We start from the raw sequence: 57,671 nt of genomic DNA, 5'->3' as shown, positions 1-57,671 counted from the left end.
GGAGACGATGTATCCAGAGGTGCCGGTGCCGGTGCTCGTGGTCGGAGGCGGCAGCGTCGGCCTGCTCACCGCGGCGCTGCTCGCCCATCACGGCGTCCCCGCCGTACTCGTCGAACGCCGGGCCGGGCCGTCGGTGCACCCACGTGCCACCGGTATCGGACCGCGCACCGTCGAGGTCCTCCGCGAACTCGGGCTCGACACGGCCGTCGACGCCGTCGCGGTCGACCTCCGGGGCGGCGCGGGCAAGGCGGTGGCGCGGACCGTCGTCGAGATGGGCGCGGGCGACGTCGTGACCGTGCCCATGCCGACCCCGTCCGCCGACGAACTGGACGTGACGCCGTTCAGGCTGCGCGGCGTCTGCGCCCAGGACCGGCTCGACGCCGTCGTGGCAGCCGACCTGGCACGCCGCGGAGCGGACCTGCGCTGGTCGACCCGCCTGGTCGGCATCGCGCAGGACGCCGACGGGGTCGACGTCGAACTGGAGGGTCCCGACGGCCGCTACACGCTGCGGTGCACGCGCGTGGTCGCCGCCGACGGCACGCACAGCGCCGTGCGGACCGCGCTCGGCGTGGGCACCTCCGGGCCGGGCGACCTGGGCAAGTCGATGATCAACATCCTGTTCCGCGCCGACCTCCGACCGCACCTGCGGGGAATGTCCTTCGCCACCTGCACGATCACCACACCGGAGGCGCCCGGACTGCTGGCCACCGTGGACGGCCAAACCGACTGGGTCTTCCATGTCGCCTGTGACGTCGACGGCGGCGAACGCCCCGAGGACTTCACGCACGAGCGTTGCGCCGCGGTCGTCCGGCTGGCGGTCGGCGATCCCGACCTCGACGTCGAGGTGCGCAGCGTGCTCTCGTGGCGTCCCCGGAGCGCAGCGGCCGAAAGTTTTGCCGTCGGCCGCGTGTTCCTCGTGGGCGACGCCGCGCACACCGTGTCCCCCCTGGGCGCGTTCGGCCTCAACACCGGGGTCGCCGACGCGCACAACCTGGCGTGGAAGCTCGCCGCCGTCCACCACGGCGAGGCCGGTGCCGGGCTGCTCGACACCTACGCGCACGAACGTGAACCGGTCGCCGCGGCGACGCTGGACCAGGCGATGCGCAGGCTCGCCGACCCGGCGCTGCACTGGGGACGCGGACCCGAGGCCGACGCTGCCAGGGCGGCGGCGGGGGTGTGGGCGGCGCCGGTCGTGCACCTCGGCCAGAGGTACGACTCGGCCGCCGTTGTCGACGCGCGGCCGGAACTCCCGTCCACGGTGGACCTGGTCCTGGACGGGTCGCCGGGGTCACGGGTGCCCCACGCGTGGATCGACGGAGTTTCCACGCTCGACCTGGTGGCGTCGCGGTGGACCCTGCTGGTGGGCGTCGCCGGCGAGTGCTGGCTCACCGCCGCGGCGGACGTCGGACTCCGCGCGCATCGCGTCGCGGTCCCGTGGCTCCCCGACGAAGGGGCCCTGCTCGTCCGCCCGGACGGGATCGTCGCGCTGCGCACCACGGTGTCGGCGACGGATCCGTCGCGGTTCCTCACCGAGGTCTTGGACCAGGTGCTGGCCAGGCCGGTCCCGGCGCCGAGCACCTGAACGGGGCGGTTCGACGAAGGCGCAAACGCACCGTGGGGTCGCGACCTCGCGGGAACGTGCCCGTGGGGTCGCAACCTGTCACGACAAGAAGGCCTACGCCCTTTGCCTGGCACAGTGACGGTCGCCTCTGTCCGCCTGCGGCTCCGTACGCGATGAGCTGCCCGCTCAGAGCGCGGAAGCGCCCTGGTAGTGATTCCGGAACTCGCTGAGAACGTGCTCGTCAGCGGTCCTGATGTCCCAGGACGAGCTGTCCACTTCGGTCAGGACGACCGCCAGCACGTCCCCGGCGAACCCGCAGGCCTCGGCGTCGATCAGTTGGACTCCAGGGGTTGTCAGGGAGAGCAGCGTCAGGGTGTCCATACCGTCGCCCGCGGACCGGCGCTCCAACTCCGCGGTGAGGTCCCACTTCTCGTCGCACTCGACACGCCACCGCAGCCGCAGGCCGAAGCTGCCAAGGCGAACCAGCAGTTCAGCCAGCGTCACATAGTGAGGTCCCTGCCAGGCAGGAAAGGTGAGTCCTTTCATCCCGGCTTCTGCTTCGGCTGTGTACCTCGACAAGTGATCCCCCTCGTTCGACATCGAACACTAGGCCGCCGGCCCCGGACACCTCCGTCGGACAGGCCCTGGTGCGCAGGTCGGGGCGGAGCGTCAGGCAGCCCGGCCCCTGGCAGAGCGTCACCGGGGCCGGGCTACGGCTGAGAACCCTGGACCGGGCAGCGGAGGTCAGGCCCTCAGCCTTCGCGTGCCGGGTTCGGTCCCAGCACGCGTCTTTCAGGGAAACGACGTCCGCCGTCGGCAGGCACGCCACGGGTCGGGGGCCTGCGGCACGCTGCCGGTCCGGAGCGCGTACTGATCTGGTGACCGGGCGGCCCGGCCGCGTGGGGCATGGGTGGCGCTGGGCCGCCCCAACGCCAACAGCCTTCCTGCTGTGCTCGCGGGGGCGTCTGCCGTTCCGGCTCGGTCTGTTCCTGGACTGGTCGTCGCCGCAGGGCTGATGCGTTACAGCGGGCCCGCCTGCCAATACCGTCTCCGTGAACTCCAGCACTGGCTACGCCATAATCCCCAACCACCCTTGCTCTGACGACCTGGTGCACGTTGCCCTGGCTCGGCGCCGGCAACTCGTCGGCGGAACGGTGGGAGTTGGGGCGCCGGGGGAGGAGCGGCGCAGGGAACGGTAGTTGGCCCGTGAGCGTTTGGTCGGCCCCGCTGTGTGGTGTTGTTGGCCCCCGACAGCGGAAGGGACCGACGGTGTCGGGTGTCAGTGGCCCCGCGTACGGTCTGCGCATGGATGATCAGCTGAACCCCACTCCCTCGGTCCACGACTTCGTGACGTGGGAGCCCCTGTTGCGGCTCCTGCGGGCGGAACATACGGAGCGCCTCGCCGGTCCGGATGGTCGCGTGGTGGGTCGTATCGGCCAGGGGGGATGGAGCGTGCCCCTGGAGCGACGGTTGCCGCCGCTGGGCCGAGCCGCCCAACTGGACGACATGCGGGACGAGTACGACGCCGTGGAGCGGGTGCGCGGTGCTCTGGTGAAGGACGGCATCGAGGCCGTTTCGTTCGCGGTGGGGATCGAGCCGACCGGGAGGACCCTGCTTCACCTGCTCAAGCCCAGTCCAGCCGTGGAGTCCGGCATCGGTCCGCATCCGGGGGCGCTTGTCCTGGTCGAGGACTCGCTTCCCGAGCCCTGGCATCGCCTTCCCGATCCGGCGCCCGGGGTGGTGCCGGCGCCGTCTGCGGACCCGGCGGTGCTTGAGCAGACGCTCCGCGAACGGCTGCCCGACGCCGTCGGCGCCACGGAAGCCGAGATCGTCGCGGCGGAGTCGCGCCTGGGCATAGCCCTGCCCGACGAGCTCAAAGCGCTCTACCGGGTGACACGGGCGGATTGGGAGGACTGGCGCGGCGACTACGAGGTGGCGCAGCGCCATTCCGAGGCGGTCCGCTGCGAACTCTTCGGCCTGAAGGACGTGTATGTCGCCGAGGCGGCGACGCGCTACTGCCCCTGGCAGTTCGCGGCGATGGAAGCGGTCGACATGCGGCCGGACGCCGTCGTGCAGGGGCTGGTCGGCTCACCGGGCTGGATCGTCTTCGGCGACAACGGCGGCGGCGACCGGCTGGCCGTCGACCTGACGCCGGGCCCCCGCGGACACACCGGGCAGGTCATCATCCTCTCCCACGAGGAGAACGTCGGCGCCGCGCTCGTCGCCGACTCCCTCACCGACTTGATGCTGGACCGGCCCGGCGCGGAAGCCGGTAGCCAGCAGGTTCAGCGGCACCCGGCCGTGGCGTGGGTCAACACATCGAGCTTGCGGAGCATCGAGGAGGCCGTCCACCCCGGCCTGGAAGTTCTGTCCATCGGCGTGTGGGACGGTCCGGCGCTCAGCCTCGCGCCGCTGGTGGGGCTGCCGCGGCTGCGGACCCTCACCGCTTACCCCGGCACTCTCGCCGACGTACGGCAGATCGCCGAGCTGTCCGGGCTGGAATACCTGGAACTCGGGCCGCAGGACTGGCGCGTCCTCCTCGATGCCGAAGCCGTCCCGCGCAGCCTGTCGGCGGCCGGGCTCGAGGTACGCCACGACGAGGACCCCCTGGCGGTCGCGGACCTCGCCAACGAACTCCTCGCGCTCCGGGACCGGCCCCCGATCATCCGGACCGTCGTCGAAGGCGACCTCGGTCCCGTGGCGTAGGCGGCGAGGTCGCGCGGGTGACGCCGTCCAGGCCGGGGCCGCGAGGCCGCCCAGCACCCGCCGAACGTGTCGCACCAGAAGGCCCGGTGGGACATCCACCTCCAGAACGTGCTGGTGCGCCGGGCATACCAGCACTCCCCAGTTCACCGGGAGGCAGTCCCGTAGTCGAATAGACGAGGTTCATGCCGTTGTTGTCGGACGTCAGCCATAGGCTGTTGTCGGAAAACAAGGGGAGACGATGACTGACGACCGCAAGGCAATCGTTCCGGTGTGGACGCTGGCGACCGGTGATGTCCGGGTGCCCGCATTGGCCGGAGACGAGCCGATGACGGCTGAGCGCTTGGCTGAACTGCGCAGCGCGCTGGCCTGCCTGGCCGACGAGCCGATTGCCACGCTTGAGATACATCCGCTGCCCGACAAGCTCGACCGCGGCCGAGGTATCCCGCTCGATGCCGCGAGTCCTTTGGCGCAGCACCTGTCGCAGCTCATCACGCAATCGGCGCGAAGCTCCTCTGTGGCGGCCACGGCCACCGCTGCCGGCGAAGGCCTGTATCGCATGGTGGTTCCGGCGAAGGTTGCCGCGCAGCTCGGTCAGGGAATCGTTCGCCCGATGGCGTCGAAGGCGGCGGCCGGTGGCATCCACAGTGCACTCGTGAACTCGACGGGCATCGCCGCCCAGGCGACGTTCGTGCCGGTCGGTAAAGCGGCGGCAGCAGGCGCAGTCGGTGGAGCCGGTGCAACAGCCGGCGTCGCGGTCGCCGGCAGCGCGGCACTCACCGTGGCCGCGCCGCTCGTGCTCATGGCCGTGGCGGTGGGGGTGAGCGCGCATGCCGACCACAAGCGTCAGCAGGCTGTCGAGCACATCACGGAACTGCTGGAGCAACTGCTTGATGAGAAGCTCGATGACGAGCGCAGCGAACTCGACGGCTGCCGCGATGCCATCGACAAGGCCACCGCTATTCTGCTCGACCAGGGCAAGCTCGGTGTCTCGCTGGGACTGGACTCGGCAGTGCATGCCATCAGCAAGGCGCTGGCCGCCGCTGACCGCCGCCTTGTCCAGTGGCAGAGCGCACTCGACAAGCTGCCCGACGGCAAGGCCGTCGAGATCGGCACGCTGACCAAGTCGTTCCCCGGCGTCGACGACCACGGCGGCACGTTCCGCACCCACCTCGAACTCGCTGCCTTGGCCCTTGCGCTGAAGCGGCGGGTGATCGTTCTGCAGGCCGTCGAGCATGCCCAGAGCGACTCTGGCAACGTGTTCGAGAACTTCGTCCGCGCACTCAAGGCCGACCAGCAGCGCCTCGACGACATGGAGTCGGGCATCGCCGGTGTCCTGGAACGCCTGTCGGCGCTGGAGTTGGCGCGCCCGCAGGGTTTGCGGCCCGTCTTCACGACCGGTGAGGTCGATCGCCTGATGCGCGCGGCGAACCGGATTCACAAGCTGGGCGACGGCGTCGTGGTCAACAGCCGCACGACAGACGTGGCGATCGAGATGGCCCGCGACAAGGACGGCTCGGTGATCGTGTTCCCTGCGCTGCCCGCGTAGGCGCGGGGGCGCTCGCACTCCCTTGGTGAGTGGTGCGGGGTCGCCCGAACGTCGAACGCGCACACGAAGCTCCTGGCGGACACGGGTGATCTTGGCCGAGAACCCGTCCACCAGGAGCATCGTCGTGTGCAGGACTGTCCAACTCGCGGTCAGCGCCGTCGGCTTGGGAAGGGCTCAGCAGACAGCCGGGCCCGGCAGTGATCAGTCGGCAATGCAGCCGCCCGTCGTCGGACCGCCCGCCGGGAGCGTCACATCTGCGGATCGGGCTTCAGCAGTGCGAACGCCGCGCCGAAGGGGTCCGCGATCCAGGCGATCCGGCCGACCTCCGGGATGTCCGCCGCCGCCATGAGCACCGACCCGCCGTTGGACTGTGCCGCCGTAACCGTGGCGTCGACGTCCTCGGAGTGGAAGTACGGCACCCACCGGGGCTGCTCGACCCCGCCGCCGGCGCCCTCGCCGATCGGCGCGACCCCGCCGAAGGAGGCGTCCTGCTGGTCGCCGTCCTTGGTGCTCAGCACCCGGTACGTCATGCCGGGCGCCTGCATCTCCTGGCTGCGCCAGCCGAAGAGGCTCTGGTAGAAGCTGATGTCCGCGACGGGGTCGGGGACGTGCAGCTCCGCCCAGAGCAATGTGTTCGGGGCGGAGGCGATGTCCAGCCCGGCGGTCTTGCCGGGCTGCCAGAGCGCGAACTCGGCCCCCTGCGGGTCGGTGGCCTGTGCCAGCCAGCCCTCGCCCATGACGTCGGTGGGTTCCATCCGGACGGTGCCGCCGGCGGCCGTGACGGCAGAGACGGTGGCCTGGATGTCGTCGGCCTTGAAGTGGATCATCCAGGCGGAGCTCGCCCCGTCCTCGGTGAGCGGCCCGAGGGCGGCGACGGTCTTCCCGTCGACCTGGAAGAACCCGTACCCGCCCGCCTCGGGTCCGGCGGAGACGAATCGCCAGCCGAAGACGGCGCCGTAGAACGCGGCGGCCGCCTCGGTGTCGGGGCTGCCGAGGTCGAGCCAGTTGGGCGATCCGGTACTGAAGTCTGTACCGAGCATGAGGAGTCCTCCAGGACGTCGGTCGATCGGGCCGGGGGCAACGATGCCGACCCTGCCGGGAGCGGGCCGCCTGTGACCACCGGCGAGCCACCGGCTTCACTCATGCGGAGTAATCCGCGCGCTGGGTGGGGGCCGAGGGGACGCCCCCCTTCCGATCGCCTGGCTGGCCGGCTGGCTGTCGTCAGCGGCGGACCCGGGCCGGAACGGCGGTCACGTGGGCTCTCCGGGCGACGCGTAGTGACGCAAGTAGTCCCGCAACCGGGGCTCGAGCCCGGACCGGTCGTTCCCGTGCAGGGCATGCCAGAGACGGTTCTCGACCCAGAACCGATGGGCGAACTCCTCGAACGAAGGTGCACACCAGAGGATTGCCGCCCTTTGCTCCTCCGGATCGTCGAGATCGGTCTGCGTCTCCTCTCCGTCGCGCCGTGCCGCGTATTCGTGTTCGTAGTCGAGAGAGGAGTGCACCACGAATGCCTCTCCCGAAGGGCGCAGATAGAGGTACCAGATGACGCAGTCCTGTTGATCCCGCAGGAACCGCACGAGGAAGGACCCGGGCTCGACCGGGGAGGGCAGGGGTTCTGAGATGTCGGTCCAGCAAGAGGTCACCGAGACCTCGTCCAGTGAGTACTGGAGCTTGGAGTCGGTGTGGAAGGTGACGAAGTCCTGCGGCAGCGTCACGCCCTCGGCCGCCAGGACTTTGGCCAACCGGTCGAGTTTCGCGCTCTGTTCGGGAAGGGGCTCGCCGGTGCCGCCGAGCCATGGAAACGCGCCGGCGAACTGTGTGGAGTCGATCGGCGGCAGACTCTCGTACGGGTAGTACTCGTAAGTGTAGCGGCAGGCCCGGTATTCACCCAGGTCGGTCGCGCACCAGGCCGAGTCGAAGCCGACCGAGGACACGTCGGACCCTGATCGTTCAGCAGGCATCGGACCCCCATTGATCATCATGAGCTGAGTTGTTGGCGGCAGCATGCCACCGCCCACTGACAACCCACCCCCACTGACAACCCACCCCCAAGGCCGTTGCCTGAGGGCAGGTCCGTGCTGCGGCGATGTTGCCGGCCGAGCTCAGCCGGTGGACGCGAGCGCGGTCGTACGGCCTCCCAGCGCGGCGGAGAAGTGGTCCGTCACCTGCTCCAGGGCCTGGGCCGCGGCGGGTGCGATGGCCGGTGTGCCGTCGTCGCCGAGGGTGACATCCTTGTCGAGCGTGAACCAGCCGGGCACGATGTGCGACGCGCCCATGGAGCTCAGCACCGGACGCAACGCGTAGTCGATCGCGAGGACATGGGCCGTGCTGCCGCCCGTGGCGAGGGGCAGGACGGTCTTGCCGGCCAAGGCGTACTGCGGGAGCAGGTCGAGGAGCGACTTCAGCAGACCGGAGTAGGCCGCCTTGTACACGGGCGTGCCGATCACCACTCCGTCCGCCCGCTCGAACAGGGCCGTGGCCTCGACGATCGCCGGATGCCGGAAGTCGGCTCCGAGCAGCGCGTGGGCGGGGAGTGTACGGACCTCAAGCGGCGTCACCTCGTGGCCCTGGCGGCGTAGCCGGTCGTCCAGGTGGCGCAGGAGTCGTGTGGTGCGGGAGGTGGGGGAGGGGCTTCCGGAGACGGACACGATCGTGGCCATGGCGAACCTTCCGGGTCGAGACGCGGATGCGTGAAGTGGGCGGCTGGCGAAGGGAGAAGGGGAGGGCGAGCCGGTCGGCCCGGCGTCGTCGGCGGACGTCCGTGGGAGTTTCGCGGGAGGACCGGGCGACAGGTTGTCACCAGGCGCTGGACCGCACGGTGATCAGGGGCCGCAAGGTGTTGCGGAGTGTCTCGAGGAACGTGACGACCTCGGCCGCCACCGAGCGGTGCTGGAGGTCGTTGAGGACGTCGTGATGGGCGCCGTGGACGGCCGAAAGCCGGGCCAGGGGTGCCGACTTGGCCAGGCGGGCGAGCGCCTCGTGGTCGGCCAGCGGGTCGGAGTCGCCGACGAGCAGCAGCGTGGGCGGCAGGGCTTCGCCATGGTGGGCCGCGTCCAGGACGGCGTCCGGAACGGCGTCGTTGAGCGACCCGCGCCGCACCTGCGGATCCTGGGTGAGGATGCCTCGGTGGGCGGGGCACGAGGTGCGGATGTCGAGCTCGTGGTCCCAGGTGTCGGCGACGGCGCCGATCGAGGAGGACGGGCCGGGGAGGCCCGCGAGGACCAGGGCGTCGGGCTGCCGGCCTGCCGGGGTCTCCGTCCGGCCGAGCAGCGCGGCGAGCGAGGCGGCCCCCGAGTCCGCTCCGACGAGGACGAGCGGTCGCACGACACCGTCCTCGGACGCGGTGCCCTCGACCGCGGTGGCGAGTTCGGCGGCGAGGCCGGTCAGGGACGCGGCCGGGTCCTCGGCGTCGAGCGCCGGAGCGTCGATCACCCGGACGCGGTACGCGTCGGCGGCGAGTCGTCTGCCGAGACGCGCGTAGGTCGCCCGGGTCTCGCCGCGGCCCGGAACCACGAGGATCGTGCCGCGGATTCGGAGGCCTTCGGGCCCGTGATGGTCGCTGTACTGGGTCATCTCATACTCCTGCGGACGCGGGCCTGACGGATGCGGGCCTGCCGGATGCGGGGCTGGCGGGTGCGGGCTCGACGGATACGGGGCCGGCGGGGGCCGGTTCGGCCGTGTGCGCCGGCTTCCAGCCCAGGGCGGGTGCCACCTCGGTCGCGATGAGCTCGAGGGCACGGACGGCGGCGTCGTGGTCGGGGACGGCGGGGTTGAACTGGGTGATCAGGTCGGTCGCGACGGGCAGAACCTGCTCCTGTCGCAGGGCCTCGACGATCTCGTCGGGATGGCCGTAGAAGGTGTGGAAGCGGCGCAGCGCCTCGTCCGCGCCGAGGCCCTGGGGGAAGGCGCCGCTCTCCGCCATGCGCAGAGCCGCCCGGTGCACGTCGTCGCCGATCGTGCGGAGCGCCGTACGCCGGTCGTTGGCCGGGAAGACGAAGCGGGACAGGCCGATGCGCGGGCGGTGCGGCCGGTCCCAGGCCGCGAGGAAGGCGTCGGCCCAGGGGCGCTGCACCTCGTCGGTGGGGGCGTCGAATCCGTAGGCTGCCCGGTTGAGCAGCAGGTTCGATCCGCGGCTTGCGGCGTACGCGGCTCCCTGTGCGCTGAACACGCCCTGCCAGACGCGGCGGTCGAAGTCGCCGGGCCGAGGCTGGATACGGAAGTCGGGTGTGCCCACGTCACCCTGGGCCAGGGCCTGGCGCAGGACGTGGAGGTTCTCGCTGGTCAGCTCGCGCTTGCGGGCGGCGTCCTTGCCGAAGGCGGCGTACTCCAGGCCGCTCGATCCGCTGCCCACGCCGATCTCGACGCGGCCGCCGCTGAGGGTGTCGACGGTGGCGATGTCCTCGGCGAGACGGACCGGGTCCTCCAGCGGAAGGACGGTGACGGCGGTGCCCAGCCGGATGCGGGTGGTCCGGGCCGCGGCGTGGGCGAGGAAGGTCCAGGGCGAGGACAGACCGCCGCCCCCGAGGGCGACGTGGTGCTGGGCGACCCAGCCGACGTCGAAGCCGAGTTCGTCCGCCACGACGAACAGTTCCTGCGCGTTGCGGTAGGTGCGGGCGATGTCCTGGTCGCGTCCCTGGACATGGGTGAGGAAGCCGAGCCTGAAGCGTGGTCGTTCGCTCGTCATGGGGTGGTGGCCTTTCGGGGTCGGGCCCGCCGCGCCGGCCGGCGTCGGGGTGAGCCGGCCGGGCCGCGGTGGCCGCAGGGGCGAAGGCGTGCTCGACCGGTCGGTCGTGGCGGGATCCTCAGTCGTTCACGAGCTGGGGCTCGCGGGCGTGGCGGTTGGCCGGGACGGGCAGGCCGAGGTTGCCGCGCAGGGTGTCGGCCGCGTACTCGGTGCGGAACAGCCCGCGCTTCTGGAGGATCGGGACGACGCCGTCGACGAAGAGGTTCAGTTCGTCCTCGGTGCGGAAGGCGAGGTTGATGCCGTCGAAGGTACCGGCGTCGAACCACTTCTCGATGGTGTCGGCGACGGTCTCCGGTGCCCCGACGAAGGGCGAGCTGCGGAACTGATTGACGGACTCGGCCACTTGGCGCAGAGTCAGGTTCTCCGTCCGGGCCCGCTCGATGAGATGCGCCGCGCCGGTGCGGCCGCCCTTCTCCGCGAGGTGCGCGACGTCGGGGAACGGCGCGTCCAGGTCGTGCACGCTGAAGTCGTAGGCGCCGAAGGAGCGGCCGAGCAGGGCGAGATTGCGGCCGAAGTCGTTGTCCTCCTCGAAGATCTCCCGCTCGCGGCGCCTGGCGGCCTCGTCGGTGGCGGCGACGACCGGGCCCCCGTGGATGAAGATCTTGATGTGCTCGGGGTCGCGGCCGTAGGAGGCGGTGCGCTTCTTGATGTCGGCGTAGTACTCCTGGGCCTGCTGGAGGCTGCCGCCCGGCGCGTAGATGCCCTCGGCGACCTGTGCGGCGAGGTCGCGGCCCTCCTCGGATACCCCGGCCTGGAAGATGACCGGCTGGCCCTGCGGGGAGCGGGAGAGGTTGAGCGGGCCCGCCACCTTGAAGTGCTCGCCCGCGTGGTCGAGAGCGTGCAGCTTGGCCGGGTCGAGGAAGACGCCCCGGTCCACGTCGGCCGGGAAGGCGTCGTCCTCGTAGGAGTCCCACAGGCCGCGGGCGACCTGGACGAACTCCAGGGCGCGGCCGTAGCGGGTGGTGTAGTCGAGGTGTTCGTCGAGTCCGAAGTTCCTGGACGTGCCGGTGTCGAAGCTGGTGACGACGTTCCAGCCGGCCCGGCCGCCGCTGATGTGGTCGAGGGAGGCGAAGCGGCGGGCCAGGTTGAACGGCGAGTTGTACGTAGAGCTCGCCGTGCCGACCAGGCCGAGGTGCCGGGTGTGGGTGGCGACCGCGGACAACAGGGTCAGCGGTTCGAGGCGGTTGAGGTAGTGCGCCGGGTAGGTGTCGTTGATGAACTGGCTGTCGACGATGAACAGCGCGTCGAAGAGGGCGTGTTCGGCGGCCTTCGCCAGCCGGATGTAGTAGTCGATGTCGATGCTGGCGTTCTTCGCGACGCGCGGGTCCTTCCACAGCCCGTGCTGGCCGGGACCGCCGACGCCGTAGGGGTGCAGGGCGAGATGGATCGTGCGGGGCATGGCTTTGCTTCCTGTCTCTCGGGGGTTCAGGCGTTCAGGCGTTCAGGAGGGCGCGCAGGGCCGCGCGTTCGGCCCGGTCGGCCGGCGCGGAGTGCAGCGTGGGCGCGGAACGGATGAGCAGGCGCGTATAGGCGTGCCGGGGCCGGGCGATGACGTCGTGCGCCGTGCCCGTCTCGACCAGTTCGCCCTGGTACAGCACGGCCACACGGTCGGCGATCCCGGCGACGGAGCCGAGGTCGTGGGAGATGAAGACGAGGGCGACTCCGTCGTCGCGGAGTTCCTTGAGGATCTGCAGGATCTGGACGCGGTTGGCGGAGTCCAGGGCGCTGACCGGCTCGTCGAGGATGACGAGGCGAGGTTCGGTGACCAACGCCCGGGCCACCGCGACGCGTTGGCGCTGGCCGCCGGAGAGCTCACCTGGCAGCCGGTCGAGCAGGTCCTCGGAGAGCCGGACCCGGGAGAGGAACGCGCGGATCCGGGCGGCCGCCGTGTCGCGGGACTCGCCCCGGACGAGGAGCGGTTCGGCCAGGGAGGCCTCGACGGTGAGATCGGGGTCGAGGCTGCGCAGCGGGTCCTGGAAGACGTACTGGATCACACCGCGGCGGCGCAGGGTGCGCCACTGGCGTCCGCTGTACGCGCTGACGTCCTCGCCGTCGACGGTGACGGACCCGGCCGAGGCGCGCACCAGCCCGAGCACGGCCCGCGCAAGGGTGGACTTGCCCGAGCCCGTCTCGCCGATGATGCCGAGGGTCTCGCCCGGCGCGAGGCTCAGGGAGACGCCGTGCAGGGCGCGTCGGCGTCGCCGGCGCAGACCGTAGTGCACATCGAGGTCCTTGACCTCCAGGACCGGGCGCTCGGGCGCCTCCCGGGTCGCGGACTCCGGGTCCGTACCGGTGCTCGCGGTCTCGGTGCTCATGCGTCCTCCTCGGGCGCGAGGAACTTCTCCAGGCCGTACTGCTCGTGCTCGGCGATCAGCAGCCGGGTGTACTCGTGCCGCGGACGGTGGAGCACGTCGCGGGTCGGGCCCTGCTCGACCACCTCGCCCTGGCGCATGACGAGGACCTCGTCGCACAGCTGGGCGACGACGGCCAGGTCGTGGGAGACCACGAGGAGGGCCAGTCCGGTCCGCTCGCGCAGGTCCGCCAGCAGGTCGAGGATCTCGGCCTGGACGGTGACGTCGAGCGCGGTGGTGGCCTCGTCGGCGATGAGGATCCGTGGGCCGGCGGCGATCGCCGTGGCGATGAGGACTCGTTGGAGCATGCCGCCGGACAGTTCGTAGGGGTACTGGCCGTGCACGAGCTCCGGGTTGCGCAGATGGACGGCGCGCAGCAGGTCGATCGCCCGGAGGTGCGCCGCGCGGCGCTTCAGCCCCTTCTTGACCCGGAGGACCTCGGCGATCTGGGCGCCCACCCGGATCGACGGGTTCAGGTAGGACGCCGGATCCTGGAAGACCGCGCTGATCGTGGCGCCCCGCAGGTCCGTCCACCGGGCGGGGGACAGACCGGCGATGTCGGTGCCGTCGATCTCCACCGAGCCGCCGGTGATCTCGAAGTGAGGGGGCAGGATGCCCAGCGCGGCACGGCAGGTGAGGGTCTTGCCGCTGCCGGACTCGCCGACGATGCCGACGGTCCTGCCGGGCGTGAGCGTGAAGCTCACGCCGTGGACGATCTCCCGGCCGCCTGCCCGGTCGCCGATGCGGACGTCGCGTACGGCGAGCACCGGCGACGGCGGTTCGGCCGGCTGCCCGGGGTCGGGTTCGCCGAACTCCTCGGCCTCGGTGAGGAGTTTCTCGGACAGAGTGGCCATCACACACCTCCTGCGGGAGCGGGGCCGGCCTCGGCGCGGCGGTTGGCACGGGCCTTGCGGTTGTTGACCAGGGCGCGGCCCGCTTCGCCGGAGACGTCGCGGATCGCGTCGGCGAGGAGGTTGCAGGCCCAGACGGTGACCATGATCAGCAGGGCGGGGGCGAGCGGCGCCCACGGCTGGTGGCTGAGGTAGCCCAGATCCGAGGCGAGCAGGCCGCCCCACGTGGGCGCGGGGGGCTGGACCCCGATCCCGAGGAAGGTCAGGCTCGACACGATGACGAAGCCGACACCGATGGTTTGGGCGAGCGCGACCGCGATCGGCGGGAGCACCTTGGCCCAGACGTGGCGGCGTACGATCCAGCCGATCGAGGCACCGGAGACGATCGCGGCCTCCACGTACGGCGAGCGGGCCACGGCCAGGGTGGCCGCGCGGGCCACGCGGTAGAACAGCGGGGACACCAGCGCGCCCGTGACCAGCATCGCCTGCGTGAGACCGTTGCCGAGCAGCGCGATGACGGCGACGGCGAACAGCAGGAACGGCAGGGCGACGAGGGTGTCGGTGAGCCGGAGGGTGACCCATTCGAAGACCCGGCCGAGATAGACCGACAGGATGCCGGGGACGGCCCCGATGGCCAGGGCCGTGAGGGCGACCTCCAGGGCGCCGAGGATGCTGACGCGGGAGCCGTCGAGGAGCCGGCTCAGCACGTCACGGCCGAGGTAGTCGGTCCCCAGCCAGTGGCCTCCGGAGGCGGCGGCGAGCGTGTGGTCGCTGGTCGCCAGGGGGTTCTGGGGAGCGAGCAGCGGCCCGAACAGGGCGAGCAGGGCGATCGCGGCGAGGACGGCCACGGCGATCCGGCCGGTGGTGAGCGAGAGGACGCGGCGCACCATGGTCACACCCCCCGCTGAGAGGCCGGCGTGACGCGCGCCAGCACCAGGTTGACGATCAGGTTGAAGGCGACGACCAGGACGATCGACACCACGAGGACTCCCTGCACCGCCGGTACGTCCCCGGCCTGCGCGGAGTCGTTGGCGAACCGTCCGAAGCCCTGGAGCCCGAAGATCCATTCCGTGACGACGGAGGCGCCGACCAAGGCCGGGAACTTCAGGCCCAGCATGGCGAGCGCGGGCCCGAGGCCGTTGCGCAGCACATGGGCGAAGAAGATCCTGCGCGGACTGAGGCCGCGGACCACCGCGCCGGTCACGTAGTTCTCGCCGTAGGCCGCGACGAGGCTGCCGCGCAGTTGCCGGGCGACGTCGGCGACGACGTCGAAGCTCAGCGCGACGGCCGGGAGCGTGATGTGGGCGAGCCAGGGCCCGAACCCCTGCTCAGCCGGGACGTATCCGGCCGACGGGAACAGATGCAGTCCCACCGCGAAGACCGCGACCAGCACGATCCCGACGACGAAGGCCGGCATCACCGAGATAACCGTGACGAAGCCCGTGATCGCGCGGTCGACCCAGGTGGTGCGGCGCAGGGCCGCGACCGTGCCGAGGGCGAAGCCCGCGACCACGCCGATGAGCAGGGCGAAGGTCGCGACCGACAGGCTCACGCCCAGGCCGAGGCCGATGAGGGTGGAGATGTCGGCGCCGTTGGTCCAGCTCGCGCCGAGCTGTCCGTGCAGGACGCCGCCGAACCAGTCCCCGTACTGGACGAGGAAGGGACGGTCGAGGCCCCAGTGGGCCTCGACGCGGGCGACCGCTTCGGGTGTCGCCTCCTCGCCCAGCTGGATACGGGCCGGGCTGAGCCCGCTGAGCGACCGCAGCGCGAAGGTCACGGCGGTCGCGACCAGGAAGACGGGCACGAAAATGGCGACCGACCGGGCGAGGGTGGCCAGGACGCGGCCCAGCGTGTGCCGTGTCCTGGCCGCGGCGGCCGGGAGACGGACGTCGGGTGCGGCCGGTGCCTCCGTCGTCGTCATGGGTTGCCCCCTCTCTGTGAAGGACGGAGGTGTCAGTTGCCGCCGGCGATGGTCACGCCGGTCCAGTCGATGTGGGCGGGGTTCTTCGGCAGGTCGGAGATGGACTTGCTCTTGGCGATGAGGTTGGGCGAGGCGTACGTGAAGACCAGCGCCTTGCTCTTCAGGCCGGCCCGGGTCGCGGCCTGGAGGACCTTCGTGTAGTCCGGCGAGTCCAGCGGGGTCTGACGGACCTTGGCGATGGCCGCCTCGAAGCCGGCCGGCTCATAGGGCGAGCTGAGGTTGAGCGGGCCGTTCGGGCCGAAGTGCGCGGTGAGGGTCTGCGCCGCGGAGTCACGCCCCGTGGTGCCGTACAGCGAGAACGTCAGGTCCTTGGCGAAGAACGGAGTGGCCCAGTTCTTGTCGATCTTGATGGTGACGGTGATGCCGACCTTGGCCAACTGCGCCTGGACGATCTCGGCTTGGGGGTCCTCGGCCGGGATGACGAGGTTGAGCTTGATGTCGCCGGACTTGTAACCGGCCTCGCTCAGAAGCTTCTTCGCCTTCGCGGGGTCGTAGGCGTAGTCGTTCTCCGACTGCGGGTCGAAGGCGACATAGCCCTTGGGGAAGGGCTGGTTGGTCGCCGAGCCGTAGCCGAAGGTCAGCTTGTCGACGAACTCCTGACGGTTGACCGCGTAGCGGACCGCGTCGACGACCTTGTCGTTGTCGAACGGCGCCTTGTTGGTGTTGAGGCTGATGTTGGCGGCGTTGAAACCGGGCTGCACGAAGACGTCGAGTCCGGCCTTCTTGGCGGCGTCGGCCTGACTGGGCGCGATGTCGGCGAAGTTGTAGACGCCGGTCTGGAGACCGGAGACCACGGTGGAGGCGTCCGGGGCGGAGGTCAGCTCGACGTTGTCGATGTGGATGTTCTTGGCGTCCCAGTAGTCCGGGTTCTTCTTCAGCACGGCCTTGGTGCCGGGGACGAGCTGGGTGACGGTGAACGGGCCGGCGCCGACCGGGTTCTGGTCCAGCTTGCCGGGGGAGGCGGCCGCCTTGGGGCTGGCGATCTGCAGGACGCGCTCGCCGAGCAGTTGGGGGATCTGGTAGTCGACCTGGCTGAGGTGGATCACCGCGTCCAGGCCCTTGGCGTCCACCGACTTGATCGAGGTCAGGTCGCCGAAGAGAGCGGAGTTCTTCTGCTTCTTGGCCCGTTCGATGGCGGCCTTCACGGCGGCACCGTCGACCGGCGCACCGTCACTGAACTTCAGGTGGGGACGCAGATGGAAGGTGATCACATCACCCTTGCCGTTGTACTCCCAGCTCTTGGCCAGGTCCGGGACGGCCTTCCCGTCCTCGTCGGTGCGGGTCAACGAGGCGTACACCAGGGCGAGTTCGCGGAACTGCGCGCCGCTGCCGCCGACGACCGGGTCCCAGTGGGTGGGGAAGTAGGAGGAGGTCCACTTCAGCGCGGCGCCGGCGGCGGACGACGACGCCTCGTCGCCGCAGGCGCTCAGTGCGGGGACGAGCACGGTGGCCAGGGCGGTCCCGAGGGCGGCGGTGCGCAGCCGGCCGGGGCGCCGGGGAAAACGGAGGGCCGCTGCGGGGGTGCGGGGCGTGAGTCGTCCGGACATCAGTTTTCTTTCTGCGAGGGCTCCCGCCCGCGCCGGGGCAGCGGAGAGGGAGCAAGGGCGGCATGCCCCGCCGAAAGACGCCGCGCAGGCCGGGACGGGCATGCCTGCGTGGGCTTCGGTGCGCACGGGGGCATGCCGCGCTCAGGGCATGAGGCGGTGGCGGATCGCGGGGAGCGCCGGGAGGCGAAGGGAGCGGAAGCGACGAAACGCTGAGAGAGCGGCGCGCGATGACGAGGGCCGGGCGGCGGAACGGCGCGGGGCCGGTGCCGGCGGGAGGGACGTCAGGCGCCTGGGGGCCGCGGTTGGCGGGCGGTCAGCGACAGAGAGCGCTGCAGGTGCGCCGCAGGTCCACGTAGCGGCACACCACGCCGGGGTGCGTCGTGAGCATGGTGCACATCCTGGGGCCGGTTCTCAGCCGCTGTCAATGGACACCAATTGGTGTCTCATTGGGCGGGACGGGCCTGACCGCTGATCAGAAGCCTTTCAGGGCGCGGCGGGAGCGCCGCGGACGCCGGCCGGGTGCACCGCGGCCTCCTCCGGATCCAGCCACAGCGGGCCGTTGCCGGTCTCCACGCGGACGGCGGCCGCGGGAGGCCACGGGCCGTCGGTCAGCAGTTCGCGCTCCGGACCGGTCAGACTCCGGTAGAGCGCGAGTGCATCCGCGGGAGCGGGTCGCACGGGCGCCGACAGCAGCCCGGGGCTCAACTCGTCGAACGCCGCCGCGTACTCCTCGTAGGGCCGCCAGCCGGGTACGACGCGACGCCCCGCGGGCGCGCGGACCAGCAGCGTCGGCAGCGCGTAGCGGTACCCCCCGTCGGCGGTCTCCTTGGCGGCGCCGGGATGCGGTGACCCACCGCGCACCGACAGCACCTCGCGGACCGGCCGGCGCGCCTCGGCACGGTCGGCACGCACCGCCTCCAGTACGGCCGCCGACGCCGCGTCGGCGGCCAGCCGCTCATGGTCCAGGCCGGGCACGCCCCGTACCGCGGACAGTGCGAGCACGGAGGTGTCCGCGGGCTCCCCGAGCACGAAGACGCTCTCCCGCAGCCGCCGAAGCACCCGTTCGGCGACCTCGCCGCCCTGCCGTTCGGCGGCCTTGGCGACCAGCGAGGACGGCCACGAACTCGCCGCGACCCGGCTCAGCCGCCGCGCCCGCGGCGCCCGCGTATGGGCGCCGATGTCCTCGACATAGCGCGCGTACCAGGCGGTCTCCGCCGCCGGATCGGGCGGCGGGTCGTCGTCGTGGTCGAACAGGACGCAGTACACGCGGCGCCAGCGGACCCGTCCGGCGAGCGCGGCGCGCAGCCGCCGGAACACGGGCTCCGAGCCCCAGGCCCAGGGGCACAGCGGGTCGGTGTACTCCACCACCTCCACCGCGGGCGGGTCCGGCGGGGCCGTCACGCGGCCCCCTTCCGGTTCAGGGCTTCGCCCGCGTCGGCGGGCAGCAGCGTGGCCAGGGTCGTGCCGCCCAGAACCGCGGCGGCGTCCGCCTCGATACGACGCCACACCTCCGGCAGTCCGGAGGCGGGACCCGGGTAGTCGAGACCGGCCAGCGGCTCGCCCCGCAAGGTGATCAACTCACCGTCCACGGCGCGCGCGACATCCAGCAGGGTGATCTCGTCGGCGGGCCGGCCGAGCCAGTAACCGCCCTCGCAGCCACGCTGACTGCGGACCAGGCCGGCCCGGCGCAACTCGCCCACCACGGACTTCAGGAACCGGAACGGAACCTGCTGCGAGGAGGCGATGGCCTCGCATGTGAGCGGGCGGGCCGGCTCGCGGGCGAGCTCCAGCAGGGCCCGTGCGGCGTAGTCCGCCTTCGCGGAGATATGCATGCGCACATGATGCCCGACACGGTGCCCGGCACGAGGGCCTCCACGGGTTCCCCACCTATATTGCGGGAACATTGCCGCAGGTGAAGGGCAATGGACACCTCTTGACATCCTTTTACGGGCCGCTCTAGCGTCCCCGTCCATGAGCGAGCCGTTGACCACCCCCGGCGAAGGTTTCCACCCCCATCTGCACGACACCGCGGGGGAGTCGCCGGCACCCCTGCGCACCCGTCTGCACCACATCCGTGCCGACGCTCTCGACGGCGACACGGCGCAGACCGGCGGCATGCGCAGATTCGCCGCCGTCAGCGGCAACACCGTCGGCTCCGAGAAGCTGTGGATGGGCCAGACCCACGTCGCCCCCTCCACCTCCTCCTCCGACCACCACCACGGGGCGTCCGAGACCGCCATCTACGTGGTCAGCGGCCACCCCGAATTCGTCTTCCTCGACGACTCGGGGGCACAGCCCGAGGAGGTACGGCTGCGCACCTCTCCCGGCGACTACATCTTCGTGCCCCCTTTCGTCCCGCACCGCGAGGAGAACCCGGACCCCGCGGAAGAGGCCGTCGTCGTCATCGCCCGCAGCACCCAGGAGGCGATCGTGGTCAACGTGCCGCAGCTGTACGTGTTGCGGCCGGGCCAGGAGGCCTGAGTACGGTAGCCGGGAGATCGTCCGCGACCGGCGGACCCAGCGGCTCCTGGAAGGAACCATCGAGATCATGTGCGTCATCGTGGCCCGCGCCCTGACGGGGGCGTTCGCATGAGCGGCACCGGGGCGCACGGCGCCGACGAATCCGTTCTGCTGCACACCGACGGACGAGCCGCCCACCTCACGCTCAACCGGCCGAAGGCCCTGAACGCCCTGAACCACGCTATGGTGCGCCGGATCGACGAGGCGCTCACCGCCTGGGAGCACGACCCGGCCGTCGAGACCGTGGTCATCACCGGCGCCGGAGAGCGCGGACTCTGCGCGGGCGGCGACATCCGCGTCGTCCACGACGACGCGCGCGACGGGGACGGCACCGCGTCCGCCGCGTTCTGGCGCGACGAGTACCACCTCAACGCCCGCATCGCCCGCTACCCCAAGCCGTACGTGGCGGTCATGGACGGCATCGTCATGGGCGGCGGCGTCGGCGTCTCCGCGCACGGCGGCGTCCGGGTCGTCACCGAGCGCTCACGGATCGCCATGCCCGAAACCGGCATCGGCTTCGTTCCCGACGTCGGCGGCACCCATCTGCTCGCCCGCGCACCCGGCGAACTGGGCACGCATCTCGCCCTGACGGGTGCCTCGATCGGCGCCGGCGACGCCCTGCTGTGCGGCCTCGCCGACCACTGCGTACCGTCCACGTCGCTGCGGCAGTTCGTGTCCGACCTCGCCGACCGGCCCGTACGGGAGGCTCTGGCCGGCCACGCGCAGCCACCGCCCCCGGCCGAGCTGGCGGAGCGGCGGGAGTGGATCGACGCCTGCTACGCCGCGGACACGGTCGAGGAGATCGTGCGGCGGCTGCTCGCGGTCGGCGACCCGGCGGCCAAGGAGACGGCGGAGATCCTCCTCGGCAACTCGCCCACCGCCGTGAAGGTCACGCTCGCCGCCCTGCGCCGCGCGCGCAGCCTCGGCAGCCTGGAGCGGGTACTGGACCAGGAGTACCGCGTCTCCTGCGCGGCCCTGTCCTCCCCCGACCTGGTGGAGGGCGTCCGGGCCCAGATCATCGACAAGGACCGCCACCCGCGCTGGTCCCCGGCCACCCTCGGCGAGGTCACCGACGCCGACGTCGAGCGCTTCTTCGCGCCCTTGGGCGTGCGTGAACTCGGGCTCGCGCCCAGCACGGCGACGGACGCACGGTGAGCAGGACCGTCGCGCGCACCGGACCGGTGCGCGGGAGCGATCCGTGTCCCGTTGGTGGTGTACGCACCGAACTCCGCCCGCGCACGCACGAGTTGTACGCCGCCGAGGTCGTACGCGGCGGGACGGCGCGCCACTTCTCCGGGCGGCGGCCGAATCCGCACCGGTGACCCACCGTGCACAAGGGACCCGCCACCTGGGACGAGAGGAAGATCACGGCAGGTGGTGCGGTCTTGGCCGTGAACTCGCCACGCGGTACGGTCGGTCCGATATTGATGACGTCAAGACGGAAGCCGGTGGAAATCCGGCACGGTCGCGCCACTGTGAACGAGACGCTCCAGCCACGCTGGGCGCCGCGTGAGTCAGACCCGTAGGCGTCATCCTGTGCACCACCGAGATGGGACGCGAACTCCCGAGGAGGTCCTGCCATGGCGCAGACCGTCGCCCAGCCGACAGCCACCACCCCCGTTCTTCCCGCCAAGCTGCCGCTGAAGGCGATTGCTCCCTGGGCGGTCTTCTTCGGCATCCTGATGCTGGTCCTGCTGTACTTCGTCGGCGCCGAACAGGGCGCCACCGCCGTCGTCTCCGGCGAGGACGTCCACGAGTGGGTGCACGACGCCCGCCACCTGCTCGGTTTCCCCTGCCACTGACGCGAGGGACAGCGCACACTCATGAACTCCGCAACGGTAAGAAACCTGCTCGTGCGAGGCATGCTCGCCGGCCTCGCCGCCGGCCTGCTCGCCCTCGTCGTGGCCTACTTCCTCGGTGAACCGAGCGTCGACAGCGCGATCGGCTTCGAGGAAGCGCACGCCTCCGGGCACGATCACGAGGTCGAACTCGTCTCCCGCAGCCTCCAGTCCACCGCCGGCCTGGCCACCGGCGTCCTGATCTACGGAATCGCCTTCGGCGGTATCGCGGCGCTCGGCTTCTGCTTCGCGCTCGGCCGCGTGGGCCGCTTCAGCCCGCGCGCGACCGCGCTGCTGCTGTCCGGCAGCGCGCTGCTCGCCGTGTACGTCGTGCCCTTCCTCAAGTACCCGGCCAATCCGCCGTCGGTCGGCGACCCCGACACCATCGGCAAGCGGACCACCCTGTACTTCCTGATGATGGTGCTCAGCGTGCTCCTGGCGATCGGTGCCGTCATCCTCGGCAAGCGGCTCGCACCCAGGCTGGGCACCTGGTACGCGACGATCGCCGCGGTGGCCGCCTTCGCCGTCGCGATCGGCCTGGCGTACGCCTTCCTGCCCACGTTCAACGAGGTGCCGGAGCACTTCCCCGCCACCCTGCTGTGGCGGTTCCGGACCTCCGCCCTGGCCATCCAGGCCACACTGTGGGTCGGATTCGGCCTGGTCTTCGGCGAGTTGGCCGAACGCATGCTGAACCCCAAGCCCGCGGCGGCCCCGTCCGGGCGGTCGGTGCCGGCCGCGCACTGAATCCCGCGGAACACGAGAGGGCCCCTCGGAACCGTCCAGGGGCCCTTTCGCGTTGTGTGCAACTCCGTTGTTCAGGGGCGCACACCCGTCAATTGTTCCCTTGGCGTGGGAGGCCGGGGAAGGCAGCCGAAGGCTCCTCCACGGACGGGTGGTACTGGTGTCGGCGTCAGGACGCGGGAACTTCCTCTGCATTAATCTCGAACAGCGAGCCCAGCTACGTATGAGCCCTTCCTTGGGAACGCGGTCCGCGCAACCCAGGCCGTCAACTCGGGAGACTCCCTGATCAAGCGTGGTTGCGGCAGCACTGCCGACCTTCCTCGTCGCAGCTGCGCGCCGAAGTCTTCGCACCTCTTACGCATACTTGTTGGCGACGCGTCAGCATCTCGTCGTCGAGGAGTCAGCGCCGATACTCTGTGACGAACACCAAGTGCGCGTGCAAGTTATAGCCGAGTGCTCGATCCCTGCGGATATCAGGGTTTGTTCTCGTCCTCGTGACGTAGGCACTCGGTAAATATTGCTGTGCAGTTTCGGTACAGCTTCCGCCTGTACCCGAGCGCCGGTCAACGTGCCGCGTTGGCGAGGGAGTTCGGGTGTGCACGGATCGTCTTCAACGACGCGCTCCGTGCTCGGGAGGCTGCCCGCGAGCAGGGGTTGGCGTTCCCGAAGTCAGGTGACCTGTCCAAGGCGCTGATCACTCAGGCGAAGAAGACCCCGGAGCGGGTGTGGCTCGGCGAGGTCTCGGCGGTGATCCTCCAGCAGTCCCTGCGCGACCTGAACGCCGCGTACCGGAACTTCTTCGACGGCCTCAAGGGCAAGCGTCCGCGCATGGGTGCGCCGCGTTTCAAGTCGAAGCGGGACAACCGGCAGACGATTCGTTTCACTGCGAACGCGGCTTGGCGGATCACGCCGGGCAAAAAGCTGCGGCTGCCGAAGGTCGGCGATGTTCCCGTGCGCTGGTCCCGGAAGCTGCCGTCCACCCCGTCCACTATGACGGTCGTCAAGGACGCCCCGGACGGTACTTCGCATCGTTCGTCATCGAGACCAGCCCGGAGGAAAGCCTCCCCACCACGACACCGGAGGTCGGCATCGACCTCGGCCTGGGGCACTTCGCCGTCCTCTCCGACGGGACCAAAATTGACAGCCCGCGCTTTCTGCGCCGGGCCGAGAAGCGTCTTAAGAAGGTGCAGCGGGAGCTGTCCCGTAAGCAGAAGGGGTCGAAGAACCGGGACAAGGGCAGGGTCCGCGTCGCACGGGCACACGCCCGTGTCGCGGACGCGCGCCGCGAGTTCCATCACCGGCTCTCCACGAAGCTGATCCGTGAGAATCAAGCGGTCGCCGTGGAGGACCTGGCGGTCAAGGGACTCGCGCGTACGCGTCTGGCCAAGTCCGTCCACGACGCCGGATGGTCGGCGTTCGTGAGGATGCTGGAGTACAAGGCCGCCCGGTACGGACGCACCTTCCACCGGATCGGCCGGTTCGAGCCGACCTCCCAGGTGTGCTCCGTGTGCGGGGTGAAGGACGGACCCAAGCCCCTGCACGTCCGTACCTGGACGTGCGGAGCCTGCGGGGCGGTCCTGGACCGGGATGTGAACGCGGCGGTCAACGTCGCCAAGGCCGCCGGACTGGCGGTGACAGCCTGTGGAGCGCAGGTAAGACGGGCAGCCCTGCCCGCACAGCGCGGCGAAGCAGGAACCCACCCGAAGCAACCCACACAGCCCGTGTGGGAGCAGGCGGGAATACCCGGCTTTTAGGCTCGGGAGGATGTCAATGGCCGTCGCTTCCCAGGCGGCGCAGGCGGGGCGGCTAGTGCCGTGACCGCATACGTTCGCCGGGTTCATGATCGGGTACCGGATATCGAGTTCTGTCCGATGTCGGGCTGTGGCACGATGCCGCCGTGATCACCTCAGCCATTCCGCCCGTCATTCCTGCAGGCCACATGGCCAAGCAGGCACAACCCGTGCTTGCCCTCCCCAGCGGTCTGGAGCTGCGCCCCTGGCGCGCCAGCGACGCCGACACCTTGGTAACTGCTGGCCAGGATCCGGCAATTCGCCAGTGGAACCTGCTGGCCGTGGCCTCGCTTGCGGAAGCAGGCAAGCGTATCGAGCGCATGCACGAGCGCTGGCAGAACGAGCAGAGCGCGATCTGGGCCATCGCCCGCCCGGACGGCGGCCAGGCCGTGGGCTTGATCGGCATGGATGACATCGATCTCGCTGGTGGCAGCGCCGAAATCCTGTACTGGGTCCTGCCCGCAGGACGCGGCCACGGCGTCATGGTCGAGGCCACGAAGCGCCTCAGCCAGTGGGCATTTGACCACCTTGGTCTGCACCGGCTCCGGTTGTGCCACTCGATGGCCAACCCGGCATCGTGCCGAGTAGCGACCAAGGTCGGCTTCTCCGTCGAAGGCACGATGCGCAGCGCACTGCTACATGAAGACGGTTGGCACGACCAGCATCTGCACGCCCTGGTCAAGGGCGATATCTGACTATTCCGGGTAGTCAGGCAAGGGCTTGAAGCGGACGTCCGCCCCAGCGGATGCCCTTCTCGCTTCGGATGCGGGCGCGTTCCTTGCGTTCGGCGGCCAGGACGTCACGGTGGAGGGCATTGGCGTTGCGCCAGCGCAGGTAGGAGTGCACGGCTCGGGCTGCACCGTGTGGATCTCGGCAGCGCCGCCGCGGCCACGCGCATCGGCATGGGCTGCCGCGTCTGCGAACGCCTCGACTGCCCCCAGCGCGCCGCCCCGCCCCTCGGCAGCCCGCTGCGCATCGACCAGGACACCAGCACCTTCATCCCGTATCCGGTGGCCGACTGACCGGGCCTGCGAACTCCGCCCGAAAGGTGGCGGGGTGACACCCCGTCACCCCGCGGGCGACTCAGTGGCCCGTGCCGCCGAACGCATTCAGGATCTGTTCCGCCGCGAGGGTGGCCGTCAACCCGCCCTCCCGCACCTGCCGTTCGAGGTCGGGGGCGAGCGCCCGTACGGCCGGGTCGGTGTGCAGACGGCCGAGGAGTTCGTCGCGGACCATCGTCCACGTCCAGTCGACCTGCTGGTCACGGCGCTTGTCGGCGAGACGGCCGGTCGAGTCGAGCAGGGTGCGGTGCTGTTCCAGGCGGTCCCACACGGTGTCCAGACCGGCCGACTCGCGGGCACTGCAACTCAGCACCGGCGGCGTCCACGCCGCGTCCCTGCCGTGCATCAGCCGCAGGGCGCCCGCCAGTTCACGCGCGGCGGACTGGGCGTCGCGCGCGTGCGGGCCGTCCGCCTTGTTGACGGCGATCACGTCGGCCAGCTCCAGGACACCCTTCTTGATGCCCTGCAACTGGTCCCCGGTGCGCGCCAGCGTCAGCAGGAGGAAGGAGTCGACCATGTTCGCGACGGCCGTCTCGGACTGGCCGACACCGACCGTCTCCACCAGCACCACGTCGTAGCCGGCCGCCTCCATCACCACGATCGACTCGCGGGTCGCCTTGGCCACCCCGCCGAGCGTGCCGGCGGTGGGGGAGGGGCGGATGAACGCGGCCGGGTCCACGGCCAGGCGCTCCATACGGGTCTTGTCGCCGAGGATCGAACCGCCGGTACGGCTGGAGGACGGATCGACGGCGAGCACCGCGACCCGGTGCCCGAGCGAGGTCAGCATCGTGCCGAACGCGTCGATGAACGTCGACTTGCCCACGCCCGGCACCCCGCTGACGCCGATCCGCCGCGCCTTCCCGCTGTGCGGGAGCAGCTCGGTCAGCAACTCCTGCGCCAGCGCCCGGTGCTGGGGCCGGGTGGACTCGACGAGCGTGATGGCGCGGGCGACGAGCGCCCGCTTCCCGTCGAGCACACCCTTGACATAGGTGTCGAGTTCGATCACAGGGCGTGCCCGAGACCGGTGGAGAGCCGCTGGACGAGGTCGTACGCCGCGTCCGGGATCACCGTCCCGGGCGGGAACACGGCCGCCGCGCCCATCTCCAGGAGCGTCGGCACGTCCTGCGGCGGGATCACACCGCCGACCACGATCATGATGTCCTCGCGGCCTTCCGCGGCCAGCTCCTCGCGCAGCGCCGGTACGAGGGTGAGATGCCCGGCGGCCAGCGACGAGACGCCGACGATGTGCACGTCCGCCTCCACCGCCTGGCGGGCCACCTCGCCCGGCGTCTGGAACAGCGGGCCGACGTCCACGTCGAAGCCGAGGTCGGCGAAGGCGGTCGCGATCACCTTCTGGCCGCGGTCGTGACCGTCCTGGCCCATCTTGGCGACCAGGATGCGCGGTCGGCGGCCCTCGGCCTCCTCGAACGTGTCCACCAGCGCCCGGGTGCGGTCCACGGACGGAGACTCCCCTGCTTCGTTGCGGTACACCCCGGAGATCGTACGGATCTGGCCCGCGTGCCGCCCGTACACCTTCTCCAGAGCGTCCGAGATCTCCCCGACGGTGGCCATCGCGCGGGCCGCGCGCACCGCCAGCTCCAGCAGGTTGCCCTCACCGCCCGCAGCGCGTGTCAGGTCGTCCAGCGCGTCCTGGCACGCCCGCTCGTCGCGCTCGGCCCGCAGCCGCCGCAGCTTCTCGATCTGCTGCGTGCGTACGGAGGAGTTGTCGACCTTGAGGACGTCGATCTTCTCGTCGGTCTCGACCCGGTACTTGTTGACGCCGATGACCGGCTGGCGGCCGGAGTCGATGCGGGCCTGGGTGCGGGCCGCCGCCTCCTCGATCCGGAGCTTGGGGATGCCGGCGTCGATGGCCTGCGCCATGCCGCCCGCCGCCTCGACCTCCTCGATGTGCTGCCAGGCGCGGCGGGCGAGGTCGTACGTCAGCTTCTCGATGTACGCGCTGCCGCCCCACGGGTCGATGACCCGGGTCGTACCGGACTCCTGCTGGATCAGCAGCTGCGTGTTGCGGGCGATCCGCGCGGAGAAGTCGGTGGGCAGGGCGAGGGCCTCGTCCAGGGCGTTGGTGTGCAGCGACTGGGTGTGGCCCTGGGTGGCGGCCATGGCCTCCACGCACGTACGCGTCACGTTGTTGAACACGTCCTGCGCGGTCAGCGACCAGCCGGACGTCTGTGAATGGGTGCGCAGGGAAAGGGACTTGGCGTTCTGCGGGTCGAACTGCTTCACCAGCTTCGCCCACAGCAGGCGCGCCGCCCGCATCTTGGCGATCTCCATGAAGAAGTTCATGCCGATCGCCCAGAAGAAGGACAGCCGCGGCGCGAACGCGTCCACGTCCAGCCCTGCCTCCCGGCCCGCCCGGATGTACTCCACGCCGTCCGCGAGGGTGTACGCCAGCTCCAGGTCGGCCGTCGCGCCCGCCTCCTGGATGTGGTACCCGGAGATGGAGATGGAGTTGTAGCGCGGCATGCGCTGCGAGGTGTACGCGAAGATGTCGGAGATGATCCGCATCGACGGCTTCGGCGGGTAGATGTAGGTGTTGCGGACCATGAACTCTTTGAGGATGTCGTTCTGGATGGTCCCGGCCAGCTTCTCGGGCGGCACGCCCTGCTCCTCGGCCGCCACGATGTACAGCGCGAGGACGGGCAGCACGGCGCCGTTCATCGTCATCGACACGGTCATCTTGTCCAGCGGGATGCCGTCGAAGAGCTGCCGCATGTCGTAGATGGAGTCGATGGCCACGCCCGCCATGCCGACGTCGCCCGTCACACGCGGGTGGTCGCTGTCGTAACCGCGGTGCGTGGGAAGGTCGAAGGCGATCGACAGGCCCTTCTGGCCGGCCGCGAGATTGCGGCGGTAGAAGGCGTTGGACTCCTCGGCGGTGGAGAAGCCCGCGTACTGGCGGATCGTCCAGGGCTGGTTGACGTACATCGTCGGGTACGGACCGCGCAGATACGGTGCCATGCCCGGGTACGTGTCCAGGAAGTCGAGGCCTTCCGTGTCACGGCCGGTGTACAGCGGCTTGACCGCGATGCCCTCCGGGGTCTCCCAGACGGCCTCGCTCCCGCCCGTGGCCTTCTCTGCGGCGGCACTCCACTCGTCGGCGCTGCCTTCGGCGGTGGGCGTCCCCAGTTCGATTCCGGAGAAGTCGGGGATTCCCATCAGGACACTCCCATGCGGTCGAGGGTGGCGGAGAGGACGGCGACGGCGTCGCAGCCCGCGAAGACATAGGCGTCGACACCGGGGTACTGCCCGGGACGGCCGGCCAGGAACACATGCTGGGCCCCGGCCGCCGCGAGGGCTTCGGCCGCGCTCGCGGCCTGCTCCTCGTACAGGGCGTCACTGGAGCACAGACAGGCCTCGGTGGCGCCGCTGTCCTCGAAGGTTCCGTCCGTGACGGGCTCGATGCCACCCGCCTGGAAGAGGTTCGCGACGAACGTCGACCGTGCGGTGTGCGCGGCGGCGGGGCCGATGGTGGCCAGGTAGATCCGCGGACGGGACCCGGTGGCGGCCAGGTGCGCGTCGGATCGGGCCCGCAGCGCCTCGTACGCCTCGTCACGCCGCACCCGCGGCAGGCCGCCGGAGGGTGACGCGGGAGCGGGCACGCGCTCCACCGGGCGCTCGGCGAGATGCGGGAACTCGCTGACGCCGGTGATCGGCTCGCGCCGCTTGGCGAGCTTCGCGGAGCGCGCCGCCCAGGTGCCCGCCAGGTCCTTGCCGAGCCGGCCCGAACGCAGCGCGGCGGCCTGACCGCCGTTCTGCTCGATCCCCTGGAAGAACTCCCAGCCCGCGTGGGCGAGTTCGTCGGTCAGCTTCTCCACGTACCAGGAGCCGCCCGCAGGGTCGACCACCCGGGCCAGATGCGACTCCTCGATGAGGATCGTCGAGGTGTTGCGCGCGATGCGCCGCGCGAAGGCGTCCGGCAGGCCGAGCGCGTGGTCGAACGGCAGGACCGTCACGGAGTCGGCGCCGCCGACTCCTGCCGCCAGCGTGGCGACCGTCGTGCGCAGCATGTTCACCCAGGGATCGCGGCGCGACATCATCACCGGCGAGGTCACGGCGTGCTGCACCTGAGCTCCCGCGCCGGGCGCCCCGCACACCTCGGCGACCCGCGCCCACAGCCTGCGCGCCGCCCGGAGCTTGGCGATCGTCAGGAACTGGTCGGCGGTCGCGGCGTACCTGAACTCGATCTGCGCACAAGCCTGTTCGACGGACAGCCCCGCGCCGGTCAGTTCCCGCAGATAGGCGACACCGGTCGCCAGGGAGGCGCCCAGTTCCTGCGCGGCGGAGCCGCCGGCCTCGTGGTACGGCAGCGCGTCCACGGTCAGCGCCCGCAGCCCGGGGTACTCCTCGACACAGCGCAGGGCGAGGGAGGCGGCCGGAGCGAAGTCCATGGCGGCACCTGTACGGGCCTCATGGCCGAGGGGGTCGGCGCCGAGGGTGCCGCGTACCTCACTCGGCACGACGCCGCGTTCCTCATACAGCCGGAACAACTCCCGGGCCGCCGCTTCGACGTCACGTCCGGCGTCGAGGGCGACGGGGGCCAGATCGAGGTAGACGCCCGCGAGGACCTTCTCGAGCGAGGAGACCGGGATGCCGCCCTCGCCGACGGCGAGCCACAGCGAGGTGACGCCGTTCTCCAGGTCCCCGAGCACCAGGGCGTTGTCGGCGGCCGTGTGCCGCTGCCGTACGTCCCAGCCGCCGGCGGCGTTGCCCTCGGGCCGGCTGCCCCGGACGAAGGGGGCGAATCCGGGGAAACCGGGATCGGCGGCCGTGTCACGCGCGGTGTACAGGGGCCTGGTGGCGAGCCCGTCCTCGAGCGAGGTGGACAGCGCGTCTTCGGCTGTCGCGCTCGAGACCTCCTTGCCCGATTTGCGCAGCACGCCTTCTACCAGGAGCTGCCACTGGTCATGGGTCGCGGAAGGGAACTCGGCGGCCAGCGCGAGCCCGTCATTGGGCAGGACTGTCATGCTCGGATGCTAGGTCAGAGATCCGTGGCGACAGCAGAGGTGACGCCTGTGACCTTGACCTCTTGCTGTCGGTGATCCAGCTCTCAGCGGTCGGGCCCGACGGTGTGCGGGTGAGGCGGCCGGGGCCGGAGGTGCGGATGTCCGTACCCCCGGCCCCCGGTGGAGGGGCCGGTTCCGCCGGTGTCAGGCCGCGGGGGCGGGCACCTTCGTCGCGGGATCGCCGTCGACCGCGGCGGCCAGCTGAGGCACCAGCCGGTCGAGCATGTACGGCAGGCTGAGCACCGTGACGAAGGAGACGGAGTTGCCGTAGTCGCTGGTCTCCTTGATGTAGACCTCCCGGTTCTGCCGAGCGACCTTCAGGTCCGCGTACAGGGCGCCCTTGTGCAGTTTGCTCTCGTCCTTGGCCGTGTCGGAGACGATCCACACGATCGCGTCGGTGTCCAGCAGGTCGGTGCGCTCCTTGGAGATGTTGGCCCCGAACTCGTCGCCGATGACCTTGTCCAGGTCGGTTGGCAGGGTGAAGCCCAGGTCGGTGAGGACACGTGAACGGGGGTCCTGGCTGCCGAAGACGAAGATGCCCTCGTACGGGGTCGCCATGACGGCCTCGGCCTTGGCGAACGCCGGATTCTTCGCGGCCGCCGCCTTGAAGCCGGCCTCGACGCCGCTCACCACCGACGCGGCCTTCGCCTCCTGGACGACGAGACCCGGAGCTCACGGCCGAGGCGATCCGGTCCCAGCGGCTGGACTTCATCGAGGTCACTCCCTCCTTCCTCGCCCAGATGGCCGACACGGGCCTGATCAAGGACGGAGCGTGCCCGCTCGCGGTGGTCGGCGTCGGCGGCGAGGCCGTGCCCGACGCGCTCTGGAACGAACTCGCGGCGCTGGAGTCCACCGCCGCGTTCAACCTCTACGGCCCCACCGAGGCCACCGTCGACGCTCTCGCCGCCCGCGTCGGCGAGAGCGACCGGCCCCTGGTCGGCCGACCCGTCGGCAACACCCGCGCCTATGTGCTGGACGCGGCCCTGCGACCCGTACTGCCCGGTGTGACAGGTGAGTTGTACCTCGCGGGGGAGGGGCTGGCCCGCGGCTACCTCGGCCGTCCGGACCTCACCGCCGAGCGGTTCGTCGCCGATCCGTACGGCCCTCCCGGCACCCGGATGTACCGCACCGGCGACCTCGCCCGCTGGAACGACGGCGGACAGCTCGACTACCTCGGGCGCGCCGACGACCAGGTCAAGATCCGCGGCTTCCGCATCGAACTCGCCGAGATCGAGGCCGTGCTCGACCGGCACGCGGGCGTGGGGCAGGTCGTGGGCGTCGCCCGCGAGGACCGGCCGAGGGTCAGGCAACTGGCCGCGTACGTGGTTCCGGCCGAGGGCGCCCCCACCCCGGACCCGGCCGAGCTGCGCGCCCAGTTGGCCGCCGCGCTGCCGGACTACATGGTCCCGGCCGCCGTCCTGATCCTGGACGCGCTGCCGCTGCTGTCCAACGGCAAGCTCGACCGAAAGGCCCTCCCGGTCCCCGAGTTCACCCTCACCGTGAGCGGCCGCGAGCCCGCGAACGACAGGGAACGCACCTTGTGCCTCCACTTCGCCGAGGTGCTGGGGCTGCCCGGGATCGGCGCCGACGACGACTTCTTCGCCCTCGGCGGCGACAGCATCGTCGCCATGCAACTCGTCAGCCGGGCGCGCGCCGCCGGGCTGCGCGTCACCCCGCGCCAGGTCTTCCGGCACCGCACGGTCGCCGCCCTGGCCGCCGTCGCGGTGGAGCTGGGCCCGGACGCCGGGAGCCCGGCGCACGACGACGGTTCGGGCACCGTGCCGCTGACGCCGATCATGCACGCGCTGCGGGAGCTGGGCGGTCCGATCTCGGGCTACCACCAGGTCGCGTTCGTGCGGACGCCCGCGGCCCTGGACCTGGCCGACCTGCACACCGTGCTCCAGGCCGTCACCGACCGGCACGATCTGCTGCGGGCCCGCCTGGAGCGAACCGGCGCCGCGGGCACCGAGGAGTGGTCGCTCCGGGTGCCCGCGCCGGGCAGCGTGGACCCGGCGTCCTGGCTGCTGCGCGTGGACGTGACCGACACCGACGAGCCGGCGCTCCGTGCCGCCGTGGGCGAGCACGCCCGCGCGGCACAGGACCGCCTCGTCCCGGACGCCGGGCGGATGGTGCAGGGCGTCTGGTTCGACGCGGGCCCCGACACTCCCGGACGACTGCTCCTGCTCGTCCACCACCTGGTCGTCGACGGCGTGTCCTGGCGCATCCTGCTGCCCGACCTCGCCGCCGCCTGGCAGGACGTGACGGCGGGGCGGACCCCGGTCCTCGCCCCCGTCGACCCGAGCATCGCGGCCTGCGACACCGTGGAGGAGGTACTCGCGGTCGTGGCCGCGTCCGCGGCACAGGTTCCGGAGGGCGGCTGGGTGAACCTCGCGGGATACGACCAGCGGCCGCTGGGCCGTCATCTGACCGCCGTCGAGCTGGACAAGGTGAGCGCCGGGCGCAAAGTGTTCCTGATGCACGACTCCGGACACGGCTGCATGGTCAGCACCGCCGTCCTGGAACTGCTGCCCGCCGGTCTCCCGCACGAGGAGGGCTTTCTCGCCGAGGCGGCGATGGGCGTCGCACGGGCACTGCGGCTTCCCCACGCGCAGGAGGATCTCGCGGACGCGATCGGGCGCGCAGCCCGGGAGTGTCTGGCGGAGGGAGTGACGGCCTGCGCGGAAGCAGGCATCGCGGACGCCCTGTTCGGTCACAGCCCGGTCGAACTCGGCGCGTACCAACTCGCCCGCGGAACGGGCCGGTTGCCGCTCCGGGTGCAGCTGATGGTGGCCGCGGACCGACTGCACCCGGTCGTCGCGCACACGTCCGACGGCATCCCCCGCGCTCTCGACCTCGGCCTGCGCACCGGGTTCGGTGGCGCGTGGCTGTCCGTGGGAGCCCTCAAGGTCTACACCGACGGCGGCATGATGGCGCGTACGGCGGCACTGACCAGCCCCTACGAACGGCTGGCCCACGCCGGTCAGTTGCAGGACGATCCGGACCAGCTCGTCCGGACCGTCGTCGACGGCCATCTCGCGGGATGGCAGCTCGCCGTCCACGCCATCGGCGACCGGGCGGTCGATGTGGCCCTGGACGCGCTGGAGAGGGCCCAGCGCGTCCGGCCGCGCCCGGACGCACGGCACCGCGTCGAACACGCGGGTCTCGTCCGGCCCGACCAACTGGCCCGGTTCGCCCGGCTCGGAGTGATCGCCGTCGTCCAGCCGAACTTCCTGCGCTCGTTCGGGGACGACTACGCCGCGATCATGGGGCCGGAGCGGGCCCCCTGGCTGTACCGGGGGAGGGGGTTCCTGGAGCACGGCGTCACGCTGGTGGGCAGCTCGGACCGTCCCGTGACGGACGGATCCCCTTTGCGGGCCGTCCAGTTCATGGTGGAGCGAGCCTCGGCGTCGGGGCGTGCGATCGGCCCTGACGAGGCCATCACGGTGGAGGAGGCGCTGCGCGCGTACACGGTCGGCGGGGCCTTCGCCTGTCACTGGGAGGACAGCGTGGGAAGCCTCGCGCCGGGGAAGTGCGCCGACCTGGCCGTCCTCGGGGACGACCCGAGAGCCGTGGAGACGTCCCGCATCGGCGACATCGAGGTGGTCGCGACATTCGTCGGCGGCCGGGAGACCGAGGAGGCGAGGCTGTGAGCGCACGGGCGGACGGCGCCGATCCCTACGCGGGTCCGGAGGGAGCGTCACCGGACCCGCTGAGGTGGGTGATCTGGAACTCCCCGACAGAGGTGATGGTGTTCGACCGGGACATCAACGGCCCTGTGCCGATGGAGGACGAGGGAACCCTGCGGGAGGTGCTGCGCAGGATGCGAGAGGCGGGCGTACCGGAGAGCGACGACTATCCCGGACGCCGCTGCTCCTGAAGCGAGTGCGCCACGACGTCCGGTGAGGTCGTGCGGTGCAGCGGCTCGCGCAGCACCTGGTCGGTGGTGCACACGACCCCGGTCCGGGCGATCCGACGCAGGGCCGTCTTCATGGGCTGTGGTGCCCCGGTCCGTTGATCGACAGTGCCGCCGGGCTCTGGCAGGGTGAGCCGATGCGGATACCCAGACAGGCAGCCAGAGTCGCGGTGCTGGACCCGGCGGGGGCAGTTTTCATGTTCCGGTACGACAACGAGGAGGTCGGCGTCCACTGGGCGTTGCCCGGCGGCGGAATGGATCCGGGGGAGTCGCCCCTCGAGGCGGTCGAGCGCGAGCTGCGCGAGGAGACCGGGTGGAGTGACATCGAGCTCGACGGCACCGTGTTGTGCCTCTGGGAGCACGACTTCACCCGGGCCGGTGTCCCGGTGCGCCAGCACGAGCACATCTTCCTCGCGTACGGGCCTCGCCGGGATCTGCTGGGCGAACTGGTCGAGTCGCACGCGGCGGACGGGATTCTGCGGGGGAGATGGTGGTCGCCGGCCGATCTGTCGGACGCCGTGGAGCCACTGTGGCCCCCGCAACTCCCGGAACTGCTGGCGGCCGTACGACAGGACGGCCCGCCCATGACACCCGTCGACCTCGGCTTCGTGCCGAACGGGCCCGGTGGCACCTCACCCTGAGCTCGACGGGCGCGCCGACACCGGCCGGCAGGTCGAGGCCGTGCCGGCCGGTGTCGGCGCGCCCGAGCGTCAGTACACGTCACGGACGTACCGCTTCTCGGCGGCGAGTTGCTTGACGTACGCGGCGGCCCCGTCCGTGCTGTGGCCGCCGTGGGCGGTGGCGATGTCGCGCAGGGCCTGGTCGACGTCCTTGGCCATGCGGGAGGCGTCGCCGCACACGTAGAAGTGCGCTCCCTCCTGGAGCCAGGACCACAACTGGGGGCCGTGTTCGCGCATCCTGTCCTGGACGTAGACCTTGGTGCGCTGGTCGCGGGAGAAGGCGGTGTCGAGGCGGGTGAGCGTGCCGTCGGCGAGGAAGGCGGTGAGCTCGTCCTCGTAGTAGAAGTCGGTGGCCCGGTGCTGTTCGCCGAAGAACAGCCAGTTGGGCGCGCGGTGACCGAGGGCGTGGCGCTCGTGCAGGAAGCCGATGAAGGGGGCGACCCCGGTGCCGGGGCCCACCATCACCATGGGGGTGGCGGGGTCGGCCGGGGGCCGGAACCTGGGGGAGGGCTGGACGAAGAGCGGCACGGACGTGTCGGGGGCCGCGTCGGCGAGAAAGGGCGAACAGACACCCTGGCGCGGCCGCCCGACCCTGTTCTCGAACCGCACGACCGAGACCGTGAGCGAGACGAGGTGAGGGTCGGTCAGCGGACTGGAGGAGATGGAGTACAGACGGGGCTGGAGCGGCTTCAGCACGTCGGCCCACTCCTGCGCGCCGACGCGGACCCCGTGTTCGGCGATGACGTCGACGGCCTGGCGGCCCCAGGACCACTTGGCCAGCTCGTCCTTGTTGTCGGGGCGCAGCAGCTTCTTCAGCACCCGGTCATGGGTGCGTTCGGCGACGAAGCGCAGCAGGTCGGGCGTGATGCGGGTGATGTCCAGATGCCGGTGCAGTGCCTCGTGCAGCGGGATCTCGCCGGTGCCGTCCAGGCGCACGGCGCTCTCCGGGGCGAGCCCGGTGGTGGCCAGCCATTCCGTGACGAGGTCCGGGGAGTTGACGGGGCGTACGCCGAGGGCGTCCCCGGCCCGGTAGACGAGCGGGGTCTCGCTGTCGCGCGAGTCGAAGGTGAAGCGGCGGACCTCCTTGCCCGCTCCGGGGAGACTGAGCAACCGGTTCCCGGTCAGGCGGCCGGCGACGGGCGCCGGCTTCCTCGGCCGGGACGCGGACCAGGGCGACGGGCCGGCGGGCGCCCGAGTCGCGAGACCGGACGCTTCCGTCGGGGAAGCGGACGAGGTGGCCGGTGCGGGCAGCGGTGCCGTTTCCGTGTCGTCGGTCAGCGAGGTCAGGACCTGGTCGAGCCAGGCCGTGGCCGAGGGCTCGTAGTCGGGTTCGCAGTCCGTGCGCGGGGCGAGCCGCACGGCGCCCAGTTCGTCGAGACGCAGGTCGAGGCGGCGGCCGTGGCCGCAGAAGTCGTCGTAGGAGGAGTCACCGAACGCGAGGACCGCGTAGCGCACGCCGTCCAGGCGGGGTGTGTCGGGCGCGGCCAGGGCGTCCCAGAAGCCCGAGCCGTTGTCGGGCGCGTCGCCGTCCCCGAAGGTGCTGGTGATCAGAAGGATGTCGGCGCCCGCGGGCAGGGACCGGGGGTGTGCGTCGTCCATGTCGACGAGCGTGGCCTTGTGTCCGGTGGTGGTGAGCCGGTCGGCGGCCGCCGCCGCGAACTCCTCGGCGTTGCCGGTCTGCGACGCCCACAGAACGACGATCTCCCGGACGGGGGCGGCGGGAGACGTGGCCGGGGCCGGAGTTCCGGGATCGGCCCGGGAGTACATGCCGGCGAGCACGCCGTTCACCCACAGCGCGTGCTCGGGGCTGAAGGGCGCGCCCGGCGGCAGCACCGGCACACCGGGCGCGCCCGAGGCGATGCCGGCGAGGAAGCCGATCAGGTACCGGCGCTCGTGCTCGGCCAGGACGGGCGGTGGAGCGGGCTGCAGTCCGAAGGCGTCCGAGAGCCCCACGGGGACGGCGGGGACGGAGGCATGTGCGGGCGTTCCCCCGGACGCGGGGGTCACCGCCGCGCCGGTGCGGGCGTCCGTCGCGGCTACGGGCGGTCCCGCCACGGACACCGGGGTCGCCACCTTCGTCAGGGACACCGCGCAGACCTTGAACTCCGGCTGGAAGGAGAGCGGGTCGACGGCGTCGCTGGTGACGGCGTTGACGCTGAGGTATTCGCCGAACAGATCATTCCAGTGGAAGGGCGCGAAGCAGCAGCCCGGCCGTACCCGGTCGGACACCACGGCGGGCAGCACGGCCCGTCCGCGCCGCGACGCGACCTCCACCGAGTCACCGTCGGCGACACCGAGCGTGGCGGCGTCTTCCGGGTGCAGTTCCACGAAGGGTCCCGGGTTGAGCTTGTTGAGTCTGGCGACCTTGCCCGTCTTGGTGAGGGTGTGCCACTGGTGCTGCAACCGTCCGGTGTTCAGGACGTACGGGTAGTCGTCGTCCGGCATCTCGGCGGCCGGGATGTGCGGGCGGGCGTGGAACACCGCCCGGCCGCTCGCCGTGGGGAAGACCGGACCTGCGCCGTCCTCGTCCACATAGCGGATCGGGTTGCGGTCGGGACCGTCCTCGCGCGCGGCCGGCCATTGCACCGGCGTGGACCGCAGCCGGTCATAGGTCACGCCCCGCAGGTCGTAGCCGGTCCTCGGATTGTGGGCGCGCTTGATCTCCTCGAAGACCTCCTCCGCGCTGTCGTACGAGAACCCCCGCTCGTACCCCATCGCGCGGGCGACGGCGGCGATGATCCGCCAGTCCGCCATGGCCTCCCCGGGCGGCTCCACCGCGGGCTGTGCGAGGGTGACATTGCGCTCGCTGTTGACGAGGACGCCCTCGGTCTCGGTCCACAGCGCTCCCGGCAGGACGACATCCGCGTACGCGTTGGTCTCCGTCTCGGCGAAGACGTCCTGGGCGACGACGAACTCGGCCCGCTCCAGGCCCTCGATGACCGTCTTGCGGTTGGCGACGGACGCGACGGGGTTGGTGCAGATGATCCAGCACGCCTTGATGTCCCCGTCGGCCATCTTCTGGAACATCTCGATCGTGCCCTGGCCGACCCCGTCCTTGCGAACCGTGCCCGGTGGCAGGTCCCACAGCTCCTCGACGAAGGCACGCTCCTCGTCGACCAGCACCGACCGCTGCCCGGGCAGGCCCGGGCCCATGTACCCCATCTCCCGGCCGCCCATGGCGTTCGGCTGACCGGTCAGCGAGAACGGACCGCTGCCGGGCCGGCAGATCGCGCCGGTCGCGAGATGCAGGTTGACCAGCGCGTTGGTGTTCCAGGTGCCGTGCGTGGACTGGTTGAGGCCCATGGTCCAGCAGCTCATCCACTCCCCGGCCTCGCCGATGAGCCGGGCCGCCTCGCGGATGTCGTCCTCCGGGATACCGGTGATGTCGGCGACCTGGGCGGGCGGGTAGTCGGCCAGGAACTCCGGCATCGCCTCCCACCCCTCGGTGTGCGCGGCGATGAACTCGGGGTCGGTGTGCCCGTTCTCGTACAGCAGGTGCATCAGGCCGTTCAGCAGAGCCAGGTCCGTTCCCGGCCGGACCGGCAGGAACAGATCCGCCTTGTCGGCGGTCGCGCTGCGCCGAGGGTCGACGACGATCAGCTTGGCGCCGCCCGACTTGACCCGGTCCATCATCCTGAGGAAGAGGATGGGGTGGCAGTCGGCCATGTTGGAGCCGATCACGAAGAAGACGTCGGCGTGCTCGAAGTCCTGGTACGAGCCGGGCGGGCCGTCCGCGCCCAGCGACAGCTTGTATCCGGTGCCCGCACTGGCCATGCACAGCCGGGAGTTCGACTCGATCTGGTTGGTCCGTACGAAGCCCTTGGCCAGCTTGTTCGCCAGGTACTGGGCCTCCAGACTCATCTGCCCGGAGACATAGAAGGCGAAGGCGTCCGGGCCGTGCTCGTCGATCACCGCCCGGAGCCGCCGCGCCGTCTCGGCGATCCCGGCGTCCACCGGGGCGGGCTCGGCCGCCGCCCCTCGCTCGGCGCGCACGAGCGCGGAGGCCAGCCTCCCGGGGGCGGCGAGCATGTCGGCCGTCGTCGCGCCCTTGGTGCACAGCCGCCCGAAGTTGGCCGGGTGCGTCTTGTCACCGGACGCCTTCAGGACCGTACGCCGCCCGTCGGGGCCCATGCCGATGTCGAGGACCATCCCGCAGCCGACACCGCAGTACGAGCAGACCGTCCGTACCTGCTGGGTGGTCGTGGTCACGAGCGGCCCCTCCGTGTGATCGGTTCCTTCCTCCCCCGACGCTACGAAGGTCCCATTACGCGGTTGTCACACCGCCCGCTCACCAGGGGTTACGCGCTCCACACAGCTGTGCGGCGGGGCTTGTGAGGAGGGAGTCCCGCTCCTCACCCGCGCGGGCCGCGGGACAGGCTCGTAGGGCGTCGCGGAACGAGTCGGACCGGTTCCGCTCCCGGCTCGGTGAGAGCGAGCAGGGTCGGGTGGTCGGGGGAGAGAGCGCAGGCGGGGTCGGTGCGCGCGGAGTCTCCGGTGAGGGCGTATGCCTGGCAGCGGCAGCCGCCGAAGTCCTCGCCGGTCGCAGGTGCGGCAGGGGGAGGGCAACCAGTCGGTGCCGCGATAGCGGTTGAAGGCGGGTGACTCCTCCCAGATCCAGCGCAGCGGCCGGTCGAGGACGCTCGGTGGGGCGAGCTCGGGCAGAGCGGCCGCCGCGGGGCACGGCAGGGTGGTCCCGTCGGGTGTCACGGTGAGCGAGACGGAGCCCCAGCCGCCCATGCACGGTTTGGGGGTGCCGGAGAAGTGGTCCGGCACCACCCAGGTGATGTCGAGGCCGCTGCCCAGGAGCGTTCTGAGGCTCTCCACCTCGGACACCGCACGGGCGAGCTGGTCCCGGGTCGGCATGAGCGCGGCGCGGTTGAGCAGCCCCCAGCCGTAGAACTGGGTGTTGGCCAGCTCGATCCGTTCCGCGTCCCAGGCCACGGCCGGCTCGATGAGCCCGGCCACCGCGTCGAGATTGTGGCGGTGCGGCACGACGTTGAGGCCCGGTCGACACCGGGCGTCCTCGATGTCGATCTCGGTGCGCACCAGCGGCTCGGCGACGAGCGCGTCCGCCTCCTGCGCCGGCTCCTGAGTGGTCGTCATGGCCCTGGGGCACGTCCAAGGTTCTATTGGCAGCCCCCGGATCGGTGGCGGGGTGGGGGGCTTTGGCGGAAGGTCCCGCACGCCGGACAGCGGATTCTGGAGGTTGTGCGAATCCCCTTGCGCAATGGTCAAGAATCGTTGACCATTGCTTGCATGCCTACCGACGATCTTCCCGAGACGTTTCACGTCACCACGGACGAGCAGCTACGCGCCGTCTCGAATCTCACGCGCCACCGGATCATGGCCGTGCTCCGCTTCGAGCCGGCGACGATCACGCAGATCGCCGAGCGGATGGGGCTCGCGAAGGGGAGTTCCAGCTATCACGTGCGGCTGCTGGAGCGGGCCGGCCTGGTGAAGGTGGTACGGACGCGGAAGGTGCGGGGTGTCACCGAGCGGTACTACGCCATGGCCGCGCGGTCGATCGCGCTGCCGGATCCGGGCGAGGGACGCCCGGATGTGCTGATGCGGAATGCGGTGGCGGACCTGGAGGCGTCGCCGGCGGAAGGCGAGCGGCACGTACGGATGGCGCATCTGCGGCTCACCGAGGAGCAGTTCGCGGAGCTGGGGGCGCGGCTGGAAGCGCTGGCGGACGAGTACCGGGAGCTGTCCGATCCGACACTGCCGGACGCGTCACTCGTGTTCGCACTGTTCCACCCGACACAGCACGAGCAGGCCGAAGGGGACGCCAAGTGACCTCAGACGTTCAGAAGTTGCCGACCGGGTTCGGACGGTTGTGGACCGCGCAGACGATCTCCTCGCTCGGTGACGGGGTGACACATGCCGCGCTGCCGCTGATCGCGTTGACGTTGACACGGGATCCGATGGCGCTCGCCGTCGTCACGGCCGCCGGGACGCTGCCGTGGTTGCTCTTCGGGGTGCTCGGCGGCGCGCTGGTGGACCGCTGGGACCGTCGGCGCACGATGTGGGTCGCCGACACGGCACGTGCGGTGCTGCTCGCGATACCCGCGGCGGCGGCCGCGCTCGACGTGCTGAGCATTCCGCTGCTCGCGGCCGTCGCCTTCCTGCTCGGCCTCGGCGGACTCTTCTTCGACACGGCCGCCACGGCCTATCTGCCGGACCTGCTCGGCCGCGACCCCGCGCTCCTGGAGCGCGCCAACTCCCGCCTCCGCGGCGCCCAGACCGCCGCGTCCGGTTTCGCGGGGCCGCCTGCGGGCAGTGCGCTGCTCGCGCTCGGGCGGACGGTTCCGCTGCTCACCGACGCGGTGTCGTTCGCGCTCTCCGCGGTGCTCGTGCGGTCGCTGCCTGCCACACCCCGGCCCGAACCGCAGGCCCGTGAGTCGTTGCTGCGGCAGGCGCGGGCCGGGGCCTCGTACGTCTTCCGGGACCGGGTACTGCTCGGGCTCGCGCTCCGCCCGGCGGTCGGGAACATCTCCTTCCTCGCCGTGGAGACCGTCCTCGCCCTCTTCGCGCACGACCGCCTGGGCATCGACACCTACGGCTTCGGCCTGCTTCTCGCAGCGGAGGCCACCGGCGGCCTGCTCGGTGCAGGCATCGCCTCCCACCTTGGCCGACGACTCGGCACCGGCACCGCACTGACCTGCACAGCCGCCGTCGAAGGGCTTGCCATCCTGGGCCTGGCCGCTGCCCCGAACCCGTACGTGGCCGGGCTGGCGCTCGCCGTCTGCGGGGCCGGCATGGGCGCCACGATGGTGCTCGCGCCCTCCCTCCGGCAGGCGATCGTCCCCGCCCACCTCATGGGCCGGGTCGCCTCCACCTCCCGCATGCTGGCCATGTGCGCCGCCCCCATCGGGGCCTTCCTCGGCGGTTGGCTGGCCACCACCTACGACATCCGTACCCCGCTCTACGCCGCCGCCTTCCTCCTCCTGGCGATGACGGCCGTCACGGCGTCCATGACCAGCAACCGCCGGGTCGAAGAGGCGCTGCGTGCCGCCGCCCCGGCCGGCGGTCAGGATCACCCGGCATCGAAGAATCCCGCCCAGGAGACTGCACCTGACTTGGTGTGACGCCCGGCCGCGAAGGCCTCACAACAGGTCGGGTGGCAGGCCCCGCGGGGCGCGACGAGTGGCCGGGTCGGTCGGGTGTGCCGGCCGTCGGTCCTCGTCGTCCTCGGAGGCGTCCGGGTCCCGGAAGGGCGCAGGCCCTGCCCGGGGCCGCTGGCTCTGATGTTGAACGGGTGGCGGCCCAGGAAGTTGATGTGCCGGTCCTTGAGCGCGGAGAGCCGGACGACGTCTTCGTCGCCGATCAGCGCGGCGTTCGCCCCGGCGATGGTGTCGGCGCACGTAGTTCCGGTCGACGTGCGAGAGCGAGCGGGTCAGTGCGGCTTCACCCTCATCCGCGCCGACACCGTCGGGTTCCGGACGGACACCTGGAGCGGCTGCTCGGACGCGGGCCCGCGGACCTTCGAGGACTGGTGCGCGCAACGCCCATGCTTTCCGAGGCCCTGCGGCACCGCAGCACGCGTGCACCGGGTCTGTCGGCCGGCCTGACATCCCCTCACCTCCGTACCACCACGCCCGGTCCGGGCGTTTCCGCGCGGACACCAACATGCCTGATGGGCACGGCGAGTTGGCAGCTCCTGTTTGCCGGACCCCGGCGTGTCGTACTGCCCCGGACCGGCTCTCCGCGGCTGTTGTCGCCCCTGGCCGGGGCGGGCCGGGCCGGTGTGTCGAGGGTCGGACATCCCGTCCGGCGCGTGCACGCGCCGGACGCCGGCGGGACCGCACCGGGGACGCGTCCGCCTTCGTCCCGTCCCCGGGTGATCGTGCGCGACATCTTGACCTTGGCCGAATCCCAGGCTTAGCGTTCCGGCGTCGATAGGGATTGAAACGATTCAATCCCTCGCACTTCTCTCGGACTTGAGGCGCACCATGGAAGAACGCACGCCGCGACGAAGCGGAATAGCCCGGCGAACGGCACTGGCGGCGGGGGTCGGGGCGACGGTCCTGGGTGCGCTGCCGGATGTCGCGGCCGCCGCGCCGACGGCCTCCGGGACGGTGGGCTCGGGGACCGCGGCCACGATGGCCGCGGACGCGGGGCGTGGTCCGAAGGCCGACTGGTTCGCGAAGCCGCCGCGTTCCGTGCGCCCCAAGTTCCGCTGGTGGTGGCCGGACGGCCTGGTGGACCCGGACGAGATCGCCCGTGAGGTCGATCAGATCGCCGACGCGGGCTTCGGCGGGATGGAGATCGCCGCAGTTCACCACAGCATCAAGGACAAGTCCGTGCTCGACACCGCGCGCCACGGCTGGGGCAGCAGGTCCTGGCGGGACGGCGTGGAGGCCGCTCTGGGCCGGGCCGCCCGGCGAGGCGTGACCCTCGACCTGACGCTCGGCCCCAGTTGGCCGGTCGCCGTCCCCGGCGTCACCCCCGACGACGAGGTCGCCGCGCAGGAACTCGCCTACGGACGCCTCGCGTTGGCCGCGGGCGCGTCCTATCAGGGTCCCGTGCCCGCCGCAGTCCACGAACCCGAGTCGGGTGTCACCCGGCAGACGCTCGTCGGCGTGCAGGCCGCCCGCGTCGACACGGCGAACTCCACCCGCAAGGAGACGGGGCTCGACCTGGACAGTGTCCGGGACCTCGGCACGTTCGTCACCGACGGCACCCTGTCCTGGACGGCGCCCACGGACGGCGACTGGGTCGTGATCTCGTACTGGCAGCGCGGTTCCGCCCAGCAGCCCGAATCGGGGCCGCACTCCTCACCGGCGGCGTACGTCGTCGACCACTTCAGTGCCGCCGGCACCAAGGCCGTCACGGAGTACTGGGACCACGCGATCCTGAGCTCCTCGCTCCGACAGCTGCTGCGGACCGCGGGCGGTGCCTTCTTCGAGGACTCGGTGGAGCTGGAGACCGACGGACTGGTCTGGACGTCCCGGCTTCCGGAGGCCTTCGAGAAGCACACCGGACGACCGCTGCTGCCCTGCCTGCCGGCGCTGGTACTGGACAAGAGCAACCAGGTCTTCGCGTTCGAGGCGCAGATGACGCGCCAGATCCGGCACGACTTCTGGGAGACCGTCTCGGAACTGTTCAACCGCCATCACATCGGAGCCCTGCGGGACTGGGCGCACTCCCTCGGCATGCGACTGCGCTCACAGCCGTACGGTCTCCAGACGGACGCCATCGCCTCGGCGGCCCTGCTCGACATCCCCGAGGGCGAGTCCCTCGGCTTCAAGAACCTCGACGACTACCGCTGTCTTGCGGGCGGCCGGGACATGGCCGGCCACACCGTCCTGTCCTGTGAGGCGGGCGCCTACAACGGCACCGCCTACAGCACTACTTGGGACCGTTTCCTGCGCACCATGGGCGGCGCCTACGCGGCCGGCGTCAACCAGACCGTCCTGCACGGCTTCTCCTACGCCACCGCACCCCAGGTGGCCTGGCCGGGCTTCGCGGCGTTCAGCCCGTACAACGGAACCGCCGGCTACGGCGAGTCGTGGGGGCCGCGCCAGCCCACCTGGAAGCATGTCGCGGACATCTCCGGCTACCTCGGCCGCGTGCACCGCGTCCTGCAGACCGGCACCGCCCGCGCCGACGTGGCGGTCTTCCGGCAGACCGGCTACACCGCCACCGGCATCGGCGCCTCCTGGTTCACCGCGACGGGCGTCCCCCTCGGCTGGACGCACCAGTTCCTCAGCGGCCCCCTGCTCGACCTGCCCGGTGCCACCGTCAAGCAGGGCCGCCTGGCACCAGAGGGGCCCGCCTACAAGGCCCTCTTCATCGAGGGCGACTTCTTCTACGGCTCCACGCCCACCCTCTCCGTCGACGACGCCGGCAAGATTCTCGAGCTGGCCCGGGCCGGACTGCCCGTCGTCCTGCTCGGCGCCTTCGACCAGGGCCTGACCCCGGGCGTTCCCGCCGCCGGCGAGACCGAGGAACTCCACGGCGTCCTCGCCCGACTGCTCGCCCTGCCGAACGTCGCCCGCGTCACCGACAAGGCCGCCGTCGGCGACGCACTGGCCGGGCTCGGCGTCATCCCGGACGCCCGCCACGCCACCGCCTCCACGCTTCTCAACGCCCACCGCGCGACCGCGGAAGCGGACTACTACTACTTCTGCAACGGCAAGCACGCCGAGACCGTCAAGCCGCCCGTCGCCGCCATCGACCACGACGTCACCCTGCGCCGCAACGGCTCGGGCAGCAGCGTGCCCTACCTCCTCGACCCCTGGTCGGGCGAGGCCGTCCGGCTCGCCCGGTACACCAGGGACGGCGACGACTTCACCGTACGGATCACCCTCCAGCCGGGGGAGTCGACGATCGTCGCCCTGGGCCGCCCCGGCCTCTTCGGCGACCGGCACGGCTCCCGGCCGAACGTCGTCGCCACCGACGCCGACGACGCCCTGTTCACCACCGAGGGCCTGGCCGTACGGGCGAGCTCGCCCGGCACCTACACCACTCGGCTGGACGGCGGCCGGTCCGTCACCACGACGGTCCGGTCCGTGCCGGCCGTGGTCACCCCGGCCGGCTGGCAGCTCGACGTCGACGACTGGCGCCCCGGCACCGGCGCCACCCGCACCGAGCACGTCGAGGTCTCTCTGACCCTCGACACTCTGCTGCCCTGGTCCGGCATTCCCGAACTCGCGGACAGCGCGGGGATCGGCCGCTACCGCACGACGGTCGACCTGCCTTCCGGCTGGACCTCCGCCCACGGCGCCCGTCTGGAGCTCGGCCGGGTCAGTGACACCTGCCGGGTGACCGTCAACGGCAGCCGCCTGCCCGCGGTGAACCGGCTGAACCCGGTCGTCGACCTCGGGCCCGGCCTGCTGCGCCGAGGTGCCAACGTGATCGAGGTCGAGGTCGCGACCCCGCTGATCAACCGTCTGCGGGTCGCCCAGCCCACCGTGTTCGGTGGTGTCTCGCGCCAGGACCACGGTCTGGTCGGCCCGGTGCGCCTGACGCCCTACGTGCAGTCGCAAGTGTCCTGACCCAGAAGACCGGGCGCCGCCCTCTTCGGGGGCGGCGCCTGACGGACGATCCTCAGGCCAGGTCTTGCATCAGCCGCCCATCGCGGCCAACGGGCTGCGCGCCCGCCACGATGTCAGTGGCCGAGGGCACACTGCCCGCATGAACCTGTCCATGTCGCAGAGGCCGACACCGGTTGCCCGTCCGCTGGTCTGGGTGGAGTCGATGGGCGGCCCGTTGATCGCCGTACCCGTCTCCGCGCTGAGCGATTGGGGTGGTTGTACGGCATCGGGCACCATCGCCGGCTCCGGGGACGTCGTGGACGACTACGACCGCGCATGCGAGGCCGAGGACCTGGCAGGCGTGACAGCGGTGGGCCCGAACGGCGCTCACGCGTTGCTGCTCGCCGATGAACCGGCGACCAGTTGCTGGCTACCGGAGCACCGGACCTTTTTGCGCTGGCTGGGCGCCGACTCCGAGGCCGATCTCCTGGCCGCCGCGGAGGCTGTTCTGGCCGATCCCGCGACCGCGTGGGAGGAGTGCGGAACATGGGAGACCGACGGCCCGGCGATCCTCATGGATTCGGCCGAGGCCGGGGACGACCTGAACGTCGAGTACGCCGACGGCAGCGGATTTCCGGAACAGGCACCGGTCCCGCTGCCGGCCGGCCGTTGGACCGTCCGGGCCGTCCACACCCAGGCCGGCGATCATACGTCGGTGGGCCTCGTCCAGCTTGTTCCCGCCGGCTCCTAGTAGGACTCCGTTACGTCTGTCTCGATCTCGGGGTCCTGCTGGTCAGGGGCTGATGGCAGGTGGTGCAGATGCCTGTCCAGCACCTCAGTGTGTTCTGGAGGGTGTCGAGGACCTGATAGAGGGTGAGGCCGGCCCGGGGACTTTTGGGGACAGGCGCTGTTCGGTGAGGAAGGCGTGGGCTGCGGTCACGAGGGTGACGTGGTGGTGCCAGCCGGGCCAGGAACGGCCTTCGAAGTGGTCCAGGCCCAGGCCGTGTTTGAGTTCGCGGTAGTCGTGCTCGATGCGCCAGCGGACCTTGGCCAGACGGACCAGATCGGTGAGCGGGGTGCCGGCCGGCAGGTTGGACAGCCAGTAGTCGGTGGGAGCCTCGGCGTCCTGGGGCCATTCGACCAGCAGCCAGCCGTCGGGAAGGACCCCGTCCCACCAGCCCTGTTGGGCCGAGGCCGCGGCCCGGATCGGTCGCTCGACCGCCTTGCCGGCGGGCCGGACACGCACGGCGGCAAAGCGTGACCGTAACTCCCCTCGTGAGCCGTGCCGCCAGGTCAGGGTGGTGAAAGCCGCTGGGTCAAGGCCGGCGGCAAGGACTGACAGCGACGGTGCGGGATTGCGGTAGCGGGGCTGGGGCCAGCAGCCGATGGCGCCATTGCGGTCCGGGGTCACGGGTTTCGCGTCGAAGGGGTGGGCGGTCACGTCCGAGCGGACGGCCAGGACGTATTCGATGTGGCGATCGGACAGTGCGGCCCGCAGGTGTGCGTTGGTGCCGTAAGCGGCATCGGCCACCACGGCCGGCGGTGTCATCCCCCAGCCGGCGAGGGTGTCGAGCATGTCCAGGGCCAGGCGCCATTTCTCTCGATGCGTGACCTCGGGCGGGATGGTGGTCCTGGCCCGGCGGTGGCTGTCAAAGGCCCACTCCGTGGGCAGGAACAGCCGCCACTGCAGCGGGCACGAGGCAGTGTCACTCGCCGCGTGAACACTGACGGCGACCTGGCAGTTCGCTCGTTTGCCCAGGGCTCCGCAGTACTGCGGAGCCACACCGACCGACATCTGGCCGTCCTTGGGCACCGACACGTCGTCGATCACCCAGGCCGCCGGGCCGATCAGCGGCAGCAGGCGTTCGTTGATCCGCCGCTGCACCGGTACCGGGTCCCAGGTGGACTGGTTCACGAACTGCTGCAGGTTCTGCTCGTTGCCGTCCGGCAGCCGCGAGGCCATCGCCTGAATCGACTTGCGGCGGCCGTCCAGCATCAGCCCCCGCAAATAGCAGTCACCCTTGGCCCGCTGGTCCTTACGCGGCACCGAGGCAAACACATCAGCGACGAATATCGCCAACGTCGCCCGGACACGCTTCACTTCATGTGCGTCCACACACCCAACATGCTCGTGATCAGCACTGATAGAAAGACCTAACGGAGTCCTACTAGGGGCCGGCGGCGCTCACCTGCCTCCACGGAGGCAGGTGACTTCAGAGCTCGCGGCCACTCCCGGCCCCGGCGTCGGAAGGCGCCCGGTCCGGCGCGGGACGCCCGGCCGTCGCCTCAGTAGCCCAGACTCGTCGTGTACGCGCACTCGGTGTAGATGTAGCCCGGCCGGAGCTTGGCGGTGTCCGAGGCCGGCGACTTCCCGAGTCCGGTCCGGGACTTGTGCACGAAGTAGGTGGTGCCGACGGGCAGCCGGATGGTCCGCTGCGGGTAGTTCTTGCCGCCGGAGCAGGGCTTGAAGCCGAGCCCCAGCGTGCTGCCGAGAGAGTACGAGTGGCAGCTGCCGCAGGCCTTGAGGGTGAAGCTTCCGGTCACCGGACCCGTGAACAGCACCGTGATGTCGTCGGGGCTGTCGTTCTTGACCGTGACGGAGATGCTGCCGCCCGATGCCGTGGTCGGCAGGCGCTTGCCGGCCGCGGGCACCGTCTGAGCGACCTCGGCGGCGATGGCTATCTTCTGGGCGCGCGCCCGGTTCTTGTGGTGCGGGTTGTTCTTGGCGAAGTCGTTCATGGTGGTGACGGCGTCGCTGAAGCTGCCGTCCCTGTACTGGTCCACACCGCAGGCGTACGTCCCCGAAGTCGCGCTCTGCGAGGCCCTGTCGGCGTCCTTGCCGAGCGTGTCCGCCAGCCCGGCCTGCTCACCGGGCAGGCCGCGGACCTGGGTGCTGAGGCTCTCGAGCTGCTGAACGGCCTCACACGGGTCCTTGCCGCCCACGGACCTGACCGCCTTGTCGACCGCGGTCTTCACGGCGGGTTCCACCTTGCCGGCCTGTTCCGACTTCGGGAAGGTCGACAGGAGTTCGCCGAACTGCGACGTCCAGTCTCCGCCTCCGCCGCTGAGCGACGCCGCCGCGCACTCGTAGAGCGACGTGGCCAGCCGGTCGTCCGGCCAGGTGGACAGGTTTCCGAGGTCCTTCTTGCTCATGGTGCGCGGAACCGTGCGGAGGTACTTCAAGGGCGTCACGGCGGTGCAGTAGTTCTTCTGCGTATAGGGGGCGCCGACGGTGGCGTAGTAGGTCTCGAGCCGGTCGGGGACACGCTGGGCCGCGCGTGAATCCGGGTGGTCGTCGCTGAGCGCGCTGTAGACCGCCAGCGCACGCCGGTAGTCGGACTTCACCGTGTCGAACGACTGCTTCCCTGACTTCTCGACCAGCTTGTCCGCCCGCTCGAGCCGGTCCAGGAGCATCTGCTCCGTGGCTTCGTCGCGTGCCCCGTCGTACAGGACGACGCCTCCGGCGGGCACGGCCAGCAGGACGACGCCGAGCGCGGCCGCGATCAACGCGCTCGGCAGCAACGCCAGCCGGGTCCGCAGGCCCACGGACGCGCCGTGCACGGCCGCGAGCACGAGGAAGATCAGGTAGATCACGACCGTCGAGCCGGGCACCCCGTCCGGGTCCGCGGGGAGCGCCACCAGGAGCAGGATCGCCGTCGCGACCCAGCACACGGCCATCAGCCCCCAGCGGCGCACGACGGCGTAACCGAGCCCGAGCCCGGAGAGGTTCAGCAAGGCCACCGCGACGGCCCGCCACGGGTTGGCGGGAGCGGGCGGCGGTGCGGTCGGCATCGGCGGTATGACGAAGTCGTCACGAGCACCATGTTGGTCCCAGGACATGACGGTTCCCCCCGGTCAATCACGCCTGAAGTTCTGTGACTTGTCAGCGTACGGTCAGTGAGCGACCGGCGACAGAGCCCGCGTCGAACCCTCCATGACCCCTTTGTCGCACCGGGTGGCCGGTGCCCCAGGCGCATCGTACGGGGTGGCGGGCAACTCGGGCGCGGGATATGGCAGACGGCCCGGGTGCCTCGCGTCGGGAGGCGCAGCCCCGGATCCCCGGCATCGTGACTCCCGCGATCAATCGCAACCCTCTTGCTCTTGCAAGTAATATGCAACAAGCTCTACGGGTCCTTACTGCCCGCCTGTGACGTGGAGCTTCGTCGTGCCTCACCTGATGCCGGAAACCGGACCACAATGCGTCCTCGCGGCCTCGAACTTCGTCTACACCGTCGGCAGCGGCCTCTATCTGACCGCGGGGGTCCTGTATTTCACCCAGGCCGCTCATCTCCCGGCGGGCCAGGTGGGGTTCGGCCTCGGCATCGCCGGTCTTGTCGCGCTGGCCTTGGGTGTCGCGGTCGGTCACCTGGCCGACAGGCACGGCGCACGCGGTGTCTACGCGGCCACCCTCGTGGTCCAGGCCCTGACCACAGCCGCCTTCGTGCTGGCGGACAGCTTCTGGCCGTTCGTGCTCGCCGTCTGCTCGGCGACCGGGGCCAAAGCGGCCGGAACGGCGGCCCGCAGCCCGCTGATCAGACACTACGGAGGAGACAGGCCCCAGGAGTTCCGGGCCTATCTCCGCGCGCTGACCAACCTCGGCGTCTCCCTCGGCGCCCTGGGGGCGGGATGGGTCGTCCAGGTGGGCACCCTCACCGCCTACCAACTCATGCTCATCGGCAACGCGATCGCCTTCCTGGTCTCCGCGGCGCTCCTGGCCCTTCTCCCGCCCGTCGCGCCCGTGCCCGCCGACGGCGGCCCTCGATGGACCGCCCTGCGAGACCGGCCCTACCTGCTGCTCACCGCCGTCGACGGTGTCATGGCGATCCAGTTCAAGGTGCTCACCGTGGCCATCCCGCTCTGGCTGGTGGGTGCGACGGCCGCCCCCCACTGGCTCATCTCCTGCACCATGATCACGGGGACGGTCATCGTCGTCGTGTTCCAGGTGCGGGTCAGTCGTGGCGTCACATCGCCGGTGGCCGGTGGACACGCCTACCGCCGAGCGGGCGTGGCCTTCCTCGTCTCGTGCTCGATGGTCTCGCTGTCCGCGGGAGTGCCGGCGTGGGCTGCCGCGACGCTGCTCATCGCCGCGGTCGTGATCCACACGATCGGCGAACTGTGGCACTCCGCCGCCGGGTTCGAGGTGTCCTTCGCCCTTGCCCCACCACACGCCACCGGCCAGTACCTCGGCGTGTTCGGCCTGGGTGCCGGACTGGCCGAGGCCGTCGGACCAGGTCTACTCATCGCGCTCTGCATCACCTGGGGCCGCCCCGGCTGGTACGTCGTCGGAGCACTGTTCGCGCTCACGGGGCTGGCGGCACCCCTCGCCGTCCGGTGGGCGGACCGCCATCGGCGCGGCCTGACGCCACCCCTCGCGGTCCTGGAGACGACGTGAGCCGCGTGACCCGTGTGTGCGCGAGACACCCTTCCGCGCGGCGGGACTCCTGGTGGTGTCCTCCGTGTCGCCGGTTGCCGAGGGGGTGCGACCGGCCGAGCCGGGAGGCGGGCTTGTTGAACGATCACATGCCGGGAGAGACTTCCACGGCAATGTAGAGACTGGCGCGTCACCGGTTCGCCGGCCGTCCGCCCCCTGCAGAGAGCTGCTCCGATGTTCGGCTTGAGTGAAATCGTCCTGGTCCTTCTTGTTCTCGTCGTCCTTCTCGGCATCAGGAAGCTGCCCGAGCTGTCGCGTTCCGCGGGCAAGGCCGCCCGGATCTTCAAGGGCGAGGCGAAGGCTCTCAAGAACGAGGAGTGACGCGGCCGCCGATGGGCCGGCCCGGAACAAGTCGAGGGAAGGGCGGAATGCCCATGTGTATACCGGAATTGGTGCCGCATCCCGCCGCCGCGAAGCCGGAGGGTGCGGGGGGCTTCCTGGAGGGGTTGGTCACAGTGTGCCGGGTGGTGATCCGGCCCACGGGGGACCGGCTGGACGGAACTGCGCCCGACCCGACAGCCGGAGCGTGCGCAACGGCGCTGCTCACAGCCCTCTTGGGGAGGCCTGGGTGCGGCATGGTTGCCTTCTTGGTCCCGTTTGATGCCACCTTGGCGGGCAGTCCGCGACGGTGAGCCGTCGACGGCCCGCCGGTCGATGGCGTTCGGCGGACTGGAGCGAGCGCGACAGTCCACACCGCCATGCCACGCATGTATGGGCGGTACCACTCCACCTGACGGCCCTTGCTCTCTGGTGAGAGGCGCTCTCGCCGTGTAACGTCGCTGGCAGATGTCGTGGTTCGCAGTACCTGCCCGCGCCGTGGTGCGGGCGTTTTGCTGTGCAGTGCCCGAGGACCAGGACGACTACCTCCGGGTCCGCGCGGTGCGGATCCGTCATCGAGTGAGAGGCACTGGCATGGCCAGCGGAACTGTCAAGTGGTTCAACGCCGAAAAGGGTTTCGGTTTCATCGCGCAGGACGGGGGCGGCCCGGACGTCTTCGCGCACTACTCCAACATCAACGCCAGTGGCTTCCGTGAGCTCCAGGAAGGCCAGGCGGTGACCTTCGACATCACTCAGGGTCAGAAGGGCCCGCAGGCGGAGAACATCACCCCCGCCTGATCTCGGCATCGCGCCGGCACGGTGCCTCACGCAGCGCGCGTTCGAGGCACCGTGCACCGCGGCCGATCATGAAGGCTCCGCCGATCTCCCCGACGGGCGGCCGAGCCGTATACCGGCACAGCGGTAGCGTGCCACCGCTCGGCCGCGAGGCCGGGTTCACACACCCCCTTCCGGCGCCACCGGCGCCGAGGTCCGGTCGGCCCGAGCGCCGCTGACCTCCCTCCACGCTCGACCACCCTTGTACCGGGTCGTCGTGAGGCGTGCGAGCTCTTCCGATCCGTGGCCGTCGTGACGGCCCGGTCGATGACCCCCTTGGCAGTGCCGACAAACCCCGCGCCGAGTCCATGGCCCGCGGCGGCGGGCTGCCCTAGGTATCCGCCCGGTCGGGATCCTCGCCGAAGCGCGTCGCGACGCGACCGCCGGCACCCGTTCGGGCAGCGCCGATCACCCGTCCGGCCCGTTTCGCCCGCCCCCGGCGTCCTCGGCGTCCCCGGCGTCCTCGGCCGAGGACTCTCCTTGCGACGGGTTCCGCACGGTGACACGTCCGTCCCGACCTCGCCATACGCCCGGATCGGGCCGGAATGGCGTTACTCACTTTCGGGTGACGGGTGGTTGAGGTGCGGGGATATATGAGATGCCCGCATATGGCCATGATCCTGTAGGAGTACGGGAGTTGAGGATGTCAGCTCATCACTCTTCAGCTTTCGGCAGTTAAAGGCCGGATACAGGCGTCCGTAACCGACATGTTCGCAATTGGTAACAGGGGGCGGGTGTCGCTCGTATCGGGCCGGGACCAGGAGGAACTTATGAGTCCTCGGCCACCGGGCCGGGACTCGCACAGGGTCGCACCGTGCAGTTCCCCGCAGGGGGGTGCTGTTGCGGGGTGTCCGGCTCTCGAACCTTGAGGAGCATTCATGTCCGTTTCCACGTCTGTCACGGCCCGCCGTCTGGTGGCCGCGGCCCTCGCGGCCGGCACGCTGGTCGGCTCGGCCGCGGTGTCCGCCTCCGCCGCGGAGCCGCGCCACGAGCGCACGCACGTCGCCATCAGCAGGGTCCAGAGCGACGCGCCGGGCTTTGACGACCGCTCCAGCCGTTCCCTGAACGCGGAGTGGGTGGAAATCACCAACTCGAACCGCCGCTCGGTGAACCTGAGTGGCTGGACGCTGTCGGACGAGGACGGCAACCGCTACACCTTCCGTCACTACCGTCTGGCCGGCCGCTCCACCGTCCGTGTCCACACCGGCTACGGCCGTGACACCAACCGGGACCTCTTCCAGGACCGCCGCAACGAGGTGTGGGACAACCGTTCCGACACCGCCACGCTCAAGAACGACCACGGCCGCTTCGTCGACAGCGTCTCCTGGGGCCGGCACCACGACCGTGACCACGGACGCGACGACAACCGCGGTCACGGGGACAACCGCGGTCACGGCGACGACCGTGGTCACGGCCGCCGCTGAACGGCCCTTGTCGGCACGCTCGTCCATGACGCGTGCCGATGGTGACCGGGGTCCGACGATGGAAGTGACCGGCTGAAGGCCGGGCCCTGTCACCCTGTGATCACCGGTCCCGTCGGACGGCCTCGCTGAGGAAGACCCGCACCATACGGTGCGGGTCTTCTGCGTCGGGGCGTACCCCTGCCGCGGCCTCCGACCCCCATGTGGTCCCGCTGGTCGATGACGAGCCCACCGCATGCGATCGCGATCCGGAACCGTCACCTGTCACCCCGGTTGACACCCTTCACTCGGCCTCCTAGGGTCACGCCAACACTGCGAACATGTGACGAAATTTCGAACAACCGGAAGGCAACTGCCCTGCGTAGCAACGGAGTTGAGCGCACGGGCAGGAACCTCATGGCGCGAGCCGATGCATGTTCGGGTGCGCGCCGGCGAAGTGATCGGCGATCTGTGAGGCATCGGCAATCCTGAGTGCCACCCCTCGGGTCACGGGTCGGTGACCTGACCGAGCGTCATTCGCCGACGTCCGACGGGCAGTTCTCCCTCATGGAGACATGTACCAAGATCCCCGACGAACTCGGCGGAAGGTGCGGATCCGTGAGGTCGCTGACCCGATCCGGCGCACGTACTGCTCGACCTGAGGCTCGGGCTTCCGAGGCGTCTCCGGACTGACGTGAACGGCGCCCCTCCGTGGGCCTGTCCCTCGTCACGGCGGCCGAGCGGCTCACGACCTGTTTCGCCGGCCGGCCGAACCGGCCCACCTCGCCGCCTCTCCGCCGGTACCAGACATCCCGTCATTTTTCTCAACGACGAGAAGAACAAGGAACGATCACCATGCGCAACCGTAGACCTGCCCTCGCCGCCATAGCCGGTGCCGCCTCCGTCTCCCTCGCCTTAACCGCTTGCGGCCAGAGCGGCGCGGCGCGCCCCGAAAGGGGCGGCACGGTCGGGATCGCCATGCCGACCAAGGCCTCCGAGCGCTGGATCGCGGACGGCAACAACGTCGTCAAGGACCTGAAGGGCATGGGGTACAAGACCCGGCTCGTCTACGGAGACGACGACCCGGAGCGGCAGGTCGAGCAGATCCAGGACCTGGTCAAGCGGGGAGTCGATGTGCTGGTCGTCGCGGCCATCGACAACAGGTCGCTGGGCAAGGTGCTCCAGCAGGCCGCCGACGCGGAGATACCCGTGATCTCCTACGACCGGCTCATCCTCGGCACCGAGAACGTCGACTACTACGCCTCCTTCGACAACGAGCAGGTCGGCCGGCTCCAGGCCCGTTGCATCATCGACCAACTCGGCCTGGAGGACGGCAAGGGCCCCTTCAACATCGAACTGTTCGCCGGCTCCAAGGACGACAACAACACCAAGTACTTCTTCGACGGTGCGATGCAGCTACTGCAGCCGTACCTGGACAAGAAGCAGTTGGTCGTCCGGTCCGGCCAGACCGGACTGAACAAGGTCACCACGCTGCGCTGGGACGGCGCCACCGCGCGCAAGCGCATGAAGGGCATCCTCGCCACGTCGTACGGGATCGAGAAGGTCGACGCCGTGCTGTCGCCGTACGACGGCATCTCCATGGGCGTCCTGGGGGCCCTGAAGGCGGACGGCTACGGCTCCGGCGCGAAGCCCCTCCCGGTCGTCACCGGTCAGGACGCGGAACTGGCCTCGGTGAAGTCGATCATCGCGGGTCAGCAGAGGCAGACCGTCTACAAGGATCTCCGCCAGCTCGCCGAGGTGACGGCACGCATGGCCGACGACGTGCTCAACGACAGGGAGCCGACCCTGAACGACCACGGCAGCTACGACAACGGCTCCAAGGTCGTGCCCGCCTACCTGTTGCAGCCGACGAGCGTCGACAAGACCAACTACAAGGAAATACTGGTCGGGGGCGGCTACTACACCGACGCCGAGCTCAAGTAGCCGCCGCTGGGTCAGGGGTGCGGCGTTTCCCCGTCTCCGGAGGCGCGGGAATCGGCACGCGTGGGGCCGCACGCGGCGGACGGGCGGAGGTCCGTGCGCCGCACCTGTCCTGTCCCCGGGTGCGGGAACCAGACACACGAAGCAGAATTCACCCTTTCGCATACAGGAATAATGCGTCTATCCTGTTGGGATGCAAGGAGTTCCTGAGTCACACAGCGGCTGGACGTTCCTGACCAACCACGCCCGTGTGCTGGCGGCGATCGCCGAGGATCACACGACGCGGATTCGTGACATCGCGGCGCGCTGCCAGCTCACCGAACGGGCCGTCCAGAAGATCATTTCTGATCTGGAGGAGGGCGGTTACCTCACGCACACCCGGCAAGGGCGCTCCAACGAGTACCGGATCGAAGAGGGGACCTTCCTCCGGCATCCGGCGGACTCCGGGCCGTCGGTGGCGGATCTCCTCGCCCTGCTGGCTCAGCACGACGCCAAGCACGGCGCCTCCCCTGCGGGCGGCGTGCGGCAGTCGCGACTGGCGGCAGAAGAACAGTGACGACACCGGCACGACGAGCGGGCGAATGACCGGGCCGACGCCGGACCGGCTCTCGCGGCGGGCGTGACGACGTCGAGCTTCACGAACATGACACGAGATGAACTGCGCCGGACTCCCCGACCCCGGAGGCGACGTTGACGTCCGAATGGGACACGACCCAGCAGCTAGCCGTGCCCTCTGAAAGCTCAGTGGACGCCGTGACGCGTCTGGAGGGCGAGAATCTTCAGCTCAAGCAGGCGGTGCGGTCGCATGCCGTCGTCGACCAGGCCATCGGTGTCATCCTGGCGTTGGGCCAACTGACCCCGGACCAGGGCTGGGACGCGCTGCGGGGCATCTCGCAGAACACCAACATCAAGCTGCGCCACGTGGCCGAACTGATCGTCGACTGGGCGCGAACCGGTGAGCTGCCCACCGACGTTCGCAGCCAACTGGAGTCGCAGCTCAGCCTGGGCACCTCCGCGAGCGCCGGGGAGTAGTTCCTCGCTCACCTCACCCGGGCCATATGAGGGCGGGGGACGTGCGTCGTGGGTCGCCGCGAGCCTGGACTCGGAGGCGGCCCGCTCCCTCAAGGCGGCCCGACCCCGACGCCGCTGAGCAGCAGCACGACGTCCACCGCTGCGACCACGACCGCCGTCGCGAACGCCGCCCGCTCCCAGCGGCGTCCCAGCACCGCCCCCGTCACCGCGACGAGGCCGACCACGGCCAGTGCCACCCCGGCGCGCAGGCCAGGTGGTCCTGCGGGCCCCAACGCCAGGAGTGCGGACGCGACCACCAGCGGCACCGGAAGCAACTGCCGCGCTCGCTCTGCTCCCAGCCGCTGCGGCCACCCCCGTACGCCCGTCGCGAGATCCCCGCGGATGTCCGGCAGGACGTCGCCCAGATGCGCTCCGACTCCCAGCAGCGCCCCGGCGCCGACGACCCACCAGGCCGGCCAGGGATGACCCGGCAGTCCGAGAGTCACGAACGCCGGGAGTGCGGCGAACGCCAGTGCGTAGGGTGACCAGGACCAACAGGTGGCCTTGAGACGGAGGTTGTACGCCCATGCCGCCGCGACCGCGGCCAGGTGGACGCCGCCGGCCCGCAGGCCACAGCAGAGCGAGAGCGGCACACACAGGGCCAGCGCGGCGTACGCGGCAGCCCAGAGATGCGTCACTCCGATGGCCCCGTCGACGGCGGGTTTGCGCCGGCGTCCTGTCGCGAGGTCCCGCCGTGCGTCGAAGGCGTCGTTGCACCAGCCGACCGACAACTGCCCCGTCACCACGGCGGCGATGGTCAGGACACACCCCCTGGTTGCCTGGCCGGCGATCACGGCCAGCGCCGCCGTCAGCGCGGTGACGGCCACCACAGGCCCGGGG

43 protein-coding genes, 5 pseudogenes and 1 riboswitch (2 of these 49 only partly in view) are annotated in these 57,671 nt (G+C 70.7%); of the genes and pseudogenes, 24 read left to right on the top strand and 24 right to left on the bottom strand.

All coding sequences use genetic code 11. The features are described 5' to 3' along the window. Window positions 1-1,582 carry the 3' portion of an FAD-dependent monooxygenase gene (locus OG788_RS03965; protein WP_406369113.1) on the top strand. It extends 5 nt beyond the left edge of the window, so 1,582 of the gene's 1,587 nt are visible here — the last part of the coding sequence; the start codon falls outside the window, past its left edge; the stop codon is at window positions 1,580-1,582. A gap of 165 nt (window positions 1,583-1,747) precedes the next feature. Here the strand turns inward: OG788_RS03965 and OG788_RS03960 are convergent, their stop codons facing one another. Then, the gene (locus tag OG788_RS03960; RefSeq protein WP_406369112.1) at window positions 1,748-2,107 is read right to left on the bottom strand and encodes a hypothetical protein; all 360 of its coding nucleotides are present in this window, start codon (window positions 2,105-2,107) and stop codon (window positions 1,748-1,750) included. Between the two features lie 759 nt (window positions 2,108-2,866). On the opposite strand from OG788_RS03960, the gene OG788_RS03955 reads away from it, so the two are divergent. Next, window positions 2,867-4,267, top strand: a complete 1,401-nt coding sequence (locus tag OG788_RS03955) for an SMI1/KNR4 family protein (protein ID WP_406369111.1) — start codon at window positions 2,867-2,869, stop codon at window positions 4,265-4,267. Between the two features lie 238 nt (window positions 4,268-4,505). After that, window positions 4,506-5,813, top strand: a complete 1,308-nt coding sequence (locus tag OG788_RS03950; RefSeq protein ID WP_406369110.1) for a hypothetical protein — start codon at window positions 4,506-4,508, stop codon at window positions 5,811-5,813. Between the two features lie 248 nt (window positions 5,814-6,061). Here the strand turns inward: OG788_RS03950 and OG788_RS03945 are convergent, their stop codons facing one another. From OG788_RS03945 to OG788_RS03885, 13 genes are all read right to left on the bottom strand, one after another. Then, complete coding sequence (locus OG788_RS03945; RefSeq protein WP_406369109.1) at window positions 6,062-6,853, bottom strand: VOC family protein; 792 nt, start codon at window positions 6,851-6,853, stop codon at window positions 6,062-6,064. A gap of 210 nt (window positions 6,854-7,063) precedes the next feature. Beyond that, window positions 7,064-7,777, bottom strand: a complete 714-nt coding sequence (locus tag OG788_RS03940; protein ID WP_406369108.1) for a hypothetical protein — start codon at window positions 7,775-7,777, stop codon at window positions 7,064-7,066. 141 nt (window positions 7,778-7,918) lie between these two features. Further along, window positions 7,919-8,476 (bottom strand): NADPH-dependent FMN reductase, encoded by a 558-nt coding sequence (ssuE, locus tag OG788_RS03935; protein ID WP_356752998.1) that lies wholly within the window; start codon window positions 8,474-8,476, stop codon window positions 7,919-7,921. A 136-nt stretch (window positions 8,477-8,612) separates the two neighbouring features. Further along, window positions 8,613-9,389 (bottom strand): alpha/beta hydrolase, encoded by a 777-nt coding sequence (locus OG788_RS03930; RefSeq protein ID WP_406369107.1) that lies wholly within the window; start codon window positions 9,387-9,389, stop codon window positions 8,613-8,615. Between the two features lies 1 nt (window position 9,390). Next, a complete protein-coding gene (locus OG788_RS03925) occupies window positions 9,391-10,500 on the bottom strand; it encodes an LLM class flavin-dependent oxidoreductase (protein WP_406369106.1) in 1,110 nt (369 codons plus the stop codon). Between the two features lie 118 nt (window positions 10,501-10,618). Further along, window positions 10,619-11,959, bottom strand: coding sequence for an LLM class flavin-dependent oxidoreductase (locus OG788_RS03920; protein WP_406369105.1), 1,341 nt, complete (start codon window positions 11,957-11,959; stop codon window positions 10,619-10,621). Window positions 11,960-11,993: 34 nt separating this feature from the next. Then, entirely contained in the window at window positions 11,994-12,875 is an 882-nt protein-coding gene (locus tag OG788_RS03915; protein ID WP_406369104.1) for an ABC transporter ATP-binding protein, read from the bottom strand. After that, entirely contained in the window at window positions 12,872-13,765 is an 894-nt protein-coding gene (locus OG788_RS03910) for an ABC transporter ATP-binding protein (RefSeq protein WP_406369103.1), read from the bottom strand. The genes OG788_RS03915 and OG788_RS03910 overlap by 4 nt, the downstream gene beginning before the upstream one ends. After that, a complete protein-coding gene (locus OG788_RS03905) occupies window positions 13,765-14,652 on the bottom strand; it encodes an ABC transporter permease (protein ID WP_406369102.1) in 888 nt (295 codons plus the stop codon). Before OG788_RS03905 ends, OG788_RS03910 begins: the two co-directional genes overlap by 1 nt. A 2-nt stretch (window positions 14,653-14,654) precedes the next feature. Beyond that, on the bottom strand, window positions 14,655-15,683 hold the full coding sequence (locus OG788_RS03900) for an ABC transporter permease (RefSeq protein ID WP_406369101.1): 1,029 nt from the start codon (window positions 15,681-15,683) through the stop codon (window positions 14,655-14,657). 32 nt (window positions 15,684-15,715) lie between these two features. Beyond that, on the bottom strand, window positions 15,716-17,290 hold the full coding sequence (locus OG788_RS03895; protein WP_406369100.1) for an ABC transporter substrate-binding protein: 1,575 nt from the start codon (window positions 17,288-17,290) through the stop codon (window positions 15,716-15,718). A gap of 483 nt (window positions 17,291-17,773) precedes the next feature. Further along, complete coding sequence (locus OG788_RS03890) at window positions 17,774-18,691, bottom strand: DsbA family protein (protein WP_406369099.1); 918 nt, start codon at window positions 18,689-18,691, stop codon at window positions 17,774-17,776. Continuing rightward, entirely contained in the window at window positions 18,688-19,122 is a 435-nt protein-coding gene (locus tag OG788_RS03885) for an Rrf2 family transcriptional regulator (RefSeq protein ID WP_351553233.1), read from the bottom strand. Before OG788_RS03885 ends, OG788_RS03890 begins: the two co-directional genes overlap by 4 nt. A gap of 139 nt (window positions 19,123-19,261) precedes the next feature. Here OG788_RS03885 and OG788_RS03880 point away from each other — a divergent pair, with 139 nt between their 5' ends. The 6 genes and pseudogenes from OG788_RS03880 to OG788_RS03855 all read left to right on the top strand — a co-directional run bounded on the left by OG788_RS03880 (window position 19,262) and on the right by OG788_RS03855 (window position 24,874). Continuing rightward, on the top strand, window positions 19,262-19,771 hold the full coding sequence (locus tag OG788_RS03880; RefSeq protein ID WP_406369098.1) for a cupin domain-containing protein: 510 nt from the start codon (window positions 19,262-19,264) through the stop codon (window positions 19,769-19,771). Between the two features lie 108 nt (window positions 19,772-19,879). After that, window positions 19,880-20,965, top strand: coding sequence for an enoyl-CoA hydratase/isomerase family protein (locus OG788_RS03875; protein ID WP_406369097.1), 1,086 nt, complete (start codon window positions 19,880-19,882; stop codon window positions 20,963-20,965). A gap of 238 nt (window positions 20,966-21,203) precedes the next feature. After that, a riboswitch (cobalamin riboswitch) is annotated at window positions 21,204-21,350 on the top strand. 40 nt (window positions 21,351-21,390) lie between these two features. Next, window positions 21,391-21,612 carry a CbtB-domain containing protein gene (locus OG788_RS03870; protein ID WP_266754758.1) on the top strand — a complete coding sequence of 74 codons (222 nt, stop codon included), beginning with the start codon at window positions 21,391-21,393 and terminating at the stop codon, window positions 21,610-21,612. A 21-nt stretch (window positions 21,613-21,633) separates the two neighbouring features. Next, window positions 21,634-22,392 (top strand): CbtA family protein, encoded by a 759-nt coding sequence (locus OG788_RS03865; RefSeq protein ID WP_406369096.1) that lies wholly within the window; start codon window positions 21,634-21,636, stop codon window positions 22,390-22,392. Between the two features lie 519 nt (window positions 22,393-22,911). Next, window positions 22,912-24,143 (top strand): annotated as a pseudogene (locus tag OG788_RS03860) (RNA-guided endonuclease InsQ/TnpB family protein). A 185-nt stretch (window positions 24,144-24,328) separates the two neighbouring features. Next, window positions 24,329-24,874 carry a GNAT family N-acetyltransferase gene (locus tag OG788_RS03855; RefSeq protein WP_406376661.1) on the top strand — a complete coding sequence of 182 codons (546 nt, stop codon included), beginning with the start codon at window positions 24,329-24,331 and terminating at the stop codon, window positions 24,872-24,874. Between the two features lie 13 nt (window positions 24,875-24,887). Here the strand turns inward: OG788_RS03855 and OG788_RS03850 are convergent. Beyond that, window positions 24,888-25,031: pseudogene (locus OG788_RS03850) on the bottom strand (IS630 family transposase); the annotation flags it as partial. 11 nt (window positions 25,032-25,042) lie between these two features. Here OG788_RS03850 and OG788_RS03845 point away from each other — a divergent pair. Next, window positions 25,043-25,201, top strand: a pseudogene (locus tag OG788_RS03845) (short-chain fatty acyl-CoA regulator family protein); the annotation flags it as partial. Window positions 25,202-25,262: 61 nt separating this feature from the next. On the opposite strand, the gene meaB reads toward OG788_RS03845, so the two are convergent. The 4 genes and pseudogenes from meaB to OG788_RS03825 all read right to left on the bottom strand — a co-directional run. After that, complete coding sequence (meaB, locus tag OG788_RS03840; protein ID WP_406369095.1) at window positions 25,263-26,246, bottom strand: methylmalonyl Co-A mutase-associated GTPase MeaB; 984 nt, start codon at window positions 26,244-26,246, stop codon at window positions 25,263-25,265. Continuing rightward, entirely contained in the window at window positions 26,243-28,417 is a 2,175-nt protein-coding gene (scpA, locus tag OG788_RS03835; protein WP_351556359.1) for a methylmalonyl-CoA mutase, read from the bottom strand. The genes meaB and scpA overlap by 4 nt, the downstream gene beginning before the upstream one ends. Continuing rightward, on the bottom strand, window positions 28,417-30,225 hold the full coding sequence (locus OG788_RS03830) for a methylmalonyl-CoA mutase family protein (protein WP_406369094.1): 1,809 nt from the start codon (window positions 30,223-30,225) through the stop codon (window positions 28,417-28,419). Before OG788_RS03830 ends, scpA begins: the two co-directional genes overlap by 1 nt. 183 nt (window positions 30,226-30,408) lie before the next feature. Beyond that, window positions 30,409-30,918, bottom strand: a pseudogene (locus OG788_RS03825) (iron-siderophore ABC transporter substrate-binding protein); the annotation flags it as partial. 5 nt (window positions 30,919-30,923) lie between these two features. Here OG788_RS03825 and OG788_RS03820 point away from each other — a divergent pair. From OG788_RS03820 to OG788_RS03810, 3 genes and pseudogenes are all read left to right on the top strand, one after another. After that, window positions 30,924-33,914, top strand: a pseudogene (locus tag OG788_RS03820) (amidohydrolase family protein); the annotation flags it as partial. Next, window positions 33,911-34,141 (top strand): hypothetical protein, encoded by a 231-nt coding sequence (locus OG788_RS03815; RefSeq protein WP_351545270.1) that lies wholly within the window; start codon window positions 33,911-33,913, stop codon window positions 34,139-34,141. The pseudogene OG788_RS03820 and the gene OG788_RS03815, both read left to right, overlap by 4 nt. A gap of 173 nt (window positions 34,142-34,314) precedes the next feature. Continuing rightward, window positions 34,315-34,818, top strand: a complete 504-nt coding sequence (locus OG788_RS03810) for an NUDIX hydrolase (protein ID WP_406369093.1) — start codon at window positions 34,315-34,317, stop codon at window positions 34,816-34,818. A gap of 69 nt (window positions 34,819-34,887) precedes the next feature. Here OG788_RS03810 and OG788_RS03805 read toward each other — a convergent pair whose 3' ends face one another. Continuing rightward, window positions 34,888-39,006: a molybdopterin-dependent oxidoreductase gene (locus OG788_RS03805; RefSeq protein ID WP_406376660.1), complete on the bottom strand. Its 4,119-nt coding sequence runs from the start codon at window positions 39,004-39,006 to the stop codon at window positions 34,888-34,890. A gap of 126 nt (window positions 39,007-39,132) precedes the next feature. After that, on the bottom strand, window positions 39,133-39,960 hold the full coding sequence (locus tag OG788_RS03800; protein WP_406369092.1) for an SPASM domain-containing protein: 828 nt from the start codon (window positions 39,958-39,960) through the stop codon (window positions 39,133-39,135). A gap of 153 nt (window positions 39,961-40,113) precedes the next feature. Here OG788_RS03800 and OG788_RS03795 point away from each other — a divergent pair, with 153 nt between their 5' ends. The 4 genes from OG788_RS03795 (at window position 40,114) to OG788_RS03780 (ending at window position 46,587) form a co-directional block, all read left to right on the top strand. After that, window positions 40,114-40,653: an ArsR/SmtB family transcription factor gene (locus tag OG788_RS03795; RefSeq protein ID WP_406369091.1), complete on the top strand. Its 540-nt coding sequence runs from the start codon at window positions 40,114-40,116 to the stop codon at window positions 40,651-40,653. Further along, the gene (locus OG788_RS03790) at window positions 40,650-41,945 is read left to right on the top strand and encodes an MFS transporter (protein ID WP_406369090.1); all 1,296 of its coding nucleotides are present in this window, start codon (window positions 40,650-40,652) and stop codon (window positions 41,943-41,945) included. Before OG788_RS03795 ends, OG788_RS03790 begins: the two co-directional genes overlap by 4 nt. An 864-nt stretch (window positions 41,946-42,809) precedes the next feature. Then, on the top strand, window positions 42,810-45,857 hold the full coding sequence (locus tag OG788_RS03785; RefSeq protein ID WP_406369089.1) for a glycosyl hydrolase: 3,048 nt from the start codon (window positions 42,810-42,812) through the stop codon (window positions 45,855-45,857). A 139-nt stretch (window positions 45,858-45,996) separates the two neighbouring features. Continuing rightward, window positions 45,997-46,587, top strand: coding sequence for an Imm21 family immunity protein (locus tag OG788_RS03780; protein ID WP_406369088.1), 591 nt, complete (start codon window positions 45,997-45,999; stop codon window positions 46,585-46,587). Between the two features lie 84 nt (window positions 46,588-46,671). Here the strand turns inward: OG788_RS03780 and OG788_RS03775 are convergent, their stop codons facing one another. Both OG788_RS03775 and OG788_RS03770 read right to left on the bottom strand, forming a co-directional pair. After that, a complete protein-coding gene (locus OG788_RS03775; RefSeq protein WP_406369087.1) occupies window positions 46,672-47,952 on the bottom strand; it encodes an IS701 family transposase in 1,281 nt (426 codons plus the stop codon). A gap of 170 nt (window positions 47,953-48,122) precedes the next feature. Continuing rightward, window positions 48,123-49,676 carry a hypothetical protein gene (locus OG788_RS03770; RefSeq protein ID WP_406369086.1) on the bottom strand — a complete coding sequence of 518 codons (1,554 nt, stop codon included), beginning with the start codon at window positions 49,674-49,676 and terminating at the stop codon, window positions 48,123-48,125. 325 nt (window positions 49,677-50,001) lie between these two features. On the opposite strand from OG788_RS03770, the gene OG788_RS03765 reads away from it, so the two are divergent. The 7 genes from OG788_RS03765 to OG788_RS03735 all read left to right on the top strand — a co-directional run bounded on the left by OG788_RS03765 (window position 50,002) and on the right by OG788_RS03735 (window position 56,792). Further along, entirely contained in the window at window positions 50,002-51,228 is a 1,227-nt protein-coding gene (locus OG788_RS03765) for an MFS transporter (protein WP_406369085.1), read from the top strand. Between the two features lie 213 nt (window positions 51,229-51,441). Continuing rightward, window positions 51,442-51,588 (top strand): twin-arginine translocase TatA/TatE family subunit, encoded by a 147-nt coding sequence (locus tag OG788_RS03760; RefSeq protein WP_406369084.1) that lies wholly within the window; start codon window positions 51,442-51,444, stop codon window positions 51,586-51,588. Window positions 51,589-52,179: 591 nt separating this feature from the next. Beyond that, a complete protein-coding gene (locus OG788_RS03755; RefSeq protein ID WP_037751662.1) occupies window positions 52,180-52,383 on the top strand; it encodes a cold-shock protein in 204 nt (67 codons plus the stop codon). Window positions 52,384-53,297: 914 nt separating this feature from the next. Continuing rightward, window positions 53,298-53,843 (top strand): lamin tail domain-containing protein, encoded by a 546-nt coding sequence (locus OG788_RS03750; RefSeq protein WP_406369083.1) that lies wholly within the window; start codon window positions 53,298-53,300, stop codon window positions 53,841-53,843. A gap of 831 nt (window positions 53,844-54,674) precedes the next feature. After that, window positions 54,675-55,763, top strand: a complete 1,089-nt coding sequence (gene chvE, locus OG788_RS03745) for a multiple monosaccharide ABC transporter substrate-binding protein (RefSeq protein ID WP_406369082.1) — start codon at window positions 54,675-54,677, stop codon at window positions 55,761-55,763. 190 nt (window positions 55,764-55,953) lie between these two features. Next, window positions 55,954-56,316 (top strand): helix-turn-helix transcriptional regulator, encoded by a 363-nt coding sequence (locus tag OG788_RS03740; protein ID WP_406369081.1) that lies wholly within the window; start codon window positions 55,954-55,956, stop codon window positions 56,314-56,316. A gap of 197 nt (window positions 56,317-56,513) precedes the next feature. Continuing rightward, on the top strand, window positions 56,514-56,792 hold the full coding sequence (locus tag OG788_RS03735) for an ANTAR domain-containing protein (protein ID WP_406369080.1): 279 nt from the start codon (window positions 56,514-56,516) through the stop codon (window positions 56,790-56,792). 89 nt (window positions 56,793-56,881) lie between these two features. Here OG788_RS03735 and OG788_RS03730 read toward each other — a convergent pair whose 3' ends face one another. After that, window positions 56,882-57,671 carry the 3' portion of a UbiA family prenyltransferase gene (locus tag OG788_RS03730; RefSeq protein ID WP_406369079.1) on the bottom strand. It continues 83 nt past the right edge of the window, so only the last 790 of its 873 coding nucleotides appear in the window; the start codon falls outside the window, past its right edge — the gene reads right to left on this strand; its stop codon occupies window positions 56,882-56,884.

The sequence above is a fragment of the Streptomyces sp. NBC_00647 genome, assembly GCF_045207245.1.
Lineage (GTDB): Bacteria > Actinomycetota > Actinomycetes > Streptomycetales > Streptomycetaceae > Streptomyces.
Note: the sequence above shows the minus strand (reverse complement) of the source record. Positions and strands in the feature narration are given on the sequence as shown.

Coding starts and splice junctions, on each gene's coding strand:
- OG788_RS03865 (WP_406369096.1), top strand. CDS start 21,634: ATGAACTCCGCAACGGTAAGAAACCTGCTCGTGCGAGGCATGCTCGCC.
- OG788_RS03925 (WP_406369106.1), bottom strand. CDS start 10,500: ATGACGAGCGAACGACCACGCTTCAGGCTCGGCTTCCTCACCCATGTC.
- OG788_RS03870 (WP_266754758.1), top strand. CDS start 21,391: ATGGCGCAGACCGTCGCCCAGCCGACAGCCACCACCCCCGTTCTTCCC.
- OG788_RS03785 (WP_406369089.1), top strand. CDS start 42,810: ATGGAAGAACGCACGCCGCGACGAAGCGGAATAGCCCGGCGAACGGCA.
- OG788_RS03880 (WP_406369098.1), top strand. CDS start 19,262: ATGAGCGAGCCGTTGACCACCCCCGGCGAAGGTTTCCACCCCCATCTG.
- OG788_RS03910 (WP_406369103.1), bottom strand. CDS start 13,765: ATGGCCACTCTGTCCGAGAAACTCCTCACCGAGGCCGAGGAGTTCGGC.
- OG788_RS03770 (WP_406369086.1), bottom strand. CDS start 49,676: ATGTCCTGGGACCAACATGGTGCTCGTGACGACTTCGTCATACCGCCG.
- OG788_RS03800 (WP_406369092.1), bottom strand. CDS start 39,960: ATGACGACCACTCAGGAGCCGGCGCAGGAGGCGGACGCGCTCGTCGCC.
- OG788_RS03930 (WP_406369107.1), bottom strand. CDS start 9,389: ATGACCCAGTACAGCGACCATCACGGGCCCGAAGGCCTCCGAATCCGC.
- OG788_RS03885 (WP_351553233.1), bottom strand. CDS start 19,122: ATGCATATCTCCGCGAAGGCGGACTACGCCGCACGGGCCCTGCTGGAG.
- OG788_RS03795 (WP_406369091.1), top strand. CDS start 40,114: ATGCCTACCGACGATCTTCCCGAGACGTTTCACGTCACCACGGACGAG.
- OG788_RS03755 (WP_037751662.1), top strand. CDS start 52,180: ATGGCCAGCGGAACTGTCAAGTGGTTCAACGCCGAAAAGGGTTTCGGT.
- OG788_RS03945 (WP_406369109.1), bottom strand. CDS start 6,853: ATGCTCGGTACAGACTTCAGTACCGGATCGCCCAACTGGCTCGACCTC.
- OG788_RS03760 (WP_406369084.1), top strand. CDS start 51,442: ATGTTCGGCTTGAGTGAAATCGTCCTGGTCCTTCTTGTTCTCGTCGTC.
- OG788_RS03915 (WP_406369104.1), bottom strand. CDS start 12,875: ATGAGCACCGAGACCGCGAGCACCGGTACGGACCCGGAGTCCGCGACC.
- OG788_RS03960 (WP_406369112.1), bottom strand. CDS start 2,107: ATGAAAGGACTCACCTTTCCTGCCTGGCAGGGACCTCACTATGTGACG.
- OG788_RS03900 (WP_406369101.1), bottom strand. CDS start 15,683: ATGACGACGACGGAGGCACCGGCCGCACCCGACGTCCGTCTCCCGGCC.
- OG788_RS03830 (WP_406369094.1), bottom strand. CDS start 30,225: ATGACAGTCCTGCCCAATGACGGGCTCGCGCTGGCCGCCGAGTTCCCT.
- OG788_RS03895 (WP_406369100.1), bottom strand. CDS start 17,290: ATGTCCGGACGACTCACGCCCCGCACCCCCGCAGCGGCCCTCCGTTTT.
- OG788_RS03810 (WP_406369093.1), top strand. CDS start 34,315: ATGCGGATACCCAGACAGGCAGCCAGAGTCGCGGTGCTGGACCCGGCG.
- OG788_RS03780 (WP_406369088.1), top strand. CDS start 45,997: ATGAACCTGTCCATGTCGCAGAGGCCGACACCGGTTGCCCGTCCGCTG.
- OG788_RS03875 (WP_406369097.1), top strand. CDS start 19,880: ATGAGCGGCACCGGGGCGCACGGCGCCGACGAATCCGTTCTGCTGCAC.
- OG788_RS03805 (WP_406376660.1), bottom strand. CDS start 39,006: ATGGTCCTCGACATCGGCATGGGCCCCGACGGGCGGCGTACGGTCCTG.
- OG788_RS03740 (WP_406369081.1), top strand. CDS start 55,954: ATGCAAGGAGTTCCTGAGTCACACAGCGGCTGGACGTTCCTGACCAAC.
- OG788_RS03920 (WP_406369105.1), bottom strand. CDS start 11,959: ATGCCCCGCACGATCCATCTCGCCCTGCACCCCTACGGCGTCGGCGGT.
- OG788_RS03955 (WP_406369111.1), top strand. CDS start 2,867: ATGGATGATCAGCTGAACCCCACTCCCTCGGTCCACGACTTCGTGACG.
- chvE (WP_406369082.1), top strand. CDS start 54,675: ATGCGCAACCGTAGACCTGCCCTCGCCGCCATAGCCGGTGCCGCCTCC.
- ssuE (WP_356752998.1), bottom strand. CDS start 8,476: ATGGCCACGATCGTGTCCGTCTCCGGAAGCCCCTCCCCCACCTCCCGC.
- OG788_RS03940 (WP_406369108.1), bottom strand. CDS start 7,777: ATGCCTGCTGAACGATCAGGGTCCGACGTGTCCTCGGTCGGCTTCGAC.
- OG788_RS03855 (WP_406376661.1), top strand. CDS start 24,329: ATGGCCAAGCAGGCACAACCCGTGCTTGCCCTCCCCAGCGGTCTGGAG.
- OG788_RS03950 (WP_406369110.1), top strand. CDS start 4,506: ATGACTGACGACCGCAAGGCAATCGTTCCGGTGTGGACGCTGGCGACC.
- scpA (WP_351556359.1), bottom strand. CDS start 28,417: ATGGGAATCCCCGACTTCTCCGGAATCGAACTGGGGACGCCCACCGCC.
- OG788_RS03905 (WP_406369102.1), bottom strand. CDS start 14,652: ATGGTGCGCCGCGTCCTCTCGCTCACCACCGGCCGGATCGCCGTGGCC.
- OG788_RS03750 (WP_406369083.1), top strand. CDS start 53,298: ATGTCCGTTTCCACGTCTGTCACGGCCCGCCGTCTGGTGGCCGCGGCC.